Origin of the sequence: Halomonas sp. Ps84H-12 (assembly GCF_024124725.1) — a bacterium.
Classification (GTDB): Bacteria; Pseudomonadota; Gammaproteobacteria; order Pseudomonadales; family Halomonadaceae; genus Vreelandella; species Vreelandella aquamarina.
Map to the genome: position 1 here is coordinate 1 of NZ_JAMXSJ010000011.1, position 57,671 is coordinate 57,671.

Annotated in this window: 48 protein-coding genes and 1 tRNA gene (1 of these 49 running past the window's edge); 26 read left to right on the forward strand and 23 right to left on the reverse strand. The window is 58.7% G+C overall.

The window, feature by feature from the left end; all coding sequences use genetic code 11:
- Positions 1 to 433 precede the first annotated feature (433 nt).
- From NH344_RS07435 to NH344_RS07470, 8 genes are all read right to left on the reverse strand, one after another.
- Positions 434 to 1,075, reverse strand: coding sequence for a transposase (locus tag NH344_RS07435; protein WP_366072596.1), 642 nt, complete (start codon positions 1,073 to 1,075; stop codon positions 434 to 436).
- Between the two features lie 238 nt (positions 1,076 to 1,313).
- On the reverse strand, positions 1,314 to 1,829 hold the full coding sequence (rfaH, locus tag NH344_RS07440; RefSeq protein ID WP_253027711.1) for a transcription/translation regulatory transformer protein RfaH: 516 nt from the start codon (positions 1,827 to 1,829) through the stop codon (positions 1,314 to 1,316).
- Positions 1,830 to 2,013: 184 nt separating this feature from the next.
- The gene (locus NH344_RS07445) at positions 2,014 to 3,345 is read right to left on the reverse strand and encodes an aminotransferase class I/II-fold pyridoxal phosphate-dependent enzyme (protein WP_253027712.1); all 1,332 of its coding nucleotides are present in this window, start codon (positions 3,343 to 3,345) and stop codon (positions 2,014 to 2,016) included.
- A complete protein-coding gene (locus tag NH344_RS07450; protein WP_253027713.1) occupies positions 3,342 to 10,667 on the reverse strand; it encodes a type I polyketide synthase in 7,326 nt (2,441 codons plus the stop codon). The genes NH344_RS07445 and NH344_RS07450 overlap by 4 nt, the downstream gene beginning before the upstream one ends.
- Positions 10,664 to 12,286, reverse strand: coding sequence for an LTA synthase family protein (locus NH344_RS07455; RefSeq protein ID WP_253027714.1), 1,623 nt, complete (start codon positions 12,284 to 12,286; stop codon positions 10,664 to 10,666). The genes NH344_RS07450 and NH344_RS07455 overlap by 4 nt, the downstream gene beginning before the upstream one ends.
- A gap of 1 nt (position 12,287) precedes the next feature.
- Positions 12,288 to 13,076, reverse strand: a complete 789-nt coding sequence (locus NH344_RS07460) for an SDR family NAD(P)-dependent oxidoreductase (protein WP_089675762.1) — start codon at positions 13,074 to 13,076, stop codon at positions 12,288 to 12,290.
- Positions 13,077 to 13,093: 17 nt separating this feature from the next.
- Positions 13,094 to 14,329 carry a capsular biosynthesis protein gene (locus NH344_RS07465; RefSeq protein WP_253027715.1) on the reverse strand — a complete coding sequence of 412 codons (1,236 nt, stop codon included), beginning with the start codon at positions 14,327 to 14,329 and terminating at the stop codon, positions 13,094 to 13,096.
- Position 14,330: 1 nt separating this feature from the next.
- Entirely contained in the window at positions 14,331 to 16,349 is a 2,019-nt protein-coding gene (locus NH344_RS07470; protein WP_253027716.1) for a capsular polysaccharide biosynthesis protein, read from the reverse strand.
- 266 nt (positions 16,350 to 16,615) lie between these two features.
- Between NH344_RS07470 and NH344_RS07475 the strand changes: the two genes are divergently transcribed.
- On the forward strand, positions 16,616 to 18,631 hold the full coding sequence (locus tag NH344_RS07475; RefSeq protein WP_253027717.1) for a diguanylate cyclase: 2,016 nt from the start codon (positions 16,616 to 16,618) through the stop codon (positions 18,629 to 18,631).
- On the opposite strand, the gene NH344_RS07480 is transcribed toward NH344_RS07475, so the two are convergent.
- Positions 18,628 to 18,879 (reverse strand): EAL domain-containing protein, encoded by a 252-nt coding sequence (locus NH344_RS07480; protein ID WP_290443988.1) that lies wholly within the window; start codon positions 18,877 to 18,879, stop codon positions 18,628 to 18,630. The two genes, NH344_RS07475 and NH344_RS07480, sit on opposite strands and share 4 nt — an antisense overlap.
- An 84-nt stretch (positions 18,880 to 18,963) precedes the next feature.
- Between NH344_RS07480 and NH344_RS07485 the strand changes: the two genes are divergently transcribed.
- Entirely contained in the window at positions 18,964 to 19,911 is a 948-nt protein-coding gene (locus NH344_RS07485) for an AEC family transporter (protein ID WP_044629048.1), read from the forward strand.
- Positions 19,912 to 19,976: 65 nt separating this feature from the next.
- Positions 19,977 to 20,053, forward strand: a tRNA-Arg gene (locus NH344_RS07490).
- 31 nt (positions 20,054 to 20,084) lie between these two features.
- Here the strand turns inward: NH344_RS07490 and NH344_RS07495 are convergent.
- Complete coding sequence (locus NH344_RS07495) at positions 20,085 to 20,183, reverse strand: hypothetical protein (RefSeq protein ID WP_228168672.1); 99 nt, start codon at positions 20,181 to 20,183, stop codon at positions 20,085 to 20,087.
- On the opposite strand from NH344_RS07495, the gene NH344_RS07500 reads away from it, so the two are divergent.
- From NH344_RS07500 to NH344_RS07515, 4 genes are all read left to right on the forward strand, one after another.
- Positions 20,148 to 20,660, forward strand: a complete 513-nt coding sequence (locus tag NH344_RS07500; RefSeq protein ID WP_228168685.1) for a DUF333 domain-containing protein — start codon at positions 20,148 to 20,150, stop codon at positions 20,658 to 20,660. The two genes, NH344_RS07495 and NH344_RS07500, sit on opposite strands and share 36 nt — an antisense overlap.
- 174 nt (positions 20,661 to 20,834) lie before the next feature.
- The gene (locus NH344_RS07505; RefSeq protein WP_137093482.1) at positions 20,835 to 22,520 is read left to right on the forward strand and encodes a GGDEF domain-containing protein; all 1,686 of its coding nucleotides are present in this window, start codon (positions 20,835 to 20,837) and stop codon (positions 22,518 to 22,520) included.
- Positions 22,521 to 22,770: 250 nt separating this feature from the next.
- Positions 22,771 to 23,589, forward strand: coding sequence for a methyltransferase domain-containing protein (locus NH344_RS07510; RefSeq protein ID WP_044629051.1), 819 nt, complete (start codon positions 22,771 to 22,773; stop codon positions 23,587 to 23,589).
- Positions 23,586 to 24,575, forward strand: a complete 990-nt coding sequence (locus NH344_RS07515) for a methyltransferase (RefSeq protein ID WP_044629052.1) — start codon at positions 23,586 to 23,588, stop codon at positions 24,573 to 24,575. The genes NH344_RS07510 and NH344_RS07515 overlap by 4 nt, the downstream gene beginning before the upstream one ends.
- Before the next feature lie 3 nt (positions 24,576 to 24,578).
- On the opposite strand, the gene greB is transcribed toward NH344_RS07515, so the two are convergent.
- Positions 24,579 to 25,112 carry a transcription elongation factor GreB gene (gene greB, locus NH344_RS07520; protein ID WP_082051428.1) on the reverse strand — a complete coding sequence of 178 codons (534 nt, stop codon included), beginning with the start codon at positions 25,110 to 25,112 and terminating at the stop codon, positions 24,579 to 24,581.
- A gap of 196 nt (positions 25,113 to 25,308) precedes the next feature.
- On the opposite strand from greB, the gene NH344_RS07525 reads away from it, so the two are divergent.
- The 6 genes from NH344_RS07525 to cysN all read left to right on the forward strand — a co-directional run bounded on the left by NH344_RS07525 (position 25,309) and on the right by cysN (position 30,449).
- The gene (locus NH344_RS07525; RefSeq protein WP_058576388.1) at positions 25,309 to 25,953 is read left to right on the forward strand and encodes a TRAP transporter TatT component family protein; all 645 of its coding nucleotides are present in this window, start codon (positions 25,309 to 25,311) and stop codon (positions 25,951 to 25,953) included.
- A 107-nt stretch (positions 25,954 to 26,060) separates the two neighbouring features.
- The gene (locus NH344_RS07530) at positions 26,061 to 26,711 is read left to right on the forward strand and encodes an NUDIX domain-containing protein (protein ID WP_253027718.1); all 651 of its coding nucleotides are present in this window, start codon (positions 26,061 to 26,063) and stop codon (positions 26,709 to 26,711) included.
- 9 nt (positions 26,712 to 26,720) lie between these two features.
- Positions 26,721 to 27,167, forward strand: coding sequence for a DUF1249 domain-containing protein (locus NH344_RS07535; RefSeq protein ID WP_172416298.1), 447 nt, complete (start codon positions 26,721 to 26,723; stop codon positions 27,165 to 27,167).
- A gap of 27 nt (positions 27,168 to 27,194) precedes the next feature.
- Positions 27,195 to 27,929 (forward strand): phosphodiesterase, encoded by a 735-nt coding sequence (locus NH344_RS07540; RefSeq protein ID WP_044629056.1) that lies wholly within the window; start codon positions 27,195 to 27,197, stop codon positions 27,927 to 27,929.
- Between the two features lie 115 nt (positions 27,930 to 28,044).
- On the forward strand, positions 28,045 to 29,004 hold the full coding sequence (gene cysD, locus NH344_RS07545; RefSeq protein ID WP_172416297.1) for a sulfate adenylyltransferase subunit CysD: 960 nt from the start codon (positions 28,045 to 28,047) through the stop codon (positions 29,002 to 29,004).
- Positions 29,004 to 30,449, forward strand: a complete 1,446-nt coding sequence (gene cysN / locus NH344_RS07550; RefSeq protein WP_253027719.1) for a sulfate adenylyltransferase subunit CysN — start codon at positions 29,004 to 29,006, stop codon at positions 30,447 to 30,449. Before cysD ends, cysN begins: the two co-directional genes overlap by 1 nt.
- 140 nt (positions 30,450 to 30,589) lie before the next feature.
- On the opposite strand, the gene NH344_RS07555 is transcribed toward cysN, so the two are convergent.
- The 3 genes from NH344_RS07555 to NH344_RS07565 are packed head-to-tail and all read right to left on the reverse strand — an operon-like array spanning position 30,590 to position 32,880.
- Positions 30,590 to 31,405, reverse strand: coding sequence for a substrate-binding domain-containing protein (locus NH344_RS07555; RefSeq protein ID WP_089674822.1), 816 nt, complete (start codon positions 31,403 to 31,405; stop codon positions 30,590 to 30,592).
- A gap of 39 nt (positions 31,406 to 31,444) precedes the next feature.
- Complete coding sequence (locus tag NH344_RS07560; protein ID WP_213262937.1) at positions 31,445 to 32,179, reverse strand: ATP-binding cassette domain-containing protein; 735 nt, start codon at positions 32,177 to 32,179, stop codon at positions 31,445 to 31,447.
- Entirely contained in the window at positions 32,176 to 32,880 is a 705-nt protein-coding gene (locus NH344_RS07565) for an ABC transporter permease (protein WP_228168665.1), read from the reverse strand. The genes NH344_RS07560 and NH344_RS07565 overlap by 4 nt, the downstream gene beginning before the upstream one ends.
- A 168-nt stretch (positions 32,881 to 33,048) precedes the next feature.
- Between NH344_RS07565 and NH344_RS07570 the strand changes: the two genes are divergently transcribed.
- The 4 genes from NH344_RS07570 (at position 33,049) to NH344_RS07585 (ending at position 36,482) form a co-directional block, all read left to right on the forward strand.
- Complete coding sequence (locus NH344_RS07570) at positions 33,049 to 33,930, forward strand: helix-turn-helix transcriptional regulator (RefSeq protein ID WP_253027720.1); 882 nt, start codon at positions 33,049 to 33,051, stop codon at positions 33,928 to 33,930.
- 121 nt (positions 33,931 to 34,051) lie between these two features.
- The gene (locus tag NH344_RS07575) at positions 34,052 to 34,615 is read left to right on the forward strand and encodes a type 1 glutamine amidotransferase domain-containing protein (RefSeq protein WP_044629063.1); all 564 of its coding nucleotides are present in this window, start codon (positions 34,052 to 34,054) and stop codon (positions 34,613 to 34,615) included.
- Entirely contained in the window at positions 34,615 to 35,733 is a 1,119-nt protein-coding gene (locus NH344_RS07580; protein ID WP_137093458.1) for a phosphatase domain-containing protein, read from the forward strand. Before NH344_RS07575 ends, NH344_RS07580 begins: the two co-directional genes overlap by 1 nt.
- Positions 35,734 to 35,807: 74 nt before the next feature.
- Positions 35,808 to 36,482, forward strand: a complete 675-nt coding sequence (locus NH344_RS07585; RefSeq protein WP_253027721.1) for a zinc metallopeptidase — start codon at positions 35,808 to 35,810, stop codon at positions 36,480 to 36,482.
- A gap of 84 nt (positions 36,483 to 36,566) precedes the next feature.
- On the opposite strand, the gene cmoB is transcribed toward NH344_RS07585, so the two are convergent.
- Both cmoB and cmoA read right to left on the reverse strand, forming a co-directional pair.
- Entirely contained in the window at positions 36,567 to 37,577 is a 1,011-nt protein-coding gene (gene cmoB, locus NH344_RS07590) for a tRNA 5-methoxyuridine(34)/uridine 5-oxyacetic acid(34) synthase CmoB (protein WP_253027722.1), read from the reverse strand.
- A gap of 1 nt (position 37,578) precedes the next feature.
- Positions 37,579 to 38,322 (reverse strand): carboxy-S-adenosyl-L-methionine synthase CmoA, encoded by a 744-nt coding sequence (gene cmoA / locus NH344_RS07595; RefSeq protein WP_253027723.1) that lies wholly within the window; start codon positions 38,320 to 38,322, stop codon positions 37,579 to 37,581.
- Between the two features lie 114 nt (positions 38,323 to 38,436).
- Here cmoA and pgi point away from each other — a divergent pair, with 114 nt between their 5' ends.
- From pgi to serB, 4 genes are all read left to right on the forward strand, one after another.
- Complete coding sequence (gene pgi, locus NH344_RS07600; RefSeq protein WP_253027724.1) at positions 38,437 to 40,140, forward strand: glucose-6-phosphate isomerase; 1,704 nt, start codon at positions 38,437 to 38,439, stop codon at positions 40,138 to 40,140.
- Between the two features lie 183 nt (positions 40,141 to 40,323).
- Positions 40,324 to 42,219, forward strand: a complete 1,896-nt coding sequence (gene parE, locus NH344_RS07605) for a DNA topoisomerase IV subunit B (protein WP_253027725.1) — start codon at positions 40,324 to 40,326, stop codon at positions 42,217 to 42,219.
- A 6-nt stretch (positions 42,220 to 42,225) separates the two neighbouring features.
- Positions 42,226 to 44,478 (forward strand): DNA topoisomerase IV subunit A, encoded by a 2,253-nt coding sequence (gene parC / locus NH344_RS07610; protein WP_253027726.1) that lies wholly within the window; start codon positions 42,226 to 42,228, stop codon positions 44,476 to 44,478.
- A gap of 3 nt (positions 44,479 to 44,481) precedes the next feature.
- Entirely contained in the window at positions 44,482 to 45,402 is a 921-nt protein-coding gene (serB, locus tag NH344_RS07615) for a phosphoserine phosphatase SerB (RefSeq protein ID WP_044629071.1), read from the forward strand.
- A 53-nt stretch (positions 45,403 to 45,455) separates the two neighbouring features.
- Here serB and NH344_RS07620 read toward each other — a convergent pair whose 3' ends face one another.
- From NH344_RS07620 to NH344_RS07650, 7 genes are all read right to left on the reverse strand, one after another.
- Positions 45,456 to 46,292, reverse strand: a complete 837-nt coding sequence (locus tag NH344_RS07620) for a DUF6694 family lipoprotein (RefSeq protein WP_330165775.1) — start codon at positions 46,290 to 46,292, stop codon at positions 45,456 to 45,458.
- Positions 46,293 to 46,478: 186 nt separating this feature from the next.
- Entirely contained in the window at positions 46,479 to 46,865 is a 387-nt protein-coding gene (locus NH344_RS07625) for a Na+/H+ antiporter subunit G (RefSeq protein WP_044629073.1), read from the reverse strand.
- A gap of 22 nt (positions 46,866 to 46,887) precedes the next feature.
- On the reverse strand, positions 46,888 to 47,157 hold the full coding sequence (locus NH344_RS07630) for a K+/H+ antiporter subunit F (protein WP_044629074.1): 270 nt from the start codon (positions 47,155 to 47,157) through the stop codon (positions 46,888 to 46,890).
- Positions 47,151 to 47,648, reverse strand: a complete 498-nt coding sequence (locus NH344_RS07635; RefSeq protein ID WP_044629075.1) for a Na+/H+ antiporter subunit E — start codon at positions 47,646 to 47,648, stop codon at positions 47,151 to 47,153. Before NH344_RS07635 ends, NH344_RS07630 begins: the two co-directional genes overlap by 7 nt.
- Complete coding sequence (locus tag NH344_RS07640) at positions 47,645 to 49,156, reverse strand: monovalent cation/H+ antiporter subunit D (protein ID WP_253027727.1); 1,512 nt, start codon at positions 49,154 to 49,156, stop codon at positions 47,645 to 47,647. The genes NH344_RS07635 and NH344_RS07640 overlap by 4 nt, the downstream gene beginning before the upstream one ends.
- Positions 49,153 to 49,485 (reverse strand): Na+/H+ antiporter subunit C, encoded by a 333-nt coding sequence (locus tag NH344_RS07645; RefSeq protein ID WP_044629077.1) that lies wholly within the window; start codon positions 49,483 to 49,485, stop codon positions 49,153 to 49,155. The genes NH344_RS07640 and NH344_RS07645 overlap by 4 nt, the downstream gene beginning before the upstream one ends.
- A complete protein-coding gene (locus NH344_RS07650) occupies positions 49,485 to 52,316 on the reverse strand; it encodes a monovalent cation/H+ antiporter subunit A (protein ID WP_253027728.1) in 2,832 nt (943 codons plus the stop codon). Before NH344_RS07650 ends, NH344_RS07645 begins: the two co-directional genes overlap by 1 nt.
- Positions 52,317 to 52,476: 160 nt before the next feature.
- On the opposite strand from NH344_RS07650, the gene NH344_RS07655 reads away from it, so the two are divergent.
- The 5 genes in view from NH344_RS07655 to NH344_RS07675 are tightly spaced (at most 37 nt apart) and all read left to right on the forward strand, a layout consistent with a single transcriptional unit that may run on beyond the window.
- Entirely contained in the window at positions 52,477 to 53,358 is an 882-nt protein-coding gene (locus NH344_RS07655; protein WP_058576404.1) for an ion transporter, read from the forward strand.
- A gap of 13 nt (positions 53,359 to 53,371) precedes the next feature.
- Positions 53,372 to 55,078: a 2-isopropylmalate synthase gene (gene leuA / locus NH344_RS07660; RefSeq protein ID WP_172416289.1), complete on the forward strand. Its 1,707-nt coding sequence runs from the start codon at positions 53,372 to 53,374 to the stop codon at positions 55,076 to 55,078.
- Positions 55,079 to 55,115: 37 nt separating this feature from the next.
- Positions 55,116 to 56,618, forward strand: coding sequence for a DUF3375 domain-containing protein (locus tag NH344_RS07665; protein ID WP_082051429.1), 1,503 nt, complete (start codon positions 55,116 to 55,118; stop codon positions 56,616 to 56,618).
- Between the two features lie 2 nt (positions 56,619 to 56,620).
- Positions 56,621 to 57,379, forward strand: coding sequence for a DUF4194 domain-containing protein (locus NH344_RS07670; protein WP_172416288.1), 759 nt, complete (start codon positions 56,621 to 56,623; stop codon positions 57,377 to 57,379).
- Positions 57,376 to 57,671, forward strand: partial view of an SbcC/MukB-like Walker B domain-containing protein gene (locus NH344_RS07675; RefSeq protein WP_044629082.1) — the start only. It continues 3,049 nt past the right edge of the window; only the first 296 of its 3,345 coding nucleotides appear in the window; it begins with the start codon at positions 57,376 to 57,378; its stop codon lies beyond the right edge, outside the window. The genes NH344_RS07670 and NH344_RS07675 overlap by 4 nt, the downstream gene beginning before the upstream one ends.

The window sequence follows — 57,671 nt, forward strand, 5'->3', positions numbered from 1 at the left end:
CCCGTAGCGCGGTGTAAGTGGAGCGCACCCGCGAAGCACTCCGTTAGGAGTGCCGATGGTGGCACCGAGGTGTGATCATTCACGGCAGCTTCATCCAGGCGGCTATCGCCGCCTTCGCGGGTGCCTCATTTGCTCGTGCCTCGCAAGATTCGTTACGCCGCGCTACGGGTATGTGCAAGCGCCCAGTGTCGGCAATTGAGGTGAGAACCCGTAGCGCGGTGTAAGTGGAGCGCACCCGCGAAGCACTCCGTTAGGAGTGCCGATGGTGGCACCGAGGTGTGATCATTCACGGCAGCTTCATCCAGGCGGCTATCGCCGCCTTCGCGGGTGCCTCCTTCGCTCGTTACGCCGCGCTACGGGGCGGGGCATACATTCGTAGCGCGTGGTAAGCGATAGCGCACCCGCGAAGCACTCCGGTAGGGGGGCAGGCATTCTACTCCCAGTCCATATCGGCGACGTCCGGTATGTCTTGCGCTCCCCAGTCTGGCTCGTACCATCCCTTCTTGACGCATTGGTGAAAGCTGGACCATTGCCATTCGCGGGGGGACTGCGCCCAGCCGTGCTTCACTGGGTTGTAATGGATGTAATCCATGTGGCGCTGCCAATCGTTCTCATCGCGGATGACGTGCTCCCAAAATCCACGCTGCCAAGCATGTGGGCTGCCGGGGGGAAACAAAAATTCTTGAGAGGCATACTTTTTGACGTCTCTCCATCGGGAGGAGTAATCCGCATCTCCTTCGGGGAGTGTCCAGATACAGTGCAGGTGGTCGGGCATCAGGACGAAGGCGTCCATGGTGAAGGGGCGTTCTTCTTTCACGCGACGGAAGGCCCGGCCCAGGGCGTTGATGTTGAGGTGGTCCGCCAGGAGCGGTTGGCGGCCGTAGGTTACCACTGTGAAGAAGTAGGTGCCGCCGGGGATGTGCGCGCGTCGGTAGGTGGCCAAGGGCTGCTTCCCTGCAGTGAATTTAGGGTAAGCGTACCTTGATTGGGAAGGGAGTGCATCTTTCGTGCGGGGGGTGGTTACCTGTGCCCGATGTTGGCGATGACCCCGTAGCGCGGTGTAAGCGGAGCGCACCCGCGAAGCATCCCGTTAGGGATGCCGATGAGGCCATATGGGTGTGCGGTGGCGCGGTGGGTGGTGGTGGCGTGATCAGGGCGGCTGGCGCCGCCCTTCGCGGGTGCCTCTTTCGCTCGTTGCTCTCGCTCAGTCGTTACGCCGCGCTACGGTTGATCATTCACCGTTTACTATCATTCGCCATTCGCCATTCGCCATTCGCCATTCGCCATTCGCCATTCGCCATTCGCCATTCGCTTCACCGCTTTTCCAAGCTTTCAACCGGTAGTTCTACGTGTTGTGGGCGTTGAAGGACGTTGAGCAATACGATGGCGCGTTCTTCGCCTTTGCAGCGGGTGAAGATGGCTTCTAGATCTTTGAAGGGGCCGTCGGTGATGGTGACTTTTTCGCCAGCGGTGAAGTAACTGTGGCTGCCTTCTTGGCGATGGGGTTGGGCACGCAGGGTGTCGACGAGGGCATCGGGTACGGCGATGGGCGTGTTGCCAAAGGTGAGTAGGCGCAGGACGCCACGCGTAGAGCGGATGGGCCGCCAGTTGCTGACGACCTGGTCTAAACGGATGAATAGATAGTAGGGAAACAGCGGCTCGGTGACGGTGGTGAGCTTGCCTTGGCGTTTGCGTTTTACATCCAGCACCGGGTGAAACACCTCGTATCCTTGATTAGAGAGGTGTTCCGCCGCGCGAAAAGATTCGCTGCCTTTGCACTGAATGACGTACCAGTGGGCAGTGCTGGTCTCGACTGTTTCTACTACCATTGACTTTTTCCTATTGCCCAGTGGCTCCCTAGTTTAACGTGCCACCTTCTAGGCGGCTATCGCCGCCCTCGCGGGTGCCTCTTTCGCTCGTTGCTCTCGCTCTTTCGTTACGCCGCGCTACGGTGTTGGCATTCACCATTCACCATTCACCATTCACCATTCACCATTCACCATTCACCACGAATCACATCCCTTTTGCCAACAGCTTTTCAAGCACGTCTAATGTTTCATCGATATGGGCTTGGGTGTGTTCGCAGGAGAGGAAGAAGCGCAGGCGGGCGCTTTTTTCCGGTACGGCGGGGTACAGGATGGGCTGGACGTTGATGTCGTGCTCCAGCAGCGCGTTGGAGAGGTGCGCGGCCAGGGGCGAGCTGCCGACGATGATGGGCACCACGGCGGAGCCGATGCTGTGGCCGGTGTCCATGCCACGGGCTTGGGCTTGCTCTAGGAAGTAGCGGGAGATTTCCTGCAGTTTGGCGACGCGCTCGGGTTCCTGGGGCATTAGCTCCAGCACTTTGAGCGAGGGGGCGGCCACTTGCGCGGGCATGCCGACACTGTACAAAAAGCCCGGTGCGAAGTAGCGCAGCGTCTCGACTAGAGCAGTGCTACCCGCAATATAGCCACCGCAGCCGGAGAGCGTTTTGCTCATGGTGCCCATCCAGATATCGACATCGGTGGGGTCAATGGCAAAGTGTTCCCGCAGGCCCAGGCCGGTTTCTCCCATCACGCCGAAAGAGTGGGCTTCATCGACCATTAGCCAGGCTTGATGGCGCTGTTTGAGGGCGATAAAACGCGGCAGGTCGGGTATGTCGCCGTCCATGCTGTAGAGCCCTTCGATCACGACCAGGACGCGCTCGAACTGATGGCGGTGTTGGACAAGCAATGCCTCCAAAGCGTCCGGGTCGTTGTGGCTGAACGACATGCGCTTGGCCCCGGAGAGCTGGGCACCGACCAACGAGCTGTTGTGGATGTACTCGTCGTGGAGGATCAGATCCTTGGGGCCCAGCAGGTAGCCTAGCGTGGAGACGTTGGTGGCGTGGCCGCTGACGAACGCGACGGCATCCTCTACGGCGTAGGTCTTGGCAATAGCACACTCTAGCTCACCATGAATAGGGCGCTCCCCTGAGACCACACGGCTGGCTGAGACAGAGGTGCCATAGTGGGCGGCTGCATCACTGGCTGCTTGAACAACACGCGGGTCTCCGGAGTAGCCCAGGTAGTTGTAGCTGGCGAAGTTGATGCAGGTGCGGCCATCCATCACGCTCGTGGCCCCCGCCAGGCCCTCATGTACCTTGAAGAAGGGCACCTCCAGGCCGAGCTGCTCAGCGCCTTGGCGCATCATTATGAGCTGCTGATAGCCTGGGTGCGCATCGAAGCGCGTAAAGCGCTCGGGTACGGAACGGGCTGCCCCCGCGCCTTGGGCGCTGGGGGCAGAGGGAGCGGCGGCTCTGGCGGTAGGGCGCTGGCGCGCTTTTTCCAGAAGCTGGCGTTTTAACTCAGAACGCTTGGCGGTCATGGTGTCTCGGTCGCAGGGGAGGATGCGGGCTCGCTGTTGATGCCATCCGCACCGTGGCGGGCGGCCAGAGAGGCTAACGCATCTTGTGGCGACTCTTCAACATCCTCATCGCGCTGGTGCAGTTTCTGAATCAGCACACCTGCAAGCTTATCCAGCGTCGAGGCTTCGCTGAGCACCATCACCGGTACTTGGACGCCTAAACGGTTCTCGATGGCCGTCATTAACTCGACCCCCATGAGCGAGTCGAAGCCCATGTCGTAGACCGAGCGGTTCACATCGATTTTTTCTTCATCGATGAGCAGAATGCTGGCCAGTTCGGCGCGCAGCAGTTCGGTGATCGTGCTGTGCAGCTCTTCGGGCGAGAGATCGGCCAGCAGGGCGCTGATGTCGTCGACGCTATCCAGGCTGCCGTCGTCATCGCTGGCGCGGGCAATTTCGTCGAAACGCGGGGTGTCGGAGGTGGGCAGGAAACGCGCAAGGGCTCCCCACTCCAGTTCCAGTACGCCCAGGCTTGGCCCGGGGGTCAGCAGCATTTGTTCAAGCACCTTGAGGGCGTCGTCTGAGCGCAGCGCCGAGCCGCCCAGGCGCTCTTGCAGCGCGTCACGGGTGCGGGTGTTACGCGCCAAGAAACCAACGTCGTCAATCGCGCCCCAGCGTACGCAGGTGGCTGGTAGGCCTTGCGAACGGCGGCGGGCAGCAAACGCTTCGAGCCAGTGGTTAGCGGCCACATAGTTCGCTTGGCCTGGGTTACCAAACAGAGTGGTCGCCGATGAGTAGAGCACGAAGAAGTCGAGGGTGTCGTTGGCCGTCAGCGCCTCTAAGTGTTTGGCACCGTCGATCTTCGGTGAGAGCACGTTTTGAATCCGCTCGGCATCCAGGTTGCGAATCAAGCCGTCATCGATGACCGTGGCGGCATGCACGATACCGCGCAGCGGACTGAGCTCGCGTTTGGCGCGCTCGAACACTTGTGCCAGGGCATTGCGGTCGGTAATGTCGCACGCCGCCGCCAGCACGTTCACACCTTGCGCTTCGAAGTCAGCCACGGCTGCTTGCGCTTCTTCACTGGCCGGGCCGCTGCGGCTGAGTAGAATCAGCTCGCGTGCGCCTTTATCGACCAGCCATTGTGCGGTTTTTAGGCCAAAGCCACCCAGGCCGCCGGTCACCAGGTAGCTGGCATTGCTGGGTAGCTGCATGCTGGCGGTGCCTAGCTGTTCCTGGCGCGGCGGGGCAATGGGCTGCTCGTAGGTGACGACGACCTTGCCGATCTGGCGCGCCTGCTGCATGTAGCGGAAGGCATCGATGACTTGGCTGTGGCTGAAGGCGGTAAACGGCAGCGGGCTCAGCGTGCCGTCGTTGAACAGTGCCATCATTTCGCCGAACAGGCGCTGGGTGAGGGCAGGCTGCACTTTCATCAGCTGGTCGGAGTCGATGCCGAAGTAGCTCAGATTGTTGCGGAACGGCCGTAGACCGATGTGAGTATTTTCGTAGAAGTCGCGCTTGCCAAGCTCCAGGAAGCGACCGAATGGGCGTAAAGCGCGCAGGTTCTGGTTGATGACTTCACCGGCCAGGGAGTTGAGGACGACATCGACACCCTCACCCTGGGTGTCTTCGAGGATCTCTTCGGCGAAGGTGAGCGAGCGGGAGTCGTACAGGCGCTCTTCGCCCATTAGGCGGAGGAAATCACGCTTCTCTTCCGAGCCCACCGTGGCGTAAATCTCGGCCCCCATCCACTGGGCGATTTGTAGCGCGGCAATGCCCACACCGCCTGCAGCGCCGTGAATCAGCACTTTTTCGCCGGGTTCTAAACGTGCCAAGTGTTTTAGCGCGTAATACACGGTAAAAAAGGTCGTCGGGATGGTGGCGGCAGCGGCATAGCTGACACCTTCCGGCAGGGGCGCCACGGCGTGCTGGCTGGCCATCAGGCGGTCGCTGAAGCTGGCGGGACCAAACCCTACGACGCCTTGGCCGGGCGTTAGGTGGTGAACGTTGCTGCCCACGGCCACCACTTCACCGGAAAACTCGAGGCCGAGGGTGGGGCCAGCAAAGCCGTTTTCGATGGCTTCATCCGATAGCAAGCCCAGGGTATACATGACATCGCGGAAGTTGAGGCCGGTCGCTTTGACGCGCACCTCGACGTCGTCAGCGCCAAGCTCGGGTAGTTGGCGAGGCCGCCACTGTAGCTGGCGCAATTGGCCGGGCAGGGCGAAGCTTAGCGTCATCGCTTGGCGCGTGGGCGCTGAGCTGTCGGCTTTAGCGGGGTGTGGCGCTGGCAGTGTACGTAGGCGCGTGGCAAAGCGGGTGCCTTCTTGCGTTATCACCAGCTCGTTTTCGCTATCCGGTTCCGCGATAGAGGCCGCGAAGGTGGCGAGCGCAGACGCACTGGGGGCATCTGGCAAGTCAACGAGGGTGACGCTGTGGCCCACGGGCTCGTTGGCCAGCGAGCGGCCAAAGCCCCATAGCGCGGCGTCGTCGGCACGCTGGAAGCCTTGAGTGGTCAGCCATAAGGTCACACGGCAGCCTTGCGCGTCCAGGCCGCTCGCTTCCAGCGCCAACGACCACTGCTGCGCGGCGAAACAGCGCTGCGTTTGAGCCTCGGTGGTCGTGCTGCCTAGCTCACGCAGATCGAGCACGTTCAGTGCCGTCGGTGTGTCGGTGAGATCGGCCAGCGCTTCATTGAGTAGCGTTTGCGGCGCTGCGTCGCTGATCCGAAGCCATACGCGGTGGCCTGTGTGGTGGCTTAGATGCTCCGCCAGCTGTGAAGCAAGCGCTTCTCGTGATGCATCGGCTACCACCAGGGTCTGCGCGCTGGCTACCTGCGCGTCGGTGTCACCAAGCCCTGGGTGTTGCGCATGCAGTAAGTAAGCGCCCGCTTCCTCTAGTTCGATAGGCGCGGAAACGCTCAACCCTTGGTGGCTCAGCCACTCGATCAGCGTGCTCTGTTCGAGTGCCGCTTGGTCGATGCCCGGCGTTGCCAGCAGGTCGTCCAGCCAACGGCTCGGATGAAGGCCAATCACCATGATCTGCGCGCCCGGCGCCAATTGTGCGGGTAGGGCCTCGATCAGTTGGCGTGTGCGCTCGGGTTGGGTGACATCTGCGCTGACAAACGCAAGCTGTGCCTTTTGCGCGGCTGTCAGCGCCGGTAGCGCCTCGTCTAATGGCTGAATGTCCATCAGCGGGTAGCGCTCTTGCAGCTGTTCCGCCTGGTGGCGCGCCGTGTCGCTCGTGGTGAGCGCGCGGTAGCGATAACGGTCGTTCGTAGCCGGGGCGCCGTGGGCAAGCTGTTCCAGCAAGCGCTGGCCCAACGCGGGCGCGCAGGGGCCTGCTTCCAGTAGATTGAGGCGTTGGCCATCTGGCAGGGTGGCCAGAGAGGCCTCCATCAGCGCACCTAGCTCATGGGCCAGAACTTGCCAACCGCTTTCACCCACCAGGACACGATTGATGCCGGCCAAATGCTCGGCAGTGATGCCCAGGCTTTCCAGCGTATCACGGCCATTGAGTAGCGGTTCACGGTGCAGGCCCAAGCGGCCGACGAGGTGAATGGGCGCGAAGTAGTCGGGGTACTCCTGCACCAAGAGCTGCCAGATGGTCTCTGGCGCTGGGGATTCGTCGTCGCCGCCGTTAGCCTGCTGGACGAAGGCCTCGCTAAGGCTATCGAGCAGGGGGGCAACTTCTTGCGCATAGCGCTGGCCAGTGCTGGCGGTGTAAGCATCGCTCAAGCCCATCAGGCGCGTCAGTGCATCTGCGGGAAGCGGTAGCGCGGCGGCTTTCAGCGGTGCGGGCGTGAGCTCCACGTCTAAATAGCTAAAGTGTTGGTGGTGCGCACGGTTGAGGCGAATGGCCTTGAAGCGTGTTTGGCTCAGCACCGCCACGGCGCGGCCTTGGGCATCGTAAAGCTCGAAGTCCGCCGTGAAAGAGTGCGGAGCGCGCTTGCCCATGACCGCACGCGCCAACACGGGCGTGCCTGCTTCGGCATTGACTTGGATACGACCGACGCGCACCGGTACGAAGGCGAGTTGGGCGGCGAATTCACTGTGCTGTGCCAGCAGCGGAATGAACATTTGGAAAGCGCTATCCAGAATGCCCGGATGCACGTGTAGCGTGTTTAACTGAGCCGTTACCGCCTCTGAGAGGGCGATTTCCCCAATGACGCTATCGCCCTCGATCCAGCCGCGTTGAATCGCCTGAAACGCTGGGCCATAGTGCAGGCCAATGCGTTCGGCCATGTGCAGATGCTCGTCTAGGGTATAGTCAGCATCACGTTTGGGTAGCGCTGGCGCCCTGTGGTTGAGCAGGAAACCGCGGCTTTCGCGCATCCGGCGTGCCACGGCATTGAGCTGCCACTCGCTTCCCGTGGCGGGCTCTCGGGAGTGGATGGCCAGACGTCCGTCATCGGGGTCGAGGGTGAGACGCATGGTACGGCCATTGGGGCCGTCCAGCAGCAGCGGGGCGCGAATTTCCAGCTCCTCGATATCGAGAACCGGCGTCTCTTTCTGCTGTAGCGCGGCGGCCAGCGCCAGTTCGACGAAGCCCGCGCCGGGAAAGACGGCCCCTTCACCCACCACATGGTCGGCCAGCCAAGGCTGCCGCTTGGTGTCTAGCTGGCTTTCCCAGGTGTGCTCTTGCTGCGCTAATGGGTAACCCAGCAACGGGTGCTGGTAATAGCGTGATAGCAGGCCTTGGCCGTCGTTGGTGCCTTGAACCCATAGGTGAGTGCGCTGCCATGAGTAGCGGGGCAGCAGGACGCGCTGGCCCTCCACGGGGAAGAAGCGCTGGCTGTTGACGCTTAATCCGCTGAGTAGCAGCTGGCTGAGCGTGCGGTTCAAGCCCTCTAACCCTGGCTTGTGGCGCTCGATGGTGCCGAAGACTAAGCCGCTGCGCTCTTGCTGGCGCAGCGATTCGTTGAGATAGCGGCGTAAGATCGGGTGCGCCCCGACTTCGACGAAGACGTTGTAACCCTGCTCGATGAGGGCGGTCGCTGCGCTATCGAAGAGCACCGGCTCGCGGATGTTGAGCCACCAGTAGTGGGCATCCAGCGTCGTGCCTTCGGCCAAGGCTCCGGTGACGGTGGAGAAATACGGAATTCGAGAGGGCTGCGGCTGAATATCGGCCAGCGCTTCCATCACGCCTTCCTGGATGCTGTCCATGGCGGGGCTGTGGAAGGCGTAATCCAGGGGCAGGCGCTTGGCAAAGGTGCCTTCGGCACTCAGCGCAGCGTCCAGCTCGCCGAGCTGGTCTCGGTCGCCCGCCAGGGTAATGCCTTTGGGGCTATTGATGCCCGCCAGGCTGATCTTGTCGAATTCGGGCTTGGCGAGCCAAGGGGTGATCTCATCGGCACTCATCGCCACCGCCGTCATTTCCCCTAGGCCGCGAGTTTTGCCCTGATAGTCACTGCGGTAATAAATCACTTTGACCGCGTCTTCCAGGCTCAGTGCGCCAGATGCCCACGCGGCCGCTACCTCGCCTACGCTGTGCCCAAACACGGCGGCTGGCGTAATGCCTTGCGCTTTTAGCCACTCGGTCAGTGCTACCTGCAGGGCAAACAGTGCGGGCTGGGCGATTTCGGTGCGTACGAAGCGGCTCTCTTCGCCCTCTGACTGGTTGCGGCCTGCTAATTCGTCACGCAGAGAGAAGCGACCGTAGCGCTGGAACAGAGCGTCGACACGATCGATGGCGGCCGTGAAGTCGGCGTCGGTATCCAGCAGGTCATGGCCCATGGTTTCCCACTGGCAGCCGTTACCGTCGTAGACGAACACCGGGCCTCGGGCGTTGGCGAGGCGCTCTAGCGTCATGACGGGGCTGGCCTCTCCTTCGGCAAACTGGCGCAGTGCCGTGGCGGCTTCGTCAGCGCTGCTGGCAAAGCAGAGCGCGCCGTGGCTGTGCTGCTCACGGTGGTGATAAAGCGTATGGGCTATATCGTAAAAATCCTGCCCGGATACCTGCAGGTGCTTGGCCAGCGCCAGCGCATTGTCGGTCAAGGCTGCTTCACTGCGGGCGCTAAGGCGAATGGGCAGCGGGGTAGTGGGTGTTTGGCGAGGCGCTGCCGCTTTTTCCGGTGCGCTCTCCAAAATGACGTGGGCGTTGGCGCCACCAAAGCCAAACGAGTTGATGCCAATCACCAAACGGCCTGTGGGTTTCAGCGGCTGGGCTTTGGTGACCACGCTCAAGTTCCATTCGTCGAACTTGATGCGCGGATTCAGCTTGCGAATGCCAATGGTCGCGGGCACCTCGCGGTGCTGCAGGCTATAAAGCGCTTTGGCAAGCCCCGCCACGCCCGAGGCGGTTTCCAAGTGGCCGACATTACTTTTTACCGAACCAATCGGCAGCGGCGTTTGCCGATGTTTGCCAATGGCCTCGCCAATGGCGCGGGTTTCGATGGGGTCGCCGACGGCGGTACCGGTGCCATGGGCTTCCAGGTAGTCGATCTCATCGGGGGAGATGCCCGCTTGCTCGTAGGCGCTGCGCATCAGGGCAACCTGAGCGCTGGGGTTGGGCACGGTCAGGCCGGATTTGTGGCCGTCGGTGTTGACCGCCGACCCGGCTACCACCGCCAGGATGTTGTCGCCGTCGGCGATGGCCAGGTCGTAGTCCTTGAGCAGAAACAGGCCCGCGCCTTCCGAGCGCACGTAGCCATTGCCTGCTTCATCGAAGACCTGGCAGCGCCCGGTGGGCGACAGCATGCTGGCTTTGGAAAAGATGATGAAGCCATAGGGGTGCAAGTGCAGGCTGATACCGCCCGCCAGCGCCATCGTGGTTTCACCGCTACGGATGGATTGGCAAGCTTGGTGAAACGCCACCATCGAGGACGAGCACGCGGTGTCCAGCGACATACTGGGGCCATGCAAGTCAAACACATAAGAGAGTCGGTTGGAGGCGATGCTCGAGGTGTTGCCCGTGGCGGTCGAAGCATCAATAGCCGACATGTCATCGGCTAAACGGTAAGAGTAGTCAAGACTGGCGACGCCCAGGAAAACGCCGCACTGGCTGCCACGCAGAGTGCTGGGCACAATGCCGGCGCTTTCCATGGTTTCCCAGGCGAGCTCCAGCAGCATGCGCTGCTGCGGGTCCATATTGGCGGCTTCGCGGGGTGAAATGCCGAAAAACGCTGCGTCGAACCCGCTAATATCGCCCAGGCTGCCCGCTGCGAAGGTGACGCTGGTGCCGGGGTGGCGTTTGTCTGGGTGCCAGAAGGCGTCGTGGCTCCAGCGATCTGGAGCCACTTGGGTGACGAGGTCTTTTTCGGCTTGCAGGTCTTGCCAGAACGTTTCAGGGGTGGTGCCGGGGAAACGATGGGCGGCACCGATGATGGCCACACGTTTAGTCATTCTTGCTCCTGAGGTTCTGGTTCTGCCTTGATCACATCGTTACTTATATCGCGTCCAAACACTTGTTTAAATAGCCGGACGCCAAGTTCGTTGGCTGCTATTCCCTGCGGCGGTTGCTCGGCAGGCATTTGGTCAGGCGGTGTTGGTTGCGTTGACCATATCATGTATGGGGTGCTGCCCGTAGGGGGCATGAAGTACCCATACGCATCGGGCAGTATAGGGACGTGGTCGCCATACCAGCTCAGTATTCCAGGCCTCGTGCTCTCGTTTAGCGCTGTTTTAACGCTTGCCAGCATTTGATCAGCTTCACCTAAATGGTGCAAGTAAACGGCGAGCTCCCGCAGATGGCCTGGAAGCGGCCACGCGGCGTTCGGCAGCGTATCGGCCAAACGTGCCTGTTGGGGCGCTTCCAGATGCAGCGGGCCGTGGTTTTCCATGGTGATCACAAAAATAAATAGCGGCCTATTATCGTCATCTTTCAGCAGGCGTCCAACCTTTCGTGCCACGGCTCGGTCGCCTATGTACTGCCCGTGCTTATCGCTGCTGCTGCTAAACGCGCTGATATCGATAAAGGTATCAAAGCCTAGCTGCGGAATGACCTTATCGCGCATGTAAAAGGTAGCGGGGTAAGGGTGCACGCAAATAGTGCGGTAACCCTGCGCGCGAAAAGCGCTCGCCACGCTGGGCAGCGGGTGGCGGCTTAGCGTGCGGTAGGGGTTGAATTGTCGTGGGCCCCAATCGCTGGGTGTCAGGCCTGTGAGCACCGCGCACTCGGTGCGTACGGTATTGGCGCCCCAAGCGGGTACGCTCAACTCACCCTTTTCGACGGCCTCGGTAAAGGTGGCATCGAAATGTTGCAGCAGCGACGGGGCGACCTCTGGGCACCATGGGCGCGGATCGAAAAATGATTCGCTCTGGACCAGGACGACATTGGGTCGCTCGGCGCTATCTGGTGAAGCGACGGCACTGGGCTGGCTGGCAGCCGCGTAGGGGGATGCCAAAGGGTCAGGCGGTGACGAGCGCATCAATGCTACCCCATAGGTCCAAAGGCTGGCATATAGCCCCACGCGATGTAGATCCTCGACCGGTTGCAGGGACATGGCGCCGAGTGAGCGTAAACCAACGGCTACCAGCACTGCCCCGAGCCCGGCGAGCAGTCCGGTGCTTTGTAAAAAGAGCACGGTGCTCCACTGGCTAACCAGCGACGGCTCCACATAGAGAAAGCTGCCAATGGCGATGGCCCCCGCGCTGCTGGCCGCGATGGCGAGGCCAATGCCAAAAAACGGGACATAAAGCCGTGGGTGCAGGATGGCGTCCCAGAAGTACTCGAAGTCGTGGCAGATGAACGGTTCGTTGAGCGTTTTGGACTTGGTATTGCTTGACTGGACCACCACGAGCTGGAGTGACAGCACGAAGACCACGGCAAACCAGGGACGCTGGAGCAGCAGCGTGAAAAGCCCAAATAGCAGTAGCCAACTGCCGAGATGGATCACATTGGCTGCCATCGGCCGCTGCCAGAGAGGAGCAGGCCGTGGAGACAGCAGCGCTTCGAACGCTAGGCTGAACACTAGCCCGATGAAGAGCGGCAGGCTAAGCGATAGGAGCAGGTGGCCAAGCATCTTACCGGCCTCCTACATGATCGAAACCCAGTCGTTTGATGAGCCACTGCGACACGCCTGCTGGCAAGACGGCCAGCCACCAAGTGCCGAAGTTGAGCGGAAACGGGAAGCTGACTCGCGCACGGTTGGCGCGAATGCCACGAATGATCACTTTGGCGGCTCGTTCGGGTGGCCACTCAAAGGGCTTGGGGCCAGGCATGGCATTGCACATGGGGGAGGTGACGTAGCCGGGCATGACGACCGTTACCCCGATGCCGCAGGGGGCGAGCAAGCCGCGCAAGGCTTCGCCATACGCTTTGATGCCCGCTTTGCTGGCACTGTACGTGGGCGTGCTGGGTAGTCCATGCCAACCTGCCAGTGAGCTAATGAATACCAGTTGGCCGCTACCCCGTGCGCGCATGGCGGGTACCAAGTGCTGCGCCATGGCAATGGGGGTGGTGAGGTTGATGTTCAGCAAGGCTTGAACATCGGCCCAGGGCTCGAGCTCGCCCAACTGCTCAGGATGTGTGTTCTTGCCTGCGTTGGCGATCACGATATCCGGCAACTGCTCGGCACGGAGCGTGGTGAGCCACTGCGCTAGTGCCTCCTCATCAGTGAGGTTGATGGAGGAGAGCGACACGTCAGCCCCTTTTTCGCGACAGGCGTTAGCCACGTCCTCTAAGGCGCTGACGTTGCGTCCATGCAGAATCAGATGCGTCTGGGGCGTCGCATACGCCTTGGCGAGCGCTCCGCCGATGGCCCCCGTGGCGCCGGTAATCAGCACGCGGCGTGTGTGTGGTGTCTTTGTCAAGTACGTTGCATCAACACTCACAGCAGCTTCTCCAGAGGGGATGGGCAGGCCTCTAATATGTGCGCAGCATTATTGACCGCAAGATCGATACTGGGCTGGCAGTAAAAACCGCCGTTTACCTGGGCGGTATGCATCACGGTATTGCGAAAATAGCCGAACAATTCGGCACTGGGCGGTGGTGGCTGGTGCCAAAACTCCTCCAGCGCGCCTTCGTAGGTAAGCCCTGCCAGATTATAAATGGGGTCGCTGAGCGCAAAGGTAGGGCAGTGTGATTCCAGTGAGACGATGCCCACGGTACTGTTCACCGTGACGGTGCCCACTGCATGCTTGATCAGCGCATTCAGATCGCCGGACTCGAGGTACACGATGCGCCCGTTTGAGCCGTAAAAGTTTGAGAGCCGTTCAATGATGCTGGGGTAGTTCACCAGCCCCATGTCCAGCGGATGGTTCTTGATACATAACAGTGCATCGCTGGGTGCATGTTCAGCGAACGACCCCATCACGTGGTCCATGACCTCTTCCATATTGGCATAGGGCGAGTGGTCACGAATTTGGGCGTCTGTGTTGAGCTGTAAGGGCAGCATAAAGTATGGCTTGCCACTTTCGATCAGCGTTTTGATCCGTTCAGCATCGCGTTTTTTCCACTGTTTGAGCAGCGTAAAGCGCTTGATATAGCCTGCATACTCCACTGGTGCGGTAATGGGGGCATGGTTGCGGTAGCGCGGTGCCACGATGGGATTGGCTAGCCCTGCGACGTGGTAGGCCACATCGTGCATAGCGCGGATTTTAAACGATGAGCGAAAGCGTACCGGAGAAGGAAGCCCAGGTAACGCTTTGCCTGTTTCATAAAACCAGGTGGGATCGCGAGGCAGCAGCGAGTGGCCGTTGACTCCCTCACGTTCCAGCGTGATCCAGAAGGGGCGGAAGTAGCCCTCTTCAAACACGTGGGTGCGAATGCCTGCGGCCGGGGCTTGGTCGACCGCTGGGCGGTGCACGGGACGCCGGTCGCCGAACAGGACCTGGTCGGTAATGCCGTAGCGTTGCCATAGTGAGGTGACGAAGGCGGGCAGCTCGCTCAGAGGGCCGCGAAACAAGTGGCTATGACTGTGCGTGCGCTGCCAATAGAGGAGATCGCCCGCGTTGAAGTTAACTTTTACCACGCGGTGGCCGTCGTCGGTGAGGCGGCGGGCTAAGCGTTGGTAAAAGGGCGAGCAAACGCCTTGTAAGAATAAGAATGCGCGCTTCTGCTTCAACTCAATGGCTTCCAATCAACAAGTTACGATAGCAGCGATAAAGGCGCTGCTTCCATGTAAGTAGCGGTGTTTGTGCACTAGATTGTTGTAACTTTGCCCGCTCCAATAGGCTGACGACGGTCTCGGCATTGCAAAGCTGACCAGAGGTGGGGTCGACGTAATTGGGGTACAGCAATAGCGTGCCAGCAACGAGGGCATCCAGGGTGAGCGTCCGGTTGCGCCTGGGGCAGTGCAGGGCGTCTTGCGTTAACCCCCATCCCGCATAAAAAGGCAGGCCATAGGTCGTCACTTGACGATGACGCAACAGGGCTTCAAAACCGGTCAGCGAGCTCATTGTATGCACGGCATCCACGCGCTCTAGCAAAGCGGTGATGTCGACGTGGCTGGCGTCCAAATCATACAGACGTTTGGCATTAGTATCGAGTTTGCCCACCCGAGCCCCGCTGATCACATCAGGGTGTGCCTTGTAGATGATGAAAGCGTTCGGCTGAGATTGGCGCACGGCTTTTAGCAGCGCGCTATTGGTGCGGATCTCCGGTGAGCCGGTGGCGATGGACGCATCACTCTCGACTTGTCCCGGCACTAAAATGACCGTTCGATGATCGGGTAAGGCAACGTCAGCCGCCCCAGGGACGTTATATTTCGATAGCTTCAGGGTGACGAGGCGCTGGCGCAATTCGGCGGCCCTGGCCAGTAAGTCATTGCTAAATTCATGCTCGTTGAGCAGCGTTTCCAGGTCGCTTGGCTGACTGGGGTCGTAATAAATACCGTGTCGATCTATCACCAGTGACAGGGGTTGAGTGAGGTCGACACCCAGGCCTACCGAGCGGATAAAACCGTCTTCCATGCGCCAAAGATGAGGCAACAGTTCGCTGTGCTGCGTTTTGAAGGTGTCGTCGATACGGCTCGACCATACCAGCAGCCGTTGAGACTCGACGGCTTGCTGGGGGAGGCTCTTTTGGTAACGAACGCGGGCAGCAGGACCCAGAAAATTGCTGATGAAACGTCGCTTCCAAGAGGAGAAGCCGCAAGCGAGCCATGCGCCTCTCAACCGCTCTTGCTGACGCTTTTGGTCAGCGATGAGGTATATCGTCTCTTCCAGCGTGGATGGCTGGCCCGTGTAGGGATTGGCGTAACGGCAATAGCGAAGATAGGCCGCCGCGAACACTTCTGGCAGTGTACGAGAACGCGTGCGCCGGAGGCAGGGGAGTTGGTCTTGGGTCAGGCCCCAGCCAGCATAGAAAGGAGTGCCAAAGCAGTGGACACGTTTGCCCGCCATGAGCGCTTCGAAGCCAAGCTGGCTAGTCACCACATAGACATCGTCGACTTGGTCGAACAGGGCCCAGGGATTGATATCTTCGCTGATGACCTGGCAGCGCGGGTGCTGAAGAGCGCTGGTAAGGTGCCCTTGCTTTTTACCCGCAATCACATCGGGATGAATTTTGACCAGCACTTTGGCCTGGGGGTGATAGGCCAGTGCGTGCTCCAGCATGGCTGAAAAACTGGCGGCGCTCGCGCCACCATACTCGATGGATGCATCCCCCGCCGTTTGGTCGACCACTAACACGCTGGCGCCACTAGCGCTCAGAGGCTTGTCCGGCGCATGGTTATATTTCGATAAGCGATAACGCTTTAGTAAGGCGATGCAGTGTTCGGCCCTGGATACTTCTTCCGACGAAAAGTCGGCGGTCGCTAGCCACTGCTCTAGGTCGCTGGGTCGTGAGGCATCGTAATAAATGCCGCTGTAATCCACTACGAGACTATGCGGTTGGTAACCGGCACTACTAAGCCCTAAAGAGCGTAAAAAACCATCTTCCAGGGCGACGTAGGGAAGACGACGCTTGTCGGCGTAGCGCCTCGCTCGGCGGCTGGTAGGTTTCAACCCCCATCCAATGACGGCGTCTGGCTGGGCGCTGAGGGGACGAAGCGGGAGGACGTCGTCGAATTCTCTTAAAAATGCGGCGAGTGGTGTGATGCTGCCAATGCCTTTAGAGGTGTAACCCGCCGTACGTTTTGCCATGGAGTGTGCCGAAATGTTTTGTCGGGTGGTTTGCGAGATAGGCGGCGAACATACGTGAAATAAGCGTGGTTATCAATTCGCACGCGCTTGGCTTAGAGTTAAGGCGCTTTCGTTACGCAAAGAAACGGTTTAGAAAAAAATAGCTAAGTTGATTTGTCTCAACGCGCACATTTCAGTTGTTTTTGATAAGTTATTTCTTTCGAGCCATGATAGCGTCTGAACTCGCGAACCCCATTCAAGGAAAGTTAACGAAATAGGGATTTCTGGTGCGCCTAGCCCCCCTGATCCATCGACTGATTACGTTTCGTTCGCTAAAAAGCCGGCTGCTGCTGGGGCTTTCCTGTGCGCTGGCCATTTTGGCGGGGGCCGTGCTGGGCATGGCGTGGCAGGTCGGCAAAATCATGGTGCACGAGACCAATATCGCCCACCTGCGCTATGAAGCCGATTTGCTGGCCGATGAGATTACCCAACAGATCAACCAGCGCATCAACGCGCTACAGCGGTTGAACGGGGCCATTGGGTTGTCAGACGATCCCACTTGGTTGAATTACGAGCTGCAAAAGAACGACTCCCTGCTGGCTTGGTTCGAAGGTTTGGTGGTCAGCGATGAGAACGGCGTGATTTTGAGCGACTGGCCCAGCGTGGTGGGGCGAGTGGGCCTCGAGACCAAAGACCTCGAGTATTTCAAAATGGTGCGCGGTATTCGCCGCCCCTACGTGAGCGAGCCCTTCGTGGGCCGGGCTAGCGGTATGCCGCTGGTGCTCATCAGCATTCCTCGTTTGGATGAAAACGGGCGTTTTGCGGGCTTTGTCGGGGGCATCGTCAGCCTCAAGAGCAGCGGACTCTTCAATCGTTTGAGCACCATTCGTTTGGGTGACAGTGGCTATGCGGCCGTTTCGACCGCTTCTGGCAAAATTCTTTACCATCCTGATCACGAGTTGGTGAACGCCGAGATCAGCAACGTCCAATTGAACCCGATGTTAGAGCTTGCGCTGGCGGGTTGGAGAGGGGAAGGGGTTGCCGAACTGTCGAGTGGTCGCGTAGCGCTGCAAGCGTATGCCCAAGTGTGGCCAGCCGATTGGATAGTAGGCCTGTTTTTGCCCACCACTCAAGCACAGTTACCGCTCTCGGGGTTCATTTATAAGCTGCTGGGCATTTGGTTCGTCCTGGCGCTACTCATGATGCCGCTCTTATGGTGGCTGCTGGCTCGCATTCTCAAGCCATTGGACTATCTTGAATCGCAAATTGGTGAAGTGGGTAAGGGCGAGCGCGCGAGTCTCGATCTCGCCACCAGCATGCAGGAGTTGCAGCAAGTCGCGATGACTTTCAACCGCGTAGAGCATGAGCGCCAGCAGTTGGTCGGCCATTTGCAAGAGCGCCAGGCGTTTTTGGATTCCGTATTGAGCGCTACACCCCAGGGCATGTTCGTTGCCAATTTTGGCGGTAAGATCACTTATATGAACCCGGCACTGCTGGAGATGCTGGATATCCCTCCCGATATGCCCATGGAGGTGTGGATGGAGCAGGTGCACCCTGACGACCGAGAAGGGGCGAGGGACATGTGGGTTCACAGCTTGAAAACTGGTAGCGATTTCGTGCGCCAACTACGGTTCGTGCGCAGCGACCATGAAACGCTGTGGCTGGACATTCATGCACGGGTGGTCATGTTGTCTCAAGGGGGGCACTCGCTGGGCTTGGTCGGGGTCGTGAAGGACATTACCGAGCGTCGCCAGCAAGAGGCGTTGCAGCGCTGGGAGGCAGAGCACGACCCGTTGACGGGGCTACTCAATCGACGTGGATTCGAGCGCCGGTTGGAAGAGGCATTCGCCGACTTCCAGAAGACCAGCACGCCCTCTGCGCTGCTTCTCTTCGATCTGGACCATTTCAAGCCTATCAACGATGAGGGCGGCCACGCGCTGGGAGACGAGATGCTCCGCCGTATCGCTCAAATCGTGGCCTGGGAAGTGCGTGGCAGTGACCATGTGGCGCGCCAAGGGGGAGATGAGTTTGCCGTGCTGCTGCCCAGCTGTACGCTGGGACAGGCCGAACGTATCGCAGAGTCGTTGCGTCAATCGGTGAGTGAGGTGACCGTGACCCATGAGGGCAAAGAGTACAGCGTGACGCTCAGCATCGGCGTGACGACCTTCGATGAATGCGACGAAACGGTGGATGTGGCGATTTCCCGGGCAGATGCGGCCAGTTATGAAGCCAAAGGGGAGGGGCGAGATGCCGTGGTGGTCAAATTGCCCGAACAGTTCGACCCCATAGAGCTATTCGGTTAAGACGCGTCTGGGAAACCTTCCCGCTGCCAAGTGATCAGCCACTGGGGGAGCGCTTCGGCGGGCACGGGGCGCGCGAACTTCTTAGCCAAGAAGACGATACTCTCTACGATCGTACGATCATCTTCGCTCGCCAGCATATCGCGAACGAAGTCTCTATCGACTTTGATCAACTGCACCGGCAGGCGGTGAAAGTACGCCAGCGACGAGTAGCTGGTGCCGAAATCGTCCAGCGCCACGTCGATCCCCAGCCGTTGACAGACTGTCTAGCGAGTCGACAAATCTCAGTCAACGGTAGAGTATAAGAGGATGCTGATTCGACTGAGAGCGCCTTCGTGGACTTACTTGAACTCTTTACACGCACCCTAGACGTTACCCTGCCCGTTTTTGCCATGGTGTTCATCGGGATTGCCTTGAAGCGCCTGGGCTGGATCGATAGTGCCTTCATTTCGACCGCCTCGTCTCTCGTGTTCAAAGCTACACTGCCCACGCTGATCTTTCTCAGCCTAGTCAAAGCTGACTTGAGCGTTGCTCTAGATGTGCCGTTGCTGCTCTTTTTTGCCCTCGCCACGTTGGGCCAGTTTTTGCTGAGTTGGGGTTGGGCGCACCTGCGCGTGCCAAGAGCCGACCGTGGCATTTATGTTCAAGGAGCGTTTCGCGGAAATTGTGGGGTCGTAGGCTTGGCCTTGGCGGCGGGCATGTACGGCAATTATGGGTTATCCGCCGGTAGTTTGCTGCTGGGGGTGGTGATCGTGATGTATAACGCGCTCTCCGTTGTTGCTTTGGCAGCCTATCAGCCCGGCCAAGCGACCGATTGGCGGAGTTTGCTGGGTCATATTATTAAAAATCCGCTGATTCTTTCGGTGTTCGCTGCGCTCCCTTTTACCGCTTTCTCGGTGTCACTGCCCAGCTGGGTGATGACCTCGGGTAATTACTTTGCCTCGCTCACGCTACCGCTCGCGTTGATATGCATCGGCGCAACGCTATCGGTATCCAGCATGCGAGAGGGAAGCCAAGTGGCGCTCAGCGCCAGCAGTATGAAAATGGTGATTTTACCCGTGCTTTCCACATTGGCTGCGTGGCTGATGGGGTTTTCAGGGAATCAGCTCGGCCTACTGTTTCTTTTCTTTGCCAGCCCCACTGCTGCCGCCAGCTTCGTGATGGTCAAAGCGATCAATGGGAACGTGGCCTTGGCCGCTAATATCATCGCCATGACCACGCTCATGGCCAGCGTGACCGTGACACTGGGTATCTTCGCTCTTCGCCTGCTCGGTTGGATATGACCTCTGCCGATGCAAAACCGCGGTTGGCCGGGGCGGATCAAACCGCTATACTATGCGCCCCGTAAGTCCCTGTAGCTCAGTAGGATAGAGCAGCCGCCTCCTAAGCGGCAGGTCGCAGGTTCGACTCCTGCCAGGGACGCCAAACGCCCCCATATCTTCTTCATTTCTAACGACTAGCGCGGCGCGCCTAGCGTTTGCACCCAGTAGTGCGTAAATCGCGAGTCACTATCTTCTGCATGCGCCATGCCCATATCGGTAAAGGCATCGTTCATGAGGTTGCGGCAGTGGCCTGGCTTTCGATCCAGCTTTTGATGGCTGCGTCGGCGGAGGAGGCGGGCGCATGCGTTATCCAGAGCGTTGTCATCCACGCGATCGAACAAAGCGCCCGGGCAGCCGGGCGCTTCATGAACGGCTTATCCACTGAACTTCTCGTTTTCGTCCAAGTTGGGTGTCGCGTCTTTTTTGAGATTGGCTTTGGCGATTTCGTACAGCTGGAACGTTTTGCTCTCTTTGGCTTTCCAGTGCCCACCCATTTCTACTTTTTGCCTGCCACCAATTTCTCCATATACAGCAGATCGTTGATGAGCGTGGCAAGCCGCTGCACGTTGCGCTGGGTGGCAGCTGCGGCGTATTGCGTCAGCCTGGGCGGCGAGCGCCTCACCCGCGAAAGCGCTTTGGGAACGGGGCGTTACTGTCGACTGCCGGATCGAAAACGAGTGGCATTTATATCGAACAGAGCGATTGGATAATGATTAACGCCACCAACGAATAGGCGTTTGAAACGCATCAAACGTGCTATCAACGCAATTTTGAGTGTATAAGGTTAGCGTTAATAAAAAATAGGGTGAGCTGGTGGGTCACGCCAGCTAGGGGATCGGATGGGTACGTTCAACGTCTTGTTGCGCTTTTTATGCGTAGGAATAATGGCTGGCTTGCTGTTGCTGTCCGGTTCTTTGGCCTACGCTAGCGCGCCTGCACCGCTGACCGATTGGGAGTATCGCTGGGGAGATGCTCCTTTAGAAGATGACGCGCCTTGGAGCCCCATCGATTTTCCTTCTAACCCACCGGAGCGCAACGGCCAGAAGTCCGTTTGGTTTAAAACGGTCTTGCCAGAGGGAGAGTGGCGTGACCCAGTGTTGCACATTACCAGCATTAACTTGGTGGGGCAGATCTACCTCGATGGCACGCTGATTTATCAGCATGGCGATATGGAGGAGCCTCGTTTCATCGGTTGGCCGTGGCATTTGGTTCCGCTGCCGGAGAATTCGGCGGGCAAGACGCTGGCGCTGCGTATCTACTCCGATTACACCAGCATCGGGCTGTGGGGCGATGTAGAAATCACCGATCGTATCGATGCGCTGAAGGGGATGCTCCACGCTTCGGTACAGGACCTTGCGGTGAGTGCCTTCAGCCTGCTACTGGCGATGTTGGCAGCGATTTTTGCCATGATTGGGCCTGAGCGTCGGGGCTTTTTCGCCATCGCGCTGTTTGCGTTTTCGTCAGGGTTGATGCTGTTGGCAGAGACCCCCGTTCGGCAGCTGTTGGCAGACGCGCCGCTTACCTGGGACATTTTAAGAGCCGCCAGCTACTTTACACTGCCCATTGCCATAGGCTTGTTGCTGAGCCACTGGTTGGAGGGTGTACCAAAGCGCTGGATGAGACGTTTATGGCAGCTCCATTTGGCGTACCTCGTGGTTTCGATTGGTCTGGTCGCACTTGGCGTGGTGAACTTGGCACTGACGTTCCCCATATTCGATGTGCTGCTGTTGCTCACGCTCCCCCTCATGCTTCTGCTGGCGCTGCTGCGGGTGCGTCGTTTGAATTTGGAGCAGCGGCTGTTCGTCACTAGTTTCCTGATGTTTGCGCCACTTCTGTTGCTGGACATGTTGGTGGCGCACGAGCTGATACCTCGGCGCGACGTGCCACTGAGCTATGGGGCGTTGGGCTTCTCTTTGGCTATCGTGGGGATTTCGCTGTGGCACTACCGTCATTCGCAGCGTCAACTTGCTGTGGCCAACCAGACGCTAGAAGCACAGGTGATGGCGCGGACGGCAGAGCTAGATACCTTGGTCGAGCAGTTCAAGGGGCTCTCGCTTCAGGATGCCCTGACCGGTCTCAATAACCGTCGCCATTTCGACGCCTTGCTACATCAGGAAATGGCGCTCGCGCAGCGTAAGGGAAGCCTGCTTTCGCTGCTGATGATCGATATCGATCATTTCAAGAAAGTGAACGATAACTTTGGCCACGACGCTGGCGATGCCGTTCTGATTGAGGTCGCGGCGCTGTTAAAGAAGCATTTTCGCGGTACGGACGTGGTGTGCCGGTTGGGGGGCGAGGAGTTCGTCGCACTCCTACCGGGCACCGGAGCGGCCGAGGCCCAAACGCGTGCCGAGAAACTGCTGAAGGCACAGAGTAACCAAGCGTTGAGTCACCTTCATCAGCCGCTTGGACGCATTACGCTCTCTTGCGGAATCGCCACGTATCCAGCTCACACCATGGACCCTAAAAGGCTACTGCGCTTAGCCGACACAGCGTTGTACAAAGCTAAGAATAACGGCCGCGACCGTTGTGAAGTATGGGAAGGAGCCGTGTCGTCCAGCGAGCAGTAGCTAGCGGCTATGATGCTCAGCATATACGTAATGGTGAGCGTAAAGAGAAAAAAGCCGTTGGCAGCTGCCAGCGGTGGTGCAAGCCGCCAAAGTGCTGCCCTCCAAACAGTCGTCTGCGGGTGAGTGGGAGCAGTTCTAGTCCTAGCTGTGACCATCGCGCCTTGGACTGCTCAACCATGCTGCCTGGGGTGCGATTTTCCTGACGATAACGGGTAAACTAGCGCCCCTTTAAACTGTGGTGGCTAGAGGCATGCACCCAACCTACGAATTAACCGACGCTGGCGACCGCTACTTTGATGGCTTGGCAGATAAGTTCTCTCGCTCGCTCTACCAAGCACCCCGGGGCGAGCTGCGCCTCGCGATGCTGGATTATCTTCTGCCGCAAATGCTGCACTTACAGGCTCAGCCGGTGCTGGATGTCGGCGGTGGGTTGGGGCAGCTCTCCGGTTGGTTCGCGGCACGCGGTCACACTGTCAGCATGGCAGAGCCTTCCCACGATATGCTGGCCCACGCTAAGGCGTGGCACGCTGAGCAAGAGGCCGCTGCGGTGTGGCCTCCGGGGCAGCTTCGCTATGTGGAAGCTCCTCTACAGGCGCTGACGAGCCAAGCCCCCGGCCCCTGGCCGCTGATCACCTGCCACGCGGTATTGGAGTGGTTGGGCCATCCTGAGCAAGCGCTGCAAACCCTGGCAACGCTGCTGGCGCCTGGTGGTCAACTCAGCCTGATGGTGTTTAACCGCGACGCGCTGCGCTTTTCTAATGTGGTGAAGGGCAACTATCAAAAAGCCTTGAGTGACCAGTTAGAAGGCAAGGGCAAGCGCCAGCGCTTAACGCCGATCTCCCCAGTTACCCATGATGAAATTTGCCAGTGGGTGGGCCAGAACGGCTTACATATCGAGAGCGTTGCGGGCATCCGTATTTTTCAGGATTACGTGCGCCAGGCCCCTGAGAAGGCAGGCGATCAAGCAACACTGCTGGCGCTTGAAAAGCAGTACTGCCAGCAAGACCCTCATTGGCGCTTAGGCCGCTATTTACTTTATACCGTTACCAAACCTGAGGCTGATGTATGAGTGCACAACTGCCCGCCTGCCAACTGCTTGAACGTTACTATGGGCAGGCCGCCCGGTTATGGCCTGTCGCGCCCCCGGAAGATACATGGCTACTGACCCACTCCACCGCGATGGTGAGCGACAACGTCGCTCTGCGGCAGCAGTGGCAGGCCAGCAGACGCCTAGCCGTTAGCCCTTTCGAGCCGTTCGACTACCTACCCGACGGGCAGGTGGTGCTGTTCTGGCCCAAAGCTCACCAGCTAGGCAAGTGGTGGCTTGAGTGGCTTTGTCACGTGCTGCCTGACAATACGCCGCTCGATATCGTCGGTGAGCACCAAGGGGGCATCAAACGTGTTCCCAAGATGCTGGACGAGCTGGGCATGAGCTGTGACAAGCTCGATAACGCCCGCCGCTGCTCGCTGTTTGCCACCCGAACGGTGAAAAGGGAAGCGCCCGATAGTGCCTGGCAAACCTTTGATGCCCTGGATATGCGCTTAGTGAGCCATCCTGGCGTGTTTGGCCATGGCAAAGTCGACGAGGGAACGCTGCTTCTACTGCAGGCCCTGGAGACGGCGCTGCCGAAAAAACCGCTAAAAGTGCTGGATATGGGCTGCGGCGACGGCATTATCAGCGCCTGGCTGGCTAAACGTGGCCATGCGGTCACGGCTGTCGATGTCAGCGCCTTTGCCGCCGAAGCCTGCCGCCGCACCCTTCATGAAAATGAGCTGAACGGCACGGTGCTGGAGAGCGACGTTTACTCCGCGCTGGAGGGTGAGCGGTTTGATGTGATTATTAGCAACCCGCCATTTCATCAGGAGCGCGATATCAGCTATGGGCCTAGCACGCGTTTGATCGACGAAGCGGCTGAGCACCTTTGCGCAAAAGGGCAGCTCATTTTGGTAGCCAATGCGTTCCTGCCTTACCCTGAGCGGCTGCAGCGTGCCTTGGGTGGCTTTGAAACGCTATCCGATAACCGCCGTTTTCGGGTGTATCGCGCTACTAAATAGCTGTTACGGATGGCCATAGCGAATGGCCGTCACGGTATAGAACGTTTCGCTGTTGGGGGTGAGCACCGTGACGTCGTCATCGACCTCTTTGCCCAGCAGTGCCTTCGCCATGGGAGCATCGATGCTAATCCAGCGCTTTTGGGTATCGAGCTCATCGTGGCCGACGATACGAATATCCAGCGTTTCTCCCTCTTCATCCTCCAAGCTTACGTACGCGCCAAAAAAGATTTTATCTGTGTTAGCGGGCAGACGATCCACTACCTGTAGCTCATCAAGCCGTTTGGTTAAATAGCGGATGCGGGCAATGACCCGGTTTAGCTCCTTTTTGTTATAGGTGTAATCCGCGTTTTCACTGCGGTCTCCAAGGGCTGCGGCTTCGCCCACTTTCGCTGATAGCTCAGGGCGTTTTACCCGCGAAAGGTGATCCAAAATGCCGCGCAGACGGGCGGCACCTTCTGCAGTAATCAAATTGCTTTTAGGCTCTTGGCGAGGATCTTTAGCCGGATCTCGCCAGCGGGTCATGTTGCGACCTTTCATAAGCCAATCTTCTCCTTAAGTGCCTTGTAAGGCTTTCCTACCAGGGCATCAAGCTTACGCTACGGGAAGGTTTTATAACAAAGTCGCGATTATCTGGCGAATCATTCAAACGTTCGTTACATTAACTAGGTAAGCCGATGCTTGGCTTGAAGAGGTTTATAAATACAGTCGTTACAACAACAAACCTGGAGTGACTATGCGCGCTATTCCATTATCTCGCTTATTAATCGCCGCAGCCCTGGGCAGCACGCTGGCCCTGGCGCCTCTCAATGCCTCAGCATTTGAAGGGGAGGTTTTCTCGCTGAAAAACCGCTGGGAGCATACAGTAACGGAAATGCCTGCCAACCAGAGGGAAGAGACGCTAAAAGCGCTCGCCAGCGAAGCCGAACAGCTAGCAAGCCAGCATCCTAATGAAGCCGAGGTACTGATTTGGCAGGGCATTGTGCTGGCCTCTTACGCCCGCGAGCGCGGCGGTTTGGGGGCTTTGGGTACGGCCGGTGACGCTCGTGATGTGCTGGAGCGTGCCATTGAGATCGACCCCACCGGTGGCAACGGCTCGGCCTATGTCACGCTGGGCGCATTATATGACCGTGCCCCAGGTCGCCCGCTGGGATTTGGTAACAGCGATACTGCCGAGCGCATGTTCCAGCGCGCGCTTGAGCTTCGCCCCGACGGCATCGACGTGAACTACTACTACGCGGCGTTTTTAAAAGAAGAGGGCAACACTCAGGCGGCGCGGGAGCATGCCCAGCGCGCGGTGAACGGCACGGCCCGAGAGAATCGCCAAGTGTCAGATGAAGCACTACGACGGGATGCCGAGGCTCTACTCAGCCAGCTCTAACGTAGCCAGTATCCTTTCGATGACGATGACACGCGGTTAATCACCGCATTGGCATTCCCGGTGGGCAGCATTGATAATAGTTCGATTGTTATCATCGGGAGTGCCGTATGGGCCCTACGCTTGGTCGTGATGATGTCGAACTCATCCAACGCGACACCCTTTATCAAGGTTTTTTTCGCCTAGAAGCACTGGAGTTGCGCCACCGGCTGTTTGAAGGCGGCTGGAGCGCTACTATGCGCCGAGAAGTGCATAACCGTTTCGATGCAGTGGGTGTGCTACTGTACGACCCGCACCGTGATGCCCTGGTACTCATCGAACAGTTTCGCGCTGGGGCAATTGACGACCCGACCTCCCCCTGGAAATTAGAACTTGTGGCAGGCTTGGTAGATAAGGATGAATCCCTGGAAGACGTAGCCCGTCGCGAAGCCATGGAAGAAGCGGGTTGCCAAGTGGGACAATTAACCAAGTTGCATACCTACTACCCAAGCCCGGGTGCCTGCAACGAACGGGTGACGCTCTTTTGCGGGTTGGTGGATACTCACGGCTTAGGCGGTGTGTATGGGGTCGAAGATGAGCACGAAGATATCCGCGTGCACATTGTAACGTTTACCACCGCTTGGGAACTCCTAGAGCAGGGAAGACTCGACAACGCCATGTGTTTGATTGGGCTGCATTGGCTGGCGGGGCAGCGGGCATCGCTGCGTGCTGCGTCTCAACGCGCCGCCCTCTCGAATACTGACGCCAAGCGAACCCAGTAAGGAGTCATCATGGCAAGAGCCGCCTACGTCACCGATTTAAAAACCCTGCAGGGCGAATGCAGTGCGAACTATCTGCGTCTGCTGCGCTTGGTAGGGGGTATGGAGAGCGGTCAGCGCCGTGATATCGCACTACGCAGCGACCATCAGCACTTTGGTGACCTGCATTTAGCGATACTGCAGGAAGCGCCCTATACCACCCTGGTAGAAGTGACCCAGAGCGGGCCGCTGGACGCAGTGATCGAAGGCCCGCGCATGCGCGTACATCTCTACCATGATGTGCGTATGGCGGAAGTGGTCGACTTTCAACGCGAGCGCCATTTTAGCGGCCGCTATCGCTACCCCAATGCCCGCATGCACCAGCCGGATGAAAAGCTGCAGCTCAACTGCTTCCTGGGTGAGTGGTTGGCCCACGGGCTGGCCCACGGCCATGCTGTGGACATGCCCGAATTGCGTTGATGGAATGTCGTTAATGGAGCTACTGTCATGAGGCTGATTCAAATCACCGATTCCCATCTTTATGCCGATAAGCAGGCACGCTCCCGGGCGGGAATTCCCTGGCAGCAGTTTCAGCGTGTGCTGGAGGCTGTGATTACTGAGCGACCCGATGTCGTCGTGTTCACGGGTGATATCAGTCAGGATGAAACCGCCGCTTCCTACGCCCTTGCTTGCGAGGCGCTTTCGGCGCTGCCATGCCCGTGGTTCTGGATTGCTGGCAACCATGACCAGCCAGAGCTGATGGCCGCCGAACATCCGCTGTTAGAGGAAGTGGACTTGGAGCAGTGGCGCTTACTGCTGCTCAGCACCCAGGTAGTGGGCAAGCCCCACGGCGAGCTGGGGAGTGCTGCCTTAAGCGCTTTGGCAGAACGGCTTGAGCAAGACGACCGGCCAACCCTTATTGCCATGCACCACCCGCCTGTGGACGTAGGTGCTGCCTGGATGGATGCCATTGGCTTGCAAGACCGCGACGCTTTTTGGCAGTTACTCAGTGCCTATCCGCAGGTGAAAATGATCCTGTTTGGCCATGCTCACCAAGCCTACGCCCAGCATCATCAAGCAGCTGGCACCGATATTGGTGTCTACGGTTGCCCCGCCATGGCTGACCAGTTTTTGCCGGGAGCGGAGCAGTTTGCCATCGATGAAGCCTCACGCCCTGGCTATCGTGTGGTCGATTTCAACGCTCACGAGTGGCAGACCTGGATTGAGCGTGTGGTTGTCTAAAGAGTCTGTTAGGCGTTATAGGTATAAAAAGATAGTTATTAATTCTTTTGGGTTATTATTGGCATAGCGTTACCCTACCCATAAAAGCAAGCACCGTTTTGTGAGGGAGTAGGTAATGAACCAGTTTTCTGCGCCGTCGGCGGCGACGCAAGAGGTGCCTATTGCACCGGATGCCGCCCGACTGACCCACCTGAAGCAGCTCGAAGCCGAGTCGATCCATATCATCCGGGAAGTGGCGGCTGAGTTCAGCAACCCGGTGATGATGTACTCCATCGGTAAAGACTCCTCGGTGATGCTGCACCTAGCGCGTAAAGCCTTTTACCCTGGCACGCCGCCGTTTCCGTTGATGCACGTGGACACCACCTGGAAATTCCGCGAAATGATCGCTTTCCGCGACCGTATGGCGGAAGAGGCGGGCATGGAGCTGATTGTGCACACCAACGAAGAGGGGCGGGCAGCTAACATCAACCCCTTTGATCACGGTAGCGCGAAGTATACTGACATTATGAAAACCCAGGCGCTCAAGCAGGCGCTGGATAAGTATGGGTTTGATGCTGCCTTCGGCGGTGCGCGTCGTGACGAAGAAGCCTCCCGTGCCAAAGAGCGCGTCTACTCCTTCCGCGACAAGTACCACCGTTGGGATCCCAAAAATCAGCGCCCTGAGCTTTGGAACGTCTATAACGCCAAGGTCAATAAAGGCGAATCGATTCGCGTCTTCCCGCTTTCCAACTGGACCGAGCTGGATATTTGGCAGTACATCTACCTTGAGTCGATTCCGATTGTGCCGCTGTACTACTCCGCCAAACGTCCTGTGGTTGAGCGCGACGGTATGCAGATCATGGTAGACGATGACCGCCTTCCTTTAGCCCCAGGCGAGGTGCCGGAGGAGAAGTGGGTACGTTTTAGAACCCTGGGCTGCTACCCGCTCACCGGCGCGGTGGAATCCACGGCAGCAACGCTACCGGAAATTATCCAAGAGATGCTGTTGACCAAAACCAGTGAGCGCAGCGGCCGTGCCATCGACCACGATCAGGCCGGCTCCATGGAGAAGAAAAAGCGTGAGGGGTACTTCTAATGGCGCACCAATCAACATTAATTGCCGATAACATCGAGCAATACCTGCACGAGCACGAAAACAAGGATCTGCTGCGCTTTATTACCTGTGGTAGCGTCGACGATGGTAAATCTACGCTCATCGGGCGGATGCTTCACGACTCCAAGATGATCTTTGAAGATCAGCTGGCGGCGATCACCAAGGCCTCTAAAACCAGCGGCACTACAGGGGATGCGGTGGATCTTGCGTTGTTGGTAGACGGCCTGCAATCGGAGCGCGAGCAGGGCATCACCATCGATGTGGCCTACCGTTTCTTCTCGACGGAGAAGCGCAAGTTCATCATTGCCGACACCCCTGGGCACGAGCAGTACACCCGTAACATGGCGACCGGTGCCTCCACCGCAAGCTTGGCGATTATTCTGATCGACGCGCGCTACGGCGTGCAGACCCAGACACGCCGCCACAGCTTCATTGCCGACCTACTGGGCATTCAGCACTTGGTGATTGCGGTCAATAAGATGGATTTGGTGGGCTTCTCAGAAGCGCGCTTTAACGAGATTGTCGAGGAGTACCGGGCGTTCGCTAAGAACCTGAAAGCCCCGGATATCCGCTTCGTGCCGATATCAGCACTCAACGGCGACAACGTAGTCAACCCCAGCGAGCAAACGCCCTGGTACTTTGACGATAGTCAGCGCTACGAAGGCAAAACGCTGATTGAGCTGCTGGAAAGCGTCGAAATCAGCCGCGATCAAAACCTCACCGACCTGCGTTTGCCGGTACAGTACGTTAACCGCCCCAACCTGGATTTCCGCGGCTATTGCGGCACCCTGGCGGCCGGTGTCCTGCGCCCAGGGCAAGCGGTGAAGGTCCTGCCTTCCGGTAAAACGTCCCGCGTGGCACGCGTGGTCACCTTTGATGGCGATTTAGACGCGGCGTATCCAGGCCAAGCGATTACCGTCACTCTGGAAGATGAGATTGATATCTCCCGTGGCGACTGGATCGTGAGCGCCGATGCTGAAATTCCGCTCTCTAACGTGTTCAACGCTGATATCGTGTGGATGCATGAAGACGCTCTCACGCCCGGCAAGCTCTACGACATCAAGCTCGCCACCCGCGACTTAGCGGGGCAGGTGAGTGCCATTGAGTACCAGATCGACGTTAATACGCTGGAAAAGCACGCTACCGATTCACTGGGGCTGAACGCCATCGCCCGCTGCGAGGTGGAGTTAACGGCGTCCATTCCGGTAGACGACTACCGTACTAGCCCGGGTACCGGCAGTTTTATCGTGATTGACCGTTTGACCAATGTGACGGTAGGTGCCGGTATGATTCGCGGCGTGGCTAACGCCCGTGAACAGGCCGCTACCACCGATTGGGCCGCCTTTGAGCGTGACCTGAACGCGCTGGTACGCAAGCACTTCCCCCATTGGGAAGCGAAGGATGTTCGCGAATTGCTAAGCCGCTGAGCTGACGTCGCGTTATCTAAATCATAATCCTAAAATTATAGCCATAAAACAAGGCCTGCTGCACTTGGTGCAGCAGGCCTTGTTGCGTTTGCCTCAGTGGCGGTGTATGCCAATACCGCCAAAGGCTCTTCTGCAAAAGACTACTTGGCGTTAGGGAAAAACAGCTGTTGGCCGCCTACCTCGAAGTCAGCAATCGCCTGCTGACCCTCCTCAGAGACGAGCCACTGGTGCCACTGAGCGGCTAAATCATGCTTTAAGTGCGGGTGGCGTTCTTCCGAGAGCAGCAGGCTGCCGTACTGGTTAAACAGCGCTTCGTCACCTTCGAACAGCAGCGTGAGGTTTTGCGGATTATCGAACGCGACCCAGGTGGCGCGGTCGGTAAAGGTGTAGGCGTCCATACCCGCAGCGGTGTTTAGGGTCGGGCCCATGCCACTGCCCAGCTCGCGGTACCAGTCGCCTTGGGGTGTCACGCCCGCATCTTCCCACAAACGCAGTTCGGCGCGGTTCGTGCCGCTGTCATCGCCTCGTGAGGCAAATGGTGACCCGCTCTCGGCGATACGCGCAAAGGCGTCTGCCACGCTCTCGCTGTCGCTAATGCCTGCCGGGTCGTCGCTGGGGCCTACGATCACGAAGTCGTTATACATGACGTCTAAACGCTCCGTGGCGTAACCGTCCGCCACGAACTGCTCCTCGCCTGCCGTATCGTGTACCAGTAGGCTGTCAGCATCACCACGGCGGCCGATCTCAAATGCTTGCCCGGTGCCGACGGCCACCACGCGCACGTCGATGCCGGTGGCCTCGGTGAACGTGGGGATAATGGCATCGAACAGCCCTGAGTTCTCGGTGGACGTCGTGGAGGCGAGGGTAATGAAGTCGTCATCCGCGAGTGGCGAAGCACTCCAGGCCAAGGCGGTCGTGCATACGCTGGCGGTGATAAGCGTGGTCGTTGTCTTCACGGTCTGCTCCTTTGGGTGTTGTTCAACGCTGATTGGGGGTCACCAAACCAGTTCGCCCCGGATAAACGCCCTGGCCTGCGAGGAGGTCGGGGTGTCGAAAAATCGCTCGGCGCTGGTGTGCTCCAGCACCTGGCCGCCGTACATAAACAGCACATCGTCGGCGAGCCGCTTCGCCTGATGCAGGTCGTGGGTCGTCATGACGATGCGCGTGCCGCTTTGGTGAAACTCGTTCACGGCATCTTCCACCGCCTTAATGGCGGCGGGATCAAGGGCGGAGGTGGGTTCATCCAAAAACAGCACGGAAGGGGTTAACAGCCAAGCGCGGGCCAGGGTGAGCCGCTGCTGCTCGCCGCCAGACAGCACCCGCGCGGGGCGCTTGGCCAGAGCTGCTAAGCCGAACTTCTCCAGTGCCTGCCAGGCGAGTGCTTTACGCTCCCGGCGAGGCACGCGTTTGACGGCCAGGGCGTAGATCAGATTATCGATCACCGAGCGACGCAGCAGCACCGGTCGCTGAAACACCATGGCCTGCACGGGAGGTGCGCCTTCCCAGCTAACGTGGCCGCTGCTAGGGCGGAGTAGACCGTGAGCCAAACGCATGAACAGACTTTTACCCGCCCCGTTAGGCCCCATGATCAGCGTGCGCTGACAGCCAGACAGCGTGAGCGTGGTGGGCACCAACAAGGCGTGACCACGATGGGTAAAGCTTGCCTGCTGAAAGTGCAGGGCTGGCACATCGGCCATTGAGGTGAAAGAGGAGGTGAGCGGTGCGTTCATCCTAACCGCCTCTTGGCCGCTTCACTGACCGCATGGGCCAGCGCATTAATGAGGGTGACCAGCGTCAGCAGTACGATGCCTAGCCCGAGCGCCAGGGGAAGATCCCCCTTGCTGGTCTCCAGCACGATGCTGGTGGTCATCACCCGAGTCACGCCGTCGATATTGCCGCCGACGATCATCACCGCGCCCACTTCGGCGCTGGCCCGGCCAAAGCCCGCTAGAATCACCGTCAGCAGGCCAAAGCGCGCATCCCACAGTAGGGTGGGCATCATGCGTAGCTGGGTCAGCCCCAGCGAACGTAGCTGCTCGGCGTACTCATGGTGCAGGGCTTCCACCTGCTGGCGCGTCAGCGCAGCGATAATGGGAAACACTAGGATGACTTGAGCAATTACCATGGCACTGGGCGTGAACAGCAGCCCAAACGAGCCTAGTGGTCCTGCCCGGGAGAGCAGCAAATAGACACATAGCCCCGCCACGACCGGCGGTAGCCCCATCAGTGCATTGAGTACGACGATCAGTCCGTTACGTCCAGGAAAACGCCATAGGGCGAGCGCCGCTCCCACTGGCAGCGCCAAGGCGCTGGCGATTAGCACGGCGACCAGCGACACCTGTAAAGAGAGCACCACGATGTCGATCAAATCTGAGTCCATGCCCAGAATCAGCGCGAGCGCCGTATAAAAAGGGTTATCACTTGCTGACATAAGTACCTGATGTAGAAGCGTTGGGTCGCGCACATGCCAGTGCGATGGCCACGGAAGAAACGGGTGAGCAAAGTGTATTCAGTAGGCTGCATAGTGTACGTTTACTTGATGTTATGCATTGGCTACTGAAATATATGCAGCCATACGCAGCTAAATGCAGGGTGAGCGATGCCAAACGACTATTTGACTACCGCTGAGGTGGCGGATTATCTGCGTTTGAAAGAGCGCAAGGTGTACGACCTGGTGCGTCAGGGCCATATCCCCTGCAGCCGTGCGACGGGAAAGCTGCTGTTTCCTCGACAGCATATTGATATGTGGGTGCTTAGCCACTTGGAAGGCGACCAGGCGCAGCGGCAGCCGCCTCCGCCGGTATTGGCGGGCAGCCAAGACCCGCTGCTGGAGTGGGCTGTGCGAGAGAGCGGGAGTGACTTGGCCTCGTTGTGTCAAGGCAGTGGCGACGGCGTGCGCCGCTTGCTGAAAGGCAGGGCGATGCTAGCGGGGATCCATCTGCTCGACGCGGCTTCTGGGCGCTATAACGAACCTGCTGCGTTGGGCCTAGGCGGAGTGCGCGATCTGATCGTGCTGCACTGGGCCACGCGCCGCCAGGGGCTACTCTTGGCGCCGGGGAATCCATTGGACATTCGGACGGTGGGCGACATTGCCAAGCGCAAAGCCATGCTTGCCCACCGCCAGCCGGGCGCAGGGGCCGCGCAGCTCATGAACTGCTTGCTGCAGCAGGCGGGCGTTGCGCCCGAAGCGCTGAGATGGGCGGCCCATCCCGCGCTCAGCGAAGACGACTTAGCGCTGACTATTGCCCAAGGTGAAGCCGATGTTGGGCTGGGGATGGAGTCTGCCGCGCAACGCCAGCAGCTGGACTTTATCCCGCTGGTGGAGGAGTCGTTTGATCTGGTGATGCATCGTCGCAGCTACTTTGAGCCTGCCGTCCAAGCCTTGTTTGAATTTGCCAGAGAGCCCCGGTTTGCCCAGCGTGCGAGTACGCTAAGGGGGTATGATGTGAGCCAGCTAGGTCGCGTGTTGTACAACGCTTAAGCGCGTAGCGACTAGTCTGATTCGGTCTCTACGCTTGACGATTGTATAAGATGCGCCACACTGGAGAGGTGTTGTAGACGTAACCTCATCACGAAAAGATCATCACGAAAAGGAGAGCACGATGAATCAAGCACTGAATGGTAAACGTGTTGCTATTTTAGCCACCGACGGTTTTGAAGAGTCCGAGCTGAGCGTACCTCGCGCGGCGCTCCAAAAAGAGGGTGTTGAAGTGCATATTGTCTCGCCGGAAGGCAAGGGCATTCGCGCTTGGGCAGAAACCGACTGGGGCGATACCTACGAGGCCGACAAGGCACTGGCAGACGTTAGCGAGTCCGACTACCACGCCCTGGTACTCCCCGGCGGCCTGTTCAACCCTGACGAGTTGCGCCTGAACGAAGATGCCCTGAGCTTTGTAAAAGCGTTCTTCCAGGCGGGCAAGCCCGTCGCCGCCATTTGCCACGCGCCGTGGATTTTGATTAACGCTGGCGTGGTCGAAGGGCGCAAGATGACCTCCGTGCTGAGTGTCGCCCAAGACCTGCGCAATGCCGGTGTGAACTGGGTGGATGAGCCGGTAGTGGTCGACAGTGGCCTCGTGACCAGCCGCACACCCAAAGACCTGGATGCCTTCAACGCCAAGCTGCTGGAAGAGCTGCAGGAAGGGCGCCACTCGGGTCAGCACGCTTAATGGCGTGGTATCACCAGTGGGCAAGCTTTGCCAAAAGGCTTGCCCACGTTGTTGCAAAACCGATGAAGCGGGACAGTGGCCGCAGCGGGATGATGGTGCACCCCTACCGCGGTTACGGTTCCCAGCGGGAAATCTTTGTGATGGGCCGGGTGTTCCGCCAAGCGGCACTCGGCCGTGCCATTCCTAGGCGGGGCATGCTGCGTGATACGGCCGATGTGGCCCGGCGTGTTTTCCGTCGTGGGCTGTCCGGTGCCAAAGTAGAGATCCGCGTGGGTGATAACGAGCTGTGCATGACCACCGACCGAGATGGCTACTTTGATGCCCACCTGCCGATTAGTACGCCTTTGCCGGTCGATGTTTCCTGGCATCGCGCTGATATTTTGGTACATGCCAAGGGGCACCCTCCGATTCGTACCAGCGTAGAAGTGTATGTACCGCCCCCGGAAGCGGACCTACTGGTCATCAGCGATATCGACGATACGGTGATGTTCACCGGCGTGGCGGAAAAGCTCAAAATGCTTTACCGACTGTTTGTGCGCAAGCCTCACCGACGGACGGCGTTTCCCGGTGTAGCATCGCTCTATCAGGCGCTTTACCGTGGGCAGACCGAAAAGGCCGAGCGGCCGATTCTTTATGTCTCCCGTGGCCCTTGGGCCATTTATGAAATGTTGGAAGCTTTCTTCCAAATCAACCGGATTCCAGTGGGTCCTATTCTGTTTTTACGGGAGTGGGGGATCTCCTGGCGCAAGCCTTGGCCCCGTCGAGCGGAGGATCATAAGCGTGACCTGATCGACCGCATGTTGGCGCTGTATGATGACATGCCCTGCATTTTGATTGGCGATAGCGGCCAGCATGATCCAGAAGTCTACACGGAGGTCGTTAAAGCTTATCCGGATCGGATCAAAGCGATTTATATTCGCCGCGTCGACAGCGACCCCCAGCGGGAAGCCGCCATTCAGCGTCTGCGCGATGAGTTAGCCCATACCGATTGTGAGCTGGTCTTGGCCGTAGATAGCATTTTGATGGCAGAGCATGCCCACGCTAAAGGCTATATCTCCGCACGCGGGCTGCAAGCGGTTCAGCGCGACGTCGAAGCCCATCGTAACGAGCCTGACTAAGCTGTGTTCCCCCCGCCTTTCGTGGTAAAAATGAGCGTTGATGTCTCTCTTACTTGGCGGGTTCCGGTGTTGTGATGCTCATCCTCTTAATTGTGCTGGCGTTGGCTATTTTTGTGCTGCCCAACCTATGGGCAAAATGGGTATTAAAGCGCCATACCCGAGGGCGTGATGATTACCCAGGTACCGGTGCGGAATTGGCCAAACATCTGCTGCGCCGTATGGGTGTGGAGGGAGTGCGAGTAGAACGCACCGAGCAGGGCGACCACTACGATCCCGAAGCCCGTTGTGTGCGCTTGGCGCCTGATCACTACGATGGCCGTTCGCTCACGGCAGTCACCGTTGCTGCCCATGAGGTGGGCCATGCCATTCAGCACCATGAGGGTTATGCGCCGCTGCTGGCCCGTAGCCGTTTGGTGCGAGTGGCTCAAAAAGCAGAAAAGCTGGGGGCTATTTTAATGATGGCCGCGCCGTTTCTGTTCCTGCTGACGCGGCTACCTGGTGGACTTGCGATGATTATCGTTATGGCGGTGATTAGCTTCGGCACCGCCGCGCTGGTGCATCTGGTCACGCTGCCGGTGGAGTTCGATGCTAGCTTTAACCGTGCGCTGCCACTGCTAAAAGAGTACGTGCCCCCCTACGACATGCCCGGTGCCCGCCACGTGCTCACCGCCTGCGCCTTTACCTATGTGGCCGCGTCGCTAGCCAGCGTGATGAACCTGGGCCGCTGGCTGGTGATTTTAAGGCGCTGATTTAAAAATACTGATTTAAAAGTACTGGTTTAAAAGTACTGGTTTAAAAGTACTGGTTTAAAAGTGCTGGGCGTCCATCACTCACTATTCCGGCTTGTTTGCCAGAATCACCGCGCGGCGTGGGGCAGGGTAGCCTTCAATGGTGCGGGTGCGGTCATTTGGGTCGAGGAAGTCCGCCAGCGACTGATAGGTCATCCACTCGGTGGAACGCTGCTCGTCCAGCGTGGTGACTGCTTCATCCACTACGCGCACGTTGGTGAAGCCGCAGCGCTCCAGCCAGTGGCACAGGGCTTTGGAGGAGGGCAGAAAGTAGACGTTGGGCATCGCGGCGTAGCGCTCGCCGGGCACGAACACGGTTTGCTCATCGCCTTCTACCACCAGCGTTTCCAGCACCAGCTCGCCGCCGGGGGCCAGCGCGCCTTTTAGCTGTTGCAGGTGCTCAAGGGGCGAAGGGCGGTGGTACAGCACGCCCATGGAGAACACCGTGTCGAAGAAGCCCAGGTTTTCCGGCACGTCCTCGATACCCACTGGCAGAAACTGTGTGCGGCCTTCATCGGCGTTGCCGACAAAGTGGCGCACCGCCTGAAACTGCCAGTAAAAGCGTGGCGAAGGGTCAATCACCAACACGAAAGCCGCGCCTGCGCCTGCCATCCGCCAGGCGTGGTAGCCGCTGCCACCGCCCACGTCCAGCACTTTGCGGTACTTCAACGGCGCGAGATGCGGCGCGACGCGTTGCCATTTCCAGTCAGAGCGCCACTCGGTGTCGATTTCGATACCACCCAGGTTGAACGGTCCTTTACGCCACGGGGCCAGCTTGCGCAGCAGATTGAAGCACTGGCGCTGCTGGCTGTCGGTGAGATCGATGTCTACCGTCAGCGTGTCGCTGTTTAGATCCACACGGCGCTCTTCCGGCAATGGCGGCAGCTTGGCCACGGCTTTTTCCCAGGCGGAGAGGTCGCCGTGGCGCTGGCGGTCCAGCCCGCTGGCGAGATGATCGGGGAGTTTAGCCAGCCACGGCGTCAGCGAGGCATCCTGGGCGGCTTGGTCCAGAAACGCTTGATACAGCACGCGGTGATCGTCGGGGAGTAGCGCCACCTTAACCCTCCTTGAAAGCGATCAGCGAGGTGAAGTTCAGGTACTGGAACCAGGTCATGGAGCGGGGAAAGCCCGCCAGCGACAAACGCTCGTGCAGTGCATCCAGCGTGTCAGGAATCAGCACGTTCTCAAGCGCGGTGCGCTTTTGACTGATCTCCATATCGCTGTAGCCGTTAGCACGCTTGAAGTCGTGATAGCGTTCGACCCGCCAAGCGTTATCGCGCTCGTCGGCATCGACGGTCTTTTCCGACAAGATCAGCACGCCGCCGGGCTCGAGCGTGTCGTAAAGCCGCTTGAGCAGGGCATCTCGGTCGGCGGGAGGCAGAAACTGCAGCGTGAAGTTGAGAATGATCATCCCCGAAGGCGCGTACGCGTAGGTACGAATATCGGCTTCTTCCACCTGCATGGAGTGCTCGGGGCACTCATCGAGAAAGGTCTGCTTGGCTCGGGCGGCCATGGCCGGGGAAAGGTCGATACCGGTATAGCGGAACGCATCGGCGGGCAGCGCGCCTGCCAGGGCGAGTCCGGATGCGCCCAGCGAGCAGCCCAGATCATAAACATGGGCGCCGTGGCGCAGATGGCGTTTGGCAATCAGGCTCAGCATACCCAGAATTTGGCCGTAGCCGGGCACCGAGCGGCGGATCATATCGGGGAAGCACGCGACCACCTGTTCATCAAAGGAGAACCTAGCCACCTTGTCTAGGGGTGTTGAAAAGATAGCGTCGCGGTAAGATGCATCACTCATGGGCAAGCCAGGATGGTTAATGAGGCTGCGTAGTTTACGCGCCCTTGTTAATACAGAACAGACCTGATGAACACAGATTCCTGCCTCACGGAACGACGCCACAGGAGAAGGCACATGGCTTCAGCAACAGCAACTCCCGATACGCTACCCGCTTGGCAAACGCTCTCACAGCACGCCCAGGCGCTTAAACATGTCCACTTGAAAAACCTGTTTGGGGATGACCCTGGCCGTTGGCAGCACTTTACGCGTCAGGTGGCGGGGCTCACTCTCGATCTTTCCAAGCAGCGTTGGGACGACGATACGCTGGAGCATCTGCTGGCGCTGGCCCAAGAGGCGGGAGTGCCCGGGGCCATCGAGGCGCTGCTGAGCGGTAAGCGGGTGAACGTCAGTGAGAACCGCCCAGCGCTGCATACTGCGCTGCGTTTGCCCGCAGATGCCCACTTGGAAGTCGAGGGTGAAGATATTGTGGGGGCCGTGCATGACAGCTTGGCGCAGATGGAGCGGCTGGTGCAGCGGCTACACGCAGGCCAGTGGCGCGGAGCCACCGGCAAGCCCATCCGCCACGTAGTGAATTTGGGGGTGGGAGGTTCGGATTTAGGGCCGCTGATGGTTACCCATGCCCTCGCGGATTACCGCCCCAGTGATATTCACCCGGTGGAGGTGCATTTTGCCTCCACGATGGATGGCTCCCAACTGGCGGACTACCTCAGCCGGTTCAACCCTGAAACCACGCTGTTTGTGCTCTCGTCTAAGTCGTTCACCACCATTGATACGCTCTCCAACGCCAACACGGCCCGCGACTGGCTCATCGGGCGGCTTACACAGCACGCCGACCTGCCAGAAGCCAGCCCCCATGCCAAACCGATCAGCGCAGAGCTGATTGTGCGCCAGCACTTTATTGGTGTATCGGCCAGCCCTGACAAGATGAGCGAGTGGGGGATTACCCCGGACCACCAGCTGATGTTCTGGGAGTGGGTCGGCGGGCGCTACTCGCTGTGGGGCACCATTGGGCTGCCGATTGCGTTGGTAATTGGCATGGAGAACTTCCGCGAACTGTTGGCGGGCGCCCATGCCATGGATAGCCACTTCCGCGATGCACCGCTGGAGGACAATCTGCCGGTGTTACTGGGCTTGGCAGGTATCTGGAACGTTAACTTTTTGGATATTCGCGCTCACTCGATTCTGCCCTACGACGGGCGGCTTGAGTACTTTGCCGCCTATCTTGAGCAGTTGGAGATGGAGTCCAATGGCAAATCGGTGACGCGCCAGGGCCAAGCGGTGAACTACTCCACCTGCCCGGTGCTGTGGGGCCAGTTGGGCCCTAATGCCCAGCATGCGTTTTATCAACTGCTTCACCAGGGCACGCAGCCGGTGGTGTGCGATTTTATCGCGCCGCTTAAGCGTTACGATGAGGTCGAAAATCTGGATACCCGCCGCCATTTGAAGTCGCAGCATCGCTTGGCGCTGGCCAACTGTTTTGCCCAGTCCCGTGTGCTGATGTTGGGCGACGATGCGCTGGAAGAGGATGGCCCTCGCCCCGAACACAAGCGCTACCGGGGTAATCAGCCCTCTTCAACGGTGCTGCTGGATAAGCTCACGCCTGCCACGCTAGGGTCGTTGATAGCGCTGTATGAACACAAAGTCTTCGTGCAGGCCGTGATTTGGGACATTAACCCCTTTGACCAGTGGGGCGTCGAGCTAGGCAAGCAGATTGCCACCGATACCCAGGCAATTATCGACGGGGAAGGTGATATTGGCCGCATGGACGCCTCTAGCCGCGGGCTGATTGAAGCGTTTTGGGCCGCAGAGCAGCAGTAGGACGCCCAACTCATATGGCTGGATATACAGCTTTTTGCTTTTCCGCTATCCTGTGTACCTTTATGCGCGGTCTCTTCCGGTGTGCCTCTCGCGTTGATAGGACTAGTGACTGCCTTTGTACGGCACCCAACCAGGCCGCCTGTGCGCTTTTGTTCAGTACGTTTTTTCAGGAACCGACGTTACATGACCCAGTTTGATGCCTCCCAGTACGGCGCGAGTTCGATCGAGGTTCTCTCAGGCCTCGAGCCGGTGCGAAAGCGTCCCGGTATGTATACCGATACCTCACGTCCCAATCACCTCGCCCAAGAGGTCATCGACAACAGTGTCGACGAGGCGCTGGCGGGTCATGCTTCGAGCATCAGCGTGGTGCTTCACAGCGACGGAGCCATCGAAGTCCAGGATAACGGCCGCGGCATGCCGATCGACCTGCACCCGGAACACGGCGTCTCCGGGGTCGAGCTCATCCTGACCAAGCTTCACGCGGGCGGTAAGTTCTCCTCGACGAGCTACCGGTTCTCGGGTGGCCTTCACGGCGTGGGCGTCTCGGTGGTCAATGCGCTGTCTCGACGGTTGGAAGTCGAAGTGACCCGCGACGGTGCCCGCCACGCCATTGCCTTCGAGCACGGCGAAAAGGTCGAAGAGCTGCATGAAATCGGCAAAGCCGCCAAACGTGCCACCGGCACCCTGGTACGCTTCTGGCCCGACGAAAGCTACTTCGACAGCCCGAAGCTCGCGCTATCCAAACTGAAGCACCTGCTGCGCGCCAAAGCGGTGCTTTGCCCAGGGCTCTCGGTCACCCTGGTCGAGCCGGATGGCACCAAAACCGAGTGGGCCTACGCCGATGGCCTGCGCGACTATCTGGCCGAAGCCACCGATGGCTATGAGGTGCTGCCCAAGGAGCCGTTTGTAGGCCACTTCAGTGACGACGAGCACGGCGTGGACTGGGCCATTCAGTGGCTGCCGGAAGGTGGCGAGGCGCTCCTCGAAAGTTACGTCAACCTCATTCCCACGCCCCAGGGTGGCACCCACGTCAATGGTTTTCGGTCCGGCCTGCTAGACGCTCTGCGGGAGTTCTGTGAATACCGCAGCCTGCTGCCCCGTGGCATCAAGCTCACCGCCGATGATTTGTGGGAGCGTGCTTCCTTCGTGCTTTCGGTGAAAATGCTTGACCCACAGTTTGCCGGCCAAACGAAAGAGCGACTTTCTTCGCGCACCATTGCCGGGTTTGTATCAGGCGTGGTGAAAGACGCCTTCTCGCTGTGGCTGAATCATCATATCGAGCAGGCCGAGCAGCTAGCGGAGATGGTGATCAGCGCAGCCCAGCAGCGTCAGAAGAAATCGAAGAAGGTCGCGCGGAAGAAAGTGACCTCCGGCCCGGCACTGCCCGGCAAACTGGCGGACTGCTCTGGCCAGGACCCAGCGCTGAGTGAGCTGTTTTTGGTAGAAGGTGACTCGGCAGGCGGCAGTGCCAAGCAGGCGCGTAATCGCGACACCCAAGCCATCCTGCCTCTGCGCGGGAAGATCCTCAATACGTGGGAAGTCGAAACCCACGATATCTATGGCTCTCAAGAAGTTCACGACATTGCCGTGGCGATTGGTGCTGACCCGGGCAGCGCCGACCTCGAAAAGCTGCGCTATCACAAGATCTGCATCCTCGCGGATGCCGACTCCGACGGGCTGCATATCGCCACGCTGCTCTGCGCGCTGTTCGTCAAACACTTCCCCGCCCTTGTCGATGCCGGGCATGTCTTCGTTGCCATGCCGCCGCTGTACCGGATTGATCTGGGGAAAGAGGTGCATTACGCCCTGGATGAGAGCGAGAAAGCCGCCATTTTGAAACAGTTAGCGAAAAAACGCGGCACGCCCAACGTCCAGCGCTTCAAGGGCCTGGGTGAAATGAGCCCGCTACAGCTGCGCGAAACCACCATGGCCGTGGAAACCCGCCGTCTCGTTCAGCTCACGCTGGACGAAGGAGATGGCACTCTGGAAATGATGGACATGCTGCTCGCCAAAAAGCGCGCCAGCGACCGTAAAAAGTGGTTAGAAGATTACGGCAACCTCGCAGACATAGAGGTATAACCCCCGATGACCATGGATATTCAGGTAGCGGAGGGCGACGTCGAGCGTCTGTCCCTACGCGATTACACCGAAAAAGCGTACCTCGACTACTCGATGTACGTCATTCTAGACCGCGCCTTACCCAACATTGGCGATGGCATGAAGCCCGTTCAGCGGCGGATCATCTACGCCATGCGCGAGCTGGCGCTGCATGCCAATGCCAAGTACAAAAAGTCGGCGCGTACCGTCGGTGACGTACTGGGTAAGTTTCACCCCCACGGAGACAGCGCCTGTTACGAAGCCATGGTGTTGATGGCGCAGTCGTTCAGCTACCGCTACCCGCTGGTGGATGGCCAGGGTAACTGGGGTAGTCCCGACGACCCGAAATCCTTCGCGGCGATGCGCTACACCGAGGCCAAGCTCTCCAAATTTGCCGAAGTGCTGCTCAGCGAGCTGGGCCAGGGCACCGTGGAGTGGGCGCCGAACTTCGATGGCACCATGCAAGAGCCTGTAGTACTGCCCGCGCGGTTGCCCCACGTGCTGCTCAACGGCGGCACCGGTATTGCGGTGGGCATGGCGACCGATATTCCGCCCCATAACGTCTCGGAAGTGGTGGAAGCCACTTGCCACCTGCTGCGTCATCCCGAGGCCACCACGACGGATTTGATGGCGTTCGTGCCTGCACCGGATTTCCCGACGGATGCAGAAATCATCACGCCGAAAGCGGATCTGCGTAAGCTCTATGAGACTGGCCGAGGCTCGGTCAAATTACGCGCCCGCTATGTACGTGAAGACGCCAATATCGTCATTACTGCCGTGCCTTATCAGGTCAGCGGTGCCAAAGTATTGGAGCAAATCGCCGCGCAAATGCAGGCGAAAAAGCTGCCTATGGTGGCCGACCTGCGCGATGAATCGACCCATGAAGAGCCGACCCGCTTGGTGATTGAGCCACGTTCGAGCCGTGTGGATGTCGAAGCGCTGATGGCGCACCTGTTTGCCACTACGGATCTGGAAAAGAACGTGCGGGTGAACATGAACGTGATCGGCCTAGATGGCCGCCCACGGGTGATGCCGCTGACCGATATGCTGGGTGAGTGGCTGCGGTTTCGCCGTGCCACCGTGCGTCGCCGCCTTGAGCACCGTTTAGGCAAAGTGGAAGATCGCCTGCATATTTTAGAAGGCCTACTGACCGCTTACCTGAATATTGATGAGGTGATCCGCATCATCCGCGAAGAGGATGAGCCCAAGCCTGCCCTGATGAGCGCCTTTGGCCTGACCGAGCGTCAGGCTGAAGCGATCCTTGAACTGCGTCTGCGCCATCTTGCCAAGCTGGAAGAGATGAAGATTCGCGGCGAGCAGGATGAGCTGGAAAAAGAGCGTAAAACCCTGCAGGGGCTGCTGGGTAGCGAAGCCAAGCTCACCACGCTGATCGAGAAAGAGATCCGCGCAGCGGGTAAAGAGCACGGCGACGAACGCCGTTCGCCGCTGGTGGAGCGCAGCGAGGCTAAAGCGCTCTCCGAGGTGGAGTTGCTAGGTGCCGACCCGATTACCGTCGTGCTGTCGGATAAAGGCTGGATTCGTGCTGCCAAAGGCCACGATATCGACCCCGAAGGGCTCTCCTACAAAGCGGGGGATCGTTTCCGACTAGCCGCTCGGGGTAAAACCAACCAGCCGCTGGTGCTGCTGGACGATACAGGCCGCGCCTATACCCTGGCGGCGCACAATTTACCCAGCGCCCGAGGGCAGGGAGAGCCGGTAACCGGTCGGGTGAACGTGGCAGGGGGGGCGCAGATGGCGGGTCTGATGCTCGCGCCGCCCACCCAACGCTATCTTCTGGCCAGCGACGGCGGCTATGGGTTTGTGGCCCAGCTCGAAGCGCTCACCGGCAAAAACAAAGCGGGTAAAGCCGTGCTCAGCGTGCCGAAAGGCTGCAGCGTCATGCCGCCCGTGGAGGTGCCGGAAGGCGAATCGCTGTGGGTGGCGTCGGTCTCCAACGAAGGGCGGCTGCTGCTCTTCCCGCTGGACCAGCTGCCCGAGATGGCCAAGGGCAAGGGCAACAAGATGCTCGATATCCCCGGCCCCCGGGCGGCGCGGCGCGAAGAGTTCCTGCGTGATATCGCCATTGTGCCGGAAGGCGGAGAGCTGATCATTCATGCGGGTAAGCGCAAACTGACCCTCAAGGCGGATGATCTCGCGTATTATCGTGGGGAGCGTGGCAGAAGGGGCAGCAAGCTGCCGCGTGGTTTCCAAAAAGTTGATCGTTTAGAAGCAGGGGAGTAACGGATGGCACGCGGGGATGTTCTGTTAACCGTATTGGCACCGCGCTTAACGGCGGATATTGAGTCGCACATGGCCGCGCTGATGGCGCAGTTTGGCCTGCAGGAAGAGCACCGTCAGCGGCTTGCCGATACGGAAAAAGGCGAGCCTATCGACTGTGTGGAGCTGCACTTGAGCGGCGCATCCAGTGAATTAACCTCCCTTCGCCATGCGGCGCTGGAGCTGAGTGAAACCCTCGGTGTGGATATGGTGGTCCAACGGAACCAGCGGGGCGGTGCCGCACCCCGTTTGGTCTGTTTTGATATGGACTCCACGTTGATTAAAGCGGAAGTGATTGATGAGCTGGCGCGCCGTCACGGGGTAGGCGACGAGGTGGCGGAAGTCACCGAGCGCGCCATGCGCGGCGAGCTGGATTTTAAGGCCAGCTTCCGCGAGCGTATGAGCAAGCTGGAAGGCCTGGATGAGTCGGTATTGGCGAATATTGCTACAGAACTGCCGCTGATGGATGGCGTTGAGCGTCTGATGGCGAACCTGAAACGTTTGGGGTTCCGTACGGTTATTTTATCCGGCGGTTTTACCTACTTTGCCCGTTACCTGCAGGAGCGGCTTGGGTTTGATGAAATCCACGCCAACGAGCTGGTGATTGAGAATGGCAAAGTTACCGGTGCGGTCCATGAGCCAATTGTCGATGCCGAGCGTAAAGCCGCGCTACTGCAGCAAATTGCCGAGCGGGAAGGGGTAGCCTTAGCGCAAACCGTCGCCGTAGGTGATGGGGCGAACGACCTGAAGATGTTGGCGAAAGCTGGCCTAGGCGTGGCGTTCCGCGCTAAACCCCTCGTGCGTGCCGAAGCGCGTCAGGCGATCTCCGTGGCAGGGCTGGATGGCGTGCTGTATCTGCTGGGCTACGGTGAAGCCGACTTGATTTAACCACCGTGTACTCACCTAGTAAGCAAACGGCGGTGCTAAGCACCGCCGTTTGCTTAATTCGCCGCTCTTTGCGGATTTACTCCGCCATATTCAGCGCGCAGTTCCTCAAGCCGCTCGGCCTCGTTATCGGTTAACGCGGGGGCATCCCATAGCGGTTCACCTTCGCTATTGTTAACCCCGAGCAGTGTTAGTGTCAGTGCGGCATTACGCGGTATTTGATCGTTGCCCCAGGGGCCAAAACGGTTAGGGGCGAGGCTCCAGGTGGCGCTTTCCCCTGGCGCTAGGCCGCCGGAAATAACGTAGTAGAATGTTTCATCCACCCAGGCCACCTCGCGGTTAGGGCTTTTCAGTACGCCGTGCAGCATGAGCTCTGCAACCGCGTGTTCAGAGCCGTTCGTCACCGTTAGCTCAATCACCGGTTCCAGTGCGCCGTAGGGGCTGGTGCTGATGTAGTAACGCGCATTATCAATGCTGATTTGCGCTAAATGCTCTTGGGCGCGCTGGGCGCTGTCCTGTTTGGCTTCTAGCCGGTTAAGCGTGCGCAGTGCTTGCTCCCGCTCTCGTGCACGCCGCTGGCGCAGCATCTCGTCAGCGCGCTCAATAATTTCGTCGCCCGTTAGCCCGTGCATATAGGCATTAGCCGATTCAGCAATTTCAGCAGCGTTCATGCGTTGGGGGTTAAAGAGATCGATACCGTTAAACGATGACATGGCTATGATCTTCAGCGCGGTATCAAACTCGTCGCGCTTATAGGTGGGCAGCGACTCACGCACTTTCTCGATTGAGACCACCGCTGCAGGCATGGAACTCGTATCGACTTTCGGGTCGGAGCAGCCTACGAGTACCAAGGCGGATAATGAAAGTGCAGATAGCCTGAGTAGGCTCCACATAGATGTACCTCACCACAAAAAATCAATCGGCAAGAGCTTACCGGAAAGTGGCATCCGCCACTACTTTCTCTTGAGAGCAGATCATGCGTGAGGCTGACACTTTTGGTGCTCGCTCAGCGGTTTAGCATAGCGGGCAATAAAAAGCGCTGGCGGTTGCCAGCGCTTGAGAAAATAGGGCAGCGAAGCTTAGCCGTGCCCTTTGTCCGGGTGAGGTACCGGCTTTTCGCCGACCTCTTCAGGGCGCAACTCGACCGGTTTGCCCTGGGTTTTTTGGCTGTGCTTTAACTGCATATGCAAGCCGGTTTTGGCCAGCAGGTGAGCGCTTACTGGGGCGGTAATAAACAGGAACAGCGTAATCAGCAGCTCTTGGATATCCGGCTTACCATCGGCGCTCCAAAAATACCCCATGGAAGCAATCAGCATGCAGCCGATGCCCAACGTAGTGGCTTTAGTAGGGCCGTGTAGGCGCATATAGAAATCGCGCAGGTGTGCCATGCCTAGCGAGCCTATAAACACAAACACGCCTCCCGCTATTAACAGTAGGGAAATCAGCGCTTCAACTAAGAATGGCATAAACGCACCTCATTAATCGGGCTCATTCAATAATATCCCCGCGTAGAATGTACTTGCACACGGCTACCGTACTGATAAAGCCAAGCATGGCGATCAACAGCGCTGACTCAAAGTAAGTCTTGCTGTTGAGCCACAAGCCGAGCAATACGATCAGCGCGATGGAGTTGACGTACATGGTGTCCAGCGCCAGTACCCGGTCAGGGAGATCGGGGCCTACGGTAAGCCGATAAAGGTTCATTAGCAGGGCCATCACCACCAGCGCTAAGGTGATATAGAGCGCAATACTCAGCATTCGTAAATCTCCTTGAGCGGCCGTTCGTAGCGTTCGCGTATTTGCTCAATGAGCGCTTCTTCATCATCCACGTTCAGTGCGTGAATCAGCAGGGATTTGCCATCCATTCGCAGGTTGGCCGAAACGGTGCCCGGGGTCAGGCTGATCGTGCTGGCCAGCAGCGTGATGGTAAAACGCTCCTCCAACATCAGAGGATACTCGATGAAGTGAGGCTTTAGCTTGCGCCATGGGTTAGCGATCAGGTACGCGACCTCAAAGTTGGCGGTGACGATATCGCCCAATACCCGCAGGCCAAAACGCAGCAGCATCATAGGCTTGCTGATCCGTGGCCGAGCATCCCAAAAGCGGTGGGTTAACAAAGGGATCAGAATAGCCAGCGCACCCCCCAGAACGAGCTGGCCAAAGGCGTAGCTGCGCACCAGCAGCAGCCACACCAACAGCAGCAGTATCGAAAGAACTGGGGTGGGCAGCCATTTGCGAGGGGTAATCATGGCGTCTCTCCTGCATCGGGCAGCAGCGTTTCAATTAGCAGCTGTGGGTTGGCGAGCTGCTCGCCGGTGGCTTGGGTGTAGCTGCTCACCGGCCCGGCAAACGCCACCAGTAAAGGCGCGGCGCTGAGTAGCCAGAGCATACCGAACCATTGGTAGCGCGAAAGAGGGCTACCGCTGGGGCTGCCCCGGTGGCTGCGCCAAAACAGCGTAGAGCCTGCACGGGAGAGCGCGATGAGTGATGCTAGGCTGGCGAGCAGCAGCAGTGGCCATAGCCACACGCGCTGAGTGCCTTCTGCGGCTACTAGCACCATCGCTTTACCCAGTGCCCCTGACAGTGGCGGCATTCCCACCACGGCAATCGCACCAATGAAAAAGGTGATCGCCAGGGCGTTACCCTGTACCAGCGGACGCCCTTTAACGATGCGCGTACCCGGCTTGCCTCGCTGCAGGCCAATCATCTCAGCCAGCAAGAACAGGCCACCGGTGACCAGCGTGGTATGAATTAGGTAGTAGAGCAGGGCAGAGGTGGCCTCTGCTGAGCGCATGCCGACGCCCGCCAGCAGCGTGCCGACCGAAATCAGTACTAAGTAGGCTACCAGCAGGCGCAAATCGCGAGCGGCCATCACACCAACGCCAGCGGCTGCCAAGGTGGCCAGCGCTAACCACCACACCCAAGGCTGCTCTAGCGCCACAAGTCCGCCAGCCTGCTCGCCAAAAATCAGCGAATAGACCCGCAGAATGGCGTAGATGCCCACCTTGGTCATGATCGCAAACAGCGCTGCCACCGGGGCAGGTGCCGCCGCATAGGCGCGGGGGAGCCAGAAATAGAGCGGCAAAATAGCGGCTTTGAGGCCAAAGACGACCAGCAGCATTAGCGCCCCTGCGGTCACTAAGCCCTCACGCTCGGCGGGCAGGCTAGCAAGCTTATAGCCCATATCCGCCATGTTGAGTGTGCCGGTAGCCCCATACAGAATGCCCACGGCGATCAAAAATAGCGACGAGCCCGCTAGGTTAAGCACTACATAGTGAACGCTGGCCTGAATGCGCGCTTTGCCACCACCGTGTAGCAGCAGCGCGTAGGAGGCCAGCAGCAGCACTTCAAAGAAGACAAATAGGTTGAACAAGTCCCCTGTCAAAAACGCGCCGTTGATGCCTAGCAACTGCCACTGAAACAAACCGTGGAAGTTGCTGCCTTTTTCGTCGTCTCCACCGCAGGCAAACACCACGGCGCCCACGGCTAGAAGGGACGTGAGCAGCACCATCAGCGCGGAGAGGCGGTCGAGCACTAGCACTACGCCAAACGGTGGCTGCCAGTCGCCTAGGGCGTAATAGGTGATCTCACCGCTGGCGGCTTGGCGCACCAGGGCAATCGACACCAGCAGCAGAAGCAGGGTGGCAATAACGCTCACAGCGCGCTTGTAGTGCACCAGCCCCTGGCGCTGGTAGAGCAATAAAATACCCGCGACCAGGGGTAGTACCACGGGCAACACAATTAGATGCTGAATCATTCGCGGTCTTCCTTTTTACCATCCACGTGGTCGTTACCCACTTCGCTGCGCGCCCGCATGGCAAGAATGACGACGAACGCCGTCATGGCAAAGCCGATGACGATAGCGGTGAGAACCAGCGCCTGGGGCAGCGGGTCGGCAAACTGAGAGCCTTCGTTCACCAGCGCAGCACCGTCCGTCGTCAGCCCGCCCATGGAGAACAGGAACAGGTTGACCGCGTAGGAGAGCAGCGTCAGGCCCACAACGACCGGGAACGTTCTTCCACGCAGCGTCAGGTAGAGCCCGCAGGAGGTTAAGATGCCCGTAGTAATGGCGTAGAGCATTTCCATTAGTGGGATTCCTTTTCATTCGGCGTGTCGTGGGTGTCTGACGTTTTCGGGTCGGTCACCGGGCGGTGTGGCGTCGTCACCTTACCCAGGTTGGCCAGAATCATCAGCGTGGCACCTACCACTGCAAGGTACACACCCAGGTCAAACAGCAGGGCCGTGGCAAGCTCGAACGTGCCAATCAGCGGCAGGCTAAAATACCCAAACGACGAGGTCAGGAAGGGATAGCCCAATAGCCAGCTGCCTAGCCCAGTGAGCGTGGCAATGGCCACACCGACCACGGCGACCGGCTGGAAGGGGAAGTTCAGACGCTCCTGCGCCCACTCAACGCCCCGCGCCATGTACAGCAGGATCAACGCAACCGCAGTGATCAAACCGGCAATAAAGCCGCCGCCGGGTTGGTTATGGCCGCGCAGGAAGATGAAGGCCGAGACCAGCAGCGCCAGTGGTAGTAGCGTCATTGAGATAGACGTCAGAATGGCCGGGTAGCGATCCGGCGACCAAGCACGGCCTTCACCGTCGCTGTGGGGCATGAACAGACGCAAGCGGTTGAGCAGCTTGAAGATAGCTAGGCCTGCAATGGCCAGTACGGTAATTTCGCCCAGGGTATCGAAGCCCCGGAAGTCGACCAGGATGACGTTGACTACGTTGTAGCCGCCGCCACCAGGCTTGCTGTTCTCCACGAAGAAGTTGGAGATCGATAGCGTTTCGCGGGTCATCACCGCGTAGTTCAAGCTGGCGACCACCAGCCCCAGCGCACCGGCTAGCAGAATATCGCGCACGTTGCGCAACGGGCTCGATTCGGTGGGGGTTTTTTGTGGCAAGAAGAATAGCGCCAGCATCAGCAGAATCATGGTGACGACTTCTACCGATAGCTGGGTCAAAGCGAGATCCGGGGCCGAGAAACGTGCGAAGGTGAGGGCGACAAAGAGCCCTACTACTGACAGCATCAGCAGCGAAATTAAGCGGTAGCGGTGAGTCGCTGCGGTGGCAATACCACCAAAAATTAGCATGCCCGCGCCTAGCAGCACCACGCCATCTATCGGCTGGTTGCCTTTGGTGCCGGTCAATTCTTGCACGCTGGCAAGGCCGATCAGCCCCATCAGCAGGGCAGCACCCAGCAACCATCCCATATAGCGCTGTAGCGAGTTGCCTTCCAGCTTGGTGATGATCTGCTCGGCGCGATAGCCCACGGTGATGATAAACCGCTCGAACACGCGACGCGCATCCACACTGGCGAAGGGCTGCACAAAGCGGCGCAGATCGGCATGACGCCAGTACATGGCAATGCCCGCTGCAAAGGCCAGCAAGCTCATCATCAGCGGCAAATTCACGCCGTGCCAGATGGCGAGATGGAACGACAATGGTTCGCCCAGAACTGCCTGGGTGGCTAGCTCCAAAGTGCCTGTTGCGAAAAAGGCGGGGAATAGCCCTACCAGCACACAGAGCGCCACCAGCAGCTCTACGGGCAAGCGCATCAGGTGGGGCGGTTCGTGGGGAGCTTTCGGCGTTTGCTCGCGGGCGGGTTTGTAGAACACTGCATGAACCAGCCGCAGTGAGTATGCGACGGAGAGAATGCCGCCCAGTGTCGCCAGAGCGGGCAGCACCCAGCTCAAACCGCCGAGTACCGGGGTGGCGAGCGTTTCGGTAAAGAACATCTCTTTCGAGAGGAAACCGTTAAACAGCGGCACCCCCGCCATAGCGGCAGCTGCCAAGGTGGTCAGCAGTGCGGTGACGGGCATCGCCTTTTTGAGCCCGCCAAGCTGCTTCAGCTCCCGGGTGCCGGTTTCGTGATCGATGATGCCCGCGCTCATGAACAGCGCCGCTTTAAAGGTAGCGTGGTTCAGAATATGAAACAGCGCAGCTAACACAGCCATGGGGCTGCCAATCCCTAGCAGAACGGTGATTAAGCCCAGGTGGCTGACGGTCGAAAACGCCAGAATGCCTTTCAAGTCGGTTTTGAACAGCGCAAACCACGCGCCGTAAAGCAGCGTAATGGTACCCACCAGTGGCACGACCACGCTCCACAGCGCGCTATCCGCAATGGCGGGATGCAACCGGGCCATTAAGAAAATACCCGCCTTTACCATCGTGGCTGAGTGCAGGTAGGCAGAAACGGGCGTGGGAGCCGCCATGGCATGGGGAAGCCAGAACTGGAACGGGAACTGTGCGGATTTGGTGAATGCGCCCAGTAGTACAAGCCCGAGCATGAGTGGGTAGAGCGGGTCAGACACAATGATTGCGCCACTGGCCAGCACGTCATCCATGCGGTAGCTACCCGCCATATCGCCCAGCAGCAGTAAGCCTGCTAGCAGTGCTAGGCCGCCTGCACCGGTTACCGTAAGCGCCATGCGCGCGCCTTTACGGGCATCGCTGCGATAAGACCAAAAGCCAATCAGCAGGAAGGAGGAGAGACTGGTCAACTCCCAAAATAGCCAGAGCAGGATAAGGTTATCGGACATCGAGATGCCGACCATCGAGGCCATAAACAGCATCAAGAAGGCGTAAAAGCGTCCAAAAGGCTCATCGCTTGCCAAGTAAAAATGGGCATACAATAGAATCAATAGCCCAATGCCCAAAATGAGCAGGTTGAAGAGCAGCGACAGGCCATCGAGACGAAACGCAAGCTCCAGGCCGAGGGCGGGCATCCAGGTGGCAGCAAAACGCAGCGCTTCACCCTCCATCAGGGCAGGTATTTGCAGCAGCGTAAGTAGCAGTGCTGTTGCTGGCAGTATGCCCGTTGCGAGCGAGCACCAAGTGCGGCCGCGTTGGGCAGTCAGTGCCGGCACCAGTACGCCCAGTAACGGCAGTAAGGCGATCCACAGCAGTGTCATGAGGTCATCCAGCGCAAAAAATCAAAAAAATCGCCAGAGCAAAGAGGGTTGCCCTGGAGGCGAAGATACATCAAGTGAAACAACAGGATATCACTTGTATGGAAGGTGTGTAATTTTAGTATAAAGTGTCGACGTTAACCGTTTAGAGACTTCTTGTTCCATGAGTGAACCCTTCAATACCTGGCAAGCCCGCTTTGAAAAGCTGCGTAGTAACAAGCTGTTCGAGACCGTAGTGATCGCCATCATCGTGCTGTCTGCCATGACCATCGGTGCCCGCACCTACGATGAGGTCAGTCAGTTCGAGCAGTGGCTGACCTATCTGGACGTCGCCGTCACCATCTTCTTTCTGGTGGAACTGCTGATTCGCATGGCCGCCGAACGCAATCTGACCAACTTCTTCAAGAAGGGTTGGAACATCTTCGACTTCCTGATCGTCACGGCCAGCCTCATCCCCATGGACGACTCTGAGATGGTGCTGCTGGCACGCCTGCTGCGCATCTTCCGGGTGCTGCGTCTGGTGTCGATGATTCCCGAGCTGCGCCTGCTGCTGGTGGCGTTGATCAAGTCCATTCCACGGATGGGCTACGTGGCGCTGCTGATGTTCATCATCTTCTATATCTACGCGGCGGTGGGCAGCTTCATCTTCCATACCGTGGATGAGCAGCTGTGGGGCAACATTGCGCTGGCCATGCTGACGCTGTTCCAGGTGGCCACCTTCGAGAGCTGGGCCACGGCGGTGCTGTATCCCACCATGGAGCAGTACCCCTACGCCTGGATCTACTTTCTGACCTTCATCTTTTTGAATGCGTTCATTTTCCTGAATATGATGATCGGTATCGTGTTGGACGTGATGCAGAAAGAGAGCGCACAGATTGATTTAGAAAGCGGAGAAGGCGAAGCTGCAGAGATACAGGGCCTGCGTGACGACGTGCGCGCACTGCGCAGCCAGTTGGATCGCATGGAGTCCGCCCTGCAGGCGGCCGCGCAAGCAAAGCCTAGTCTAGCACAGCCTGGGCAAGCAAAGCCTGACCGCGACGAATAACAGGAGAGCCACGATGATGATGAAGGACCCCTCTAAAAAGTATCGCCCTTTCGTGGCGGTAGACCTGCCCGACCGTCAGTGGCCCGGCCAGCGCATCGACACGCCGCCCATCTGGTGCAGCGTCGACCTGCGCGATGGCAACCAGTCGCTGATCGACCCCATGGATCAGGAGCGCAAGCAGCGGTTGTTCGACATGCTGCTGAAGATCGGTTTCAAAGAGATCGAAGTGGGCTTTCCTTCTGCGTCGCAAACCGACTTCGACTTCGTACGTTCGCTGATCGAGCAAGACAAAATTCCTGAGGACGTGACCATTCAGGTGCTGACCCAAGCGCGTCCACACTTGATCGAGCGCACCTTCGAGGCGTTGAAGGGCGTCAAGAACGCCATCGTGCATGTCTACAATGCCACCGACCCGATGTTTCGTCGGGTGGTGTTTAGCGTCGACAAAACCGAGTGCATCCAAATTGCCGTGGATGCCACCGCGCAGATCCGTGACTTGATGGCGGCCAATCCGGAAACGAACTGGACTTTCCAGTACTCACCCGAGCTATTCACCACCACGGAGATGGATTTCGCGGTCGAGATCGTCGAAGCGGTGATGGACACCTTTGGCCCCAGCGTCGACAACAAAATGATCGTCAACCTGCCAGCCACGGTCGAAGTCGCTACGCCCAACAACTACGCTGATCAGATCGAGTGGTTCTGCCGCCATGTGAAAAAGCGCGATACCTTGATCGTCAGCGTGCACCCGCACAACGACCGCGGCACCGGCGTGGCGGCGGCGGAGTTGACGCTGATGGCGGGGGCCGACCGAATCGAGGGCACCCTGTTCGGTAATGGCGAGCGTACCGGCAATGTCGATATCGTGACGCTGGCCATGAACATGTACACCCAGGGCGTACACCCCCAACTCGATTTCTCCAATATCACGCCAATCATGCGCGAAGTGGAGTACTGCAACCAGCTGCCGGTTCATCCGCGCCACCCTTACGTGGGCGACCTGGTGTTCACGGCGTTTTCCGGTTCGCACCAGGATGCCATCAAGAAGGGCATGGCCGAGCGTCGCGCCAACCCAGAAGCCCCCTGGGACGTGCCGTACCTGCCCATCGACCCCATGGATGTTGGGCGCAGCTACGAAGCCGTGATTCGCGTCAACAGCCAGTCAGGCAAAGGCGGCATCTCCTATCTGCTGGAGCAGGAGCACGGTATCGAGCTGCCCCGCAGGCTCTCCATCGAGTTCAGCCAAGTGGTGCAGGAAGTGGCGGACCGCACCGGTAAAGAGATCACCTCACAAATGATCTACCAAGCCTTTGCCGATGAGTATCTAGAGCAGCGGTCACCGCTGGCACTGGTGAATCACCGTCTTTCCTCCGAGCCAGATAGCCCCAAAGTCGCGCTAGAGGCCATTGTCGAAAACGGCGGCCAACGCCAGACCCTGACCGGTGAAGGCAACGGCCCGCTGGCCGCGTTTATCAAGGCGCTGGTGGCGAGCGGCCAAGAGGTCGAAATCATTGACTATCATGAACACTCCCGCGGCCAAGGGGCGGATGCCGAAGCGATCGCTTACGTGGAAGTACGCATTGATGGCAAAGCCGTGTTTGGCGTAGGTACCGATGAAAGCATCACCAGCGCCTCCATGAAAGGCGTGCTGAGTGCAATCAATCGCCATCACTCTACCCAAGCGCCTGCTGCCAATGTGACGGCGGAGTCGCTGGGGTAGATAGCGCTTAATACTCAACCAGCTTAGATGTATCACTATGGATAGTAACCCCCAGCAACGCACACGCCACTACATCGCTGCTCGCAAGCAGCACCCTGCCTGGCTGTTGCTGGCATCCCCCCGAGCGCCCCTGGTGCTGGGCTGCCTGACCTCGTTGTTTGAGTTTAGCGAAGATGGTATCGCCGAGTCAGACGCGCTAGAGGCGCTGTCGCAAATGCTGGGGCGTTATGCCGAGCAGGATGAGTACGCCATTGATCCTGACAATACGCGACAGCAGGCTGGGCGTGAGCTGCGCGAGTGGATACGTCGGGGCCTGGTCACTGAGCGTGGTCAACGGTTGTATGCCACCGATGCCTTGTCGTCGGCGATTCAGTTTGTCGATTCGCTGGACAACCGCATCATGACCTCTACTGCGTCGCGGCTGTCGGTGGTGCAACGGGAAATCGAAAGCCTGGAAGTAAGCCTCAACCCCAACCCTGAGAGTCGCAAAGCAGCGATTCGGCGCAAAATCCAACAGTTGGAGGGCGAATTGGCCGACGCGGAGGCTGGTCATGTGCCGGTGCTTTCGGAACAGCAAGCTATTGAAAATATAAGAGAAGTGTTTCATTTGGCCACTGGGCTGCGTGCCGATTTTCGGCGAGTGGAAGACTCCTGGCGAGAGGCGGATCGCCAACTGCGCCAATCGATCATGTCCGAGAAGTATCATCGGGGGGATATTGTCGATCGCTTGCTGGATGGTCAGGAGGCTTTGCTGGACACCCCAGAGGGCCGTGTGTTCGATAGTTTTTTGCAACAGCTACGCCAAACCGCCGCGCTGGATATGATGCGCCAGCAGCTACGCACTATTCTCGTCCACCCCGCTGCTGAGAAAGCGCTTGGTCGGTTACAGCGGCAGGATCTTAAACAGCTGGGCATGCGGCTGGTTCTGGAAAGTCAGTCCGTATTACAAGCCAGAGCGCGCAGTGAAAAGGATGTCAAAGGCTTCCTCAAGACCGGTTTGGCGGCCGAACACCACCGCGTCGGACAGTTGCTCAATGATATCTTTCATACCGCTCAGGCGCTGGATTGGCAGCGCCAGAAAGTGCGTCGTTCAGAGATGTCAGCGCTGCCGCCGCTGGGCTTTGCCTTGGGCAACTTATCGGTGATCGAGCGGCTGCGTTTCAAGGTGCTGGAAAACGAGCAGGAGGAGACGCTGGATTTGGCTCAGCAGACGAGCGATTTGAGCGATGTCGAGACTGAGTTCTGGGATTCTCTGGATGGGCTCGACCGCGACGCTTTGGTGCAGGAAACACTGGCGCTGCTGGCGGCAGAAGGGCGCCCACTCACCCTGCTGGAGCTCGCCGAGCGCCTGCCGCCCAGTCATGACCTGGAAACCTTGGCGCTCTGGCTGGGCATGGCGCGGGAAGCTGGGGTTGAGATAACCGGGCAGGATGTTCAGGACGTAGTCATTACCGATGATGAACAGTGCGATTGGCTATTCAAAGTGCCGCTGGTTTCCTTGAGTGAGCAGGCGTTGCAGGGCATTGAGTGGGAGTTTTAAGTATGGCGGGTGTTTTTGATCAGATTGTTGGACGCCAGCAGGCAGACGAGGTGAGTGAAGAGCAATCGCCTCCAGAAGGGAAGGATTCGTCCCATTCAATGGCTGAGGAAGGGCTCGCAGGTACCGACGGAGAAAATAGCGCGCGTACCGACGTCAAACTGCGGGAAGTGGCTCAAGAGCTGCTGCGTATGGGGCTGCTGGAAGAGAGCCTGCGCCCGCATCTTTATCGAACGGCCCTGGCCTCCATGGAGAGGCTCAATGCAACGTTAGAGCCCCTGGATTTAATTGCCCGCGCCGATGAGATCCGTGGGTTGGTATTTCTGGCGGTGCGTCATGAGGATGGCGATGTGTTTCAAGACGAGTGGTCGCATCCACTGGTGCGCAAGCAGCGGCTGAATATGGAGCAGACGCTGCTGGTGGCTATTTTGCGTCAGCACTTCATCGCTTACGAGCAGGACGCTGGCACGGGCGCCGGTGACGCCATGGTGGCGGTTGACGAGCTGATTCCGCATATGCAGGTGTATTTGGGGGAGAGTGGCAGCGAGGCCCGGGAGCGCACGCGCATGTTGCAATTATTGGATCAGCTCAAGGGGCATGGCCTGGTCTCGGCGCCGGACAGTCACGAGCGGGTAGTCATCCGGTCAATGATCGCTCACCTGGCCAACCCGGAGAACCTCACTGCCTTGCTGTATGAGTTAAAGGCAAGAGTCGCCGCGGAGAGTAGTGACCGCCAGGACAGTGACAAAGAGGGGATGCCATGATCACGGCAACGCCTAGCCAGCCTTCGCTGCTGGATGAGGAACAGGCGACCGCCTGGCAGTTGGCTCCCACCTATATCCTGCAAACCCTGGAGCTGTTCAACTGGGGTGGCTTTGGTGGTATGCACAAGGCTGATATCGACGCTCAGGGTAGCGCCATCATTGGTCCCACTGGCAGTGGCAAGACCACGCTGGTGGATGCATTGATGACCCTGCTCACGGCCAATCCCAAGTACAACCTTGCCTCTACCGGTGGCCATGAGAGTGACCGGGATCTGGTCTCTTACGTGCGCGG

Excerpts from the sequence above, each read along its gene's own strand:
- rfaH (WP_253027711.1), bottom strand. The coding sequence starts at position 1,829 with ATGGTAGTAGAAACAGTCGAGACCAGCACTGCCCACTGGTACGTCATT.
- NH344_RS07445 (WP_253027712.1), bottom strand. The coding sequence starts at position 3,345 with ATGACCGCCAAGCGTTCTGAGTTAAAACGCCAGCTTCTGGAAAAAGCG.
- NH344_RS07450 (WP_253027713.1), bottom strand. The coding sequence starts at position 10,667 with ATGACTAAACGTGTGGCCATCATCGGTGCCGCCCATCGTTTCCCCGGC.
- NH344_RS07455 (WP_253027714.1), bottom strand. The coding sequence starts at position 12,286 with ATGCTTGGCCACCTGCTCCTATCGCTTAGCCTGCCGCTCTTCATCGGG.
- NH344_RS07470 (WP_253027716.1), bottom strand. The coding sequence starts at position 16,349 with ATGGCAAAACGTACGGCGGGTTACACCTCTAAAGGCATTGGCAGCATC.
- NH344_RS07500 (WP_228168685.1), top strand. The coding sequence starts at position 20,148 with ATGCGCCATGCCCATATCGGTAAAGGCATCGTTCATGAGGTTGCGGCA.
- NH344_RS07495 (WP_228168672.1), bottom strand. The coding sequence starts at position 20,183 with ATGAACGATGCCTTTACCGATATGGGCATGGCGCATGCAGAAGATAGT.
- NH344_RS07505 (WP_137093482.1), top strand. The coding sequence starts at position 20,835 with ATGGCTGGCTTGCTGTTGCTGTCCGGTTCTTTGGCCTACGCTAGCGCG.
- NH344_RS07510 (WP_044629051.1), top strand. The coding sequence starts at position 22,771 with ATGCACCCAACCTACGAATTAACCGACGCTGGCGACCGCTACTTTGAT.
- NH344_RS07515 (WP_044629052.1), top strand. The coding sequence starts at position 23,586 with ATGAGTGCACAACTGCCCGCCTGCCAACTGCTTGAACGTTACTATGGG.
- greB (WP_082051428.1), bottom strand. The coding sequence starts at position 25,112 with ATGAAAGGTCGCAACATGACCCGCTGGCGAGATCCGGCTAAAGATCCT.
- NH344_RS07525 (WP_058576388.1), top strand. The coding sequence starts at position 25,309 with ATGCGCGCTATTCCATTATCTCGCTTATTAATCGCCGCAGCCCTGGGC.
- NH344_RS07530 (WP_253027718.1), top strand. The coding sequence starts at position 26,061 with ATGGGCCCTACGCTTGGTCGTGATGATGTCGAACTCATCCAACGCGAC.
- NH344_RS07535 (WP_172416298.1), top strand. The coding sequence starts at position 26,721 with ATGGCAAGAGCCGCCTACGTCACCGATTTAAAAACCCTGCAGGGCGAA.
- NH344_RS07540 (WP_044629056.1), top strand. The coding sequence starts at position 27,195 with ATGAGGCTGATTCAAATCACCGATTCCCATCTTTATGCCGATAAGCAG.
- cysD (WP_172416297.1), top strand. The coding sequence starts at position 28,045 with ATGAACCAGTTTTCTGCGCCGTCGGCGGCGACGCAAGAGGTGCCTATT.
- cysN (WP_253027719.1), top strand. The coding sequence starts at position 29,004 with ATGGCGCACCAATCAACATTAATTGCCGATAACATCGAGCAATACCTG.
- NH344_RS07560 (WP_213262937.1), bottom strand. The coding sequence starts at position 32,179 with ATGAACGCACCGCTCACCTCCTCTTTCACCTCAATGGCCGATGTGCCA.
- NH344_RS07565 (WP_228168665.1), bottom strand. The coding sequence starts at position 32,880 with ATGTCAGCAAGTGATAACCCTTTTTATACGGCGCTCGCGCTGATTCTG.
- NH344_RS07570 (WP_253027720.1), top strand. The coding sequence starts at position 33,049 with ATGCCAAACGACTATTTGACTACCGCTGAGGTGGCGGATTATCTGCGT.
- NH344_RS07575 (WP_044629063.1), top strand. The coding sequence starts at position 34,052 with ATGAATCAAGCACTGAATGGTAAACGTGTTGCTATTTTAGCCACCGAC.
- NH344_RS07580 (WP_137093458.1), top strand. The coding sequence starts at position 34,615 with ATGGCGTGGTATCACCAGTGGGCAAGCTTTGCCAAAAGGCTTGCCCAC.
- NH344_RS07585 (WP_253027721.1), top strand. The coding sequence starts at position 35,808 with ATGCTCATCCTCTTAATTGTGCTGGCGTTGGCTATTTTTGTGCTGCCC.
- cmoA (WP_253027723.1), bottom strand. The coding sequence starts at position 38,322 with ATGAGTGATGCATCTTACCGCGACGCTATCTTTTCAACACCCCTAGAC.
- pgi (WP_253027724.1), top strand. The coding sequence starts at position 38,437 with ATGGCTTCAGCAACAGCAACTCCCGATACGCTACCCGCTTGGCAAACG.
- parE (WP_253027725.1), top strand. The coding sequence starts at position 40,324 with ATGACCCAGTTTGATGCCTCCCAGTACGGCGCGAGTTCGATCGAGGTT.
- parC (WP_253027726.1), top strand. The coding sequence starts at position 42,226 with ATGACCATGGATATTCAGGTAGCGGAGGGCGACGTCGAGCGTCTGTCC.
- serB (WP_044629071.1), top strand. The coding sequence starts at position 44,482 with ATGGCACGCGGGGATGTTCTGTTAACCGTATTGGCACCGCGCTTAACG.
- NH344_RS07620 (WP_330165775.1), bottom strand. The coding sequence starts at position 46,292 with ATGTGGAGCCTACTCAGGCTATCTGCACTTTCATTATCCGCCTTGGTA.
- NH344_RS07625 (WP_044629073.1), bottom strand. The coding sequence starts at position 46,865 with ATGCCATTCTTAGTTGAAGCGCTGATTTCCCTACTGTTAATAGCGGGA.
- NH344_RS07630 (WP_044629074.1), bottom strand. The coding sequence starts at position 47,157 with ATGCTGAGTATTGCGCTCTATATCACCTTAGCGCTGGTGGTGATGGCC.
- NH344_RS07635 (WP_044629075.1), bottom strand. The coding sequence starts at position 47,648 with ATGATTACCCCTCGCAAATGGCTGCCCACCCCAGTTCTTTCGATACTG.
- NH344_RS07640 (WP_253027727.1), bottom strand. The coding sequence starts at position 49,156 with ATGATTCAGCATCTAATTGTGTTGCCCGTGGTACTACCCCTGGTCGCG.
- NH344_RS07645 (WP_044629077.1), bottom strand. The coding sequence starts at position 49,485 with ATGGAAATGCTCTACGCCATTACTACGGGCATCTTAACCTCCTGCGGG.
- NH344_RS07650 (WP_253027728.1), bottom strand. The coding sequence starts at position 52,316 with ATGACACTGCTGTGGATCGCCTTACTGCCGTTACTGGGCGTACTGGTG.
- NH344_RS07655 (WP_058576404.1), top strand. The coding sequence starts at position 52,477 with ATGAGTGAACCCTTCAATACCTGGCAAGCCCGCTTTGAAAAGCTGCGT.
- leuA (WP_172416289.1), top strand. The coding sequence starts at position 53,372 with ATGATGATGAAGGACCCCTCTAAAAAGTATCGCCCTTTCGTGGCGGTA.
- NH344_RS07665 (WP_082051429.1), top strand. The coding sequence starts at position 55,116 with ATGGATAGTAACCCCCAGCAACGCACACGCCACTACATCGCTGCTCGC.
- NH344_RS07670 (WP_172416288.1), top strand. The coding sequence starts at position 56,621 with ATGGCGGGTGTTTTTGATCAGATTGTTGGACGCCAGCAGGCAGACGAG.